77 protein-coding genes and 2 tRNA genes (2 of these 79 running past the window's edge) are annotated in these 52,928 nt (G+C 49.1%); 63 read left to right on the top strand and 16 right to left on the bottom strand.

Annotated features, from left to right (window positions below; genetic code table 11):
- From FVF72_RS02105 to FVF72_RS01830, 56 genes are all read left to right on the top strand, one after another.
- A protein-coding gene (locus FVF72_RS02105; RefSeq protein WP_048176457.1) for an METTL5 family protein crosses the window boundary here: on the top strand, window positions 1–617 show its 3' portion. The gene continues 16 nt to the left of window position 1, outside the view; the window shows 617 of its 633 coding nt (coding positions 17–633); the start codon falls outside the window, past its left edge; the stop codon is at window positions 615–617.
- Between the two features lie 310 nt (window positions 618–927).
- Window positions 928–1,728, top strand: a complete 801-nt coding sequence (locus FVF72_RS02100; protein WP_147671059.1) for a putative RNA uridine N3 methyltransferase — start codon at window positions 928–930, stop codon at window positions 1,726–1,728.
- Between the two features lie 29 nt (window positions 1,729–1,757).
- On the top strand, window positions 1,758–2,771 hold the full coding sequence (gene rpl3p / locus FVF72_RS02095) for a 50S ribosomal protein L3 (RefSeq protein ID WP_048174784.1): 1,014 nt from the start codon (window positions 1,758–1,760) through the stop codon (window positions 2,769–2,771).
- 12 nt (window positions 2,772–2,783) lie between these two features.
- Window positions 2,784–3,548, top strand: coding sequence for a 50S ribosomal protein L4 (rpl4p, locus tag FVF72_RS02090; RefSeq protein WP_048174786.1), 765 nt, complete (start codon window positions 2,784–2,786; stop codon window positions 3,546–3,548).
- A 22-nt stretch (window positions 3,549–3,570) separates the two neighbouring features.
- Complete coding sequence (locus FVF72_RS02085; protein WP_013295315.1) at window positions 3,571–3,831, top strand: 50S ribosomal protein L23; 261 nt, start codon at window positions 3,571–3,573, stop codon at window positions 3,829–3,831.
- Window positions 3,832–3,852: 21 nt separating this feature from the next.
- A complete protein-coding gene (locus FVF72_RS02080; RefSeq protein ID WP_048174788.1) occupies window positions 3,853–4,578 on the top strand; it encodes a 50S ribosomal protein L2 in 726 nt (241 codons plus the stop codon).
- A 17-nt stretch (window positions 4,579–4,595) separates the two neighbouring features.
- Window positions 4,596–5,006: a 30S ribosomal protein S19 gene (gene rpsS / locus FVF72_RS02075; RefSeq protein ID WP_048174789.1), complete on the top strand. Its 411-nt coding sequence runs from the start codon at window positions 4,596–4,598 to the stop codon at window positions 5,004–5,006.
- Between the two features lie 12 nt (window positions 5,007–5,018).
- Window positions 5,019–5,480, top strand: a complete 462-nt coding sequence (rplV, locus tag FVF72_RS02070) for a 50S ribosomal protein L22 (RefSeq protein WP_048174791.1) — start codon at window positions 5,019–5,021, stop codon at window positions 5,478–5,480.
- A gap of 3 nt (window positions 5,481–5,483) precedes the next feature.
- Window positions 5,484–6,275: a 30S ribosomal protein S3 gene (locus tag FVF72_RS02065; protein ID WP_147671058.1), complete on the top strand. Its 792-nt coding sequence runs from the start codon at window positions 5,484–5,486 to the stop codon at window positions 6,273–6,275.
- Window positions 6,276–6,321: 46 nt separating this feature from the next.
- Entirely contained in the window at window positions 6,322–6,516 is a 195-nt protein-coding gene (gene rpmC / locus FVF72_RS02060; protein WP_013295320.1) for a 50S ribosomal protein L29, read from the top strand.
- Between the two features lie 12 nt (window positions 6,517–6,528).
- Window positions 6,529–6,834, top strand: a complete 306-nt coding sequence (gene yciH, locus FVF72_RS02055; RefSeq protein ID WP_147671057.1) for a stress response translation initiation inhibitor YciH — start codon at window positions 6,529–6,531, stop codon at window positions 6,832–6,834.
- Window positions 6,835–6,843: 9 nt separating this feature from the next.
- Window positions 6,844–7,125, top strand: coding sequence for a ribonuclease P protein component 1 (gene rnp1 / locus FVF72_RS02050; RefSeq protein ID WP_013295321.1), 282 nt, complete (start codon window positions 6,844–6,846; stop codon window positions 7,123–7,125).
- A gap of 10 nt (window positions 7,126–7,135) precedes the next feature.
- Window positions 7,136–7,456 carry a 30S ribosomal protein S17 gene (locus FVF72_RS02045; RefSeq protein WP_010875654.1) on the top strand — a complete coding sequence of 107 codons (321 nt, stop codon included), beginning with the start codon at window positions 7,136–7,138 and terminating at the stop codon, window positions 7,454–7,456.
- 1 nt (window position 7,457) lies between these two features.
- Entirely contained in the window at window positions 7,458–7,856 is a 399-nt protein-coding gene (locus FVF72_RS02040; protein WP_013295322.1) for a 50S ribosomal protein L14, read from the top strand.
- 9 nt (window positions 7,857–7,865) lie between these two features.
- A complete protein-coding gene (gene rplX, locus FVF72_RS02035) occupies window positions 7,866–8,219 on the top strand; it encodes a 50S ribosomal protein L24 (protein WP_013295323.1) in 354 nt (117 codons plus the stop codon).
- Window positions 8,220–8,221: 2 nt separating this feature from the next.
- Window positions 8,222–8,950 carry a 30S ribosomal protein S4e gene (locus tag FVF72_RS02030; protein WP_013295324.1) on the top strand — a complete coding sequence of 243 codons (729 nt, stop codon included), beginning with the start codon at window positions 8,222–8,224 and terminating at the stop codon, window positions 8,948–8,950.
- Window positions 8,951–9,457, top strand: a complete 507-nt coding sequence (locus tag FVF72_RS02025; protein ID WP_147671056.1) for a 50S ribosomal protein L5 — start codon at window positions 8,951–8,953, stop codon at window positions 9,455–9,457. It begins immediately after the preceding gene.
- A 2-nt stretch (window positions 9,458–9,459) separates the two neighbouring features.
- Window positions 9,460–9,612, top strand: a complete 153-nt coding sequence (locus FVF72_RS02020; RefSeq protein ID WP_010875659.1) for a 30S ribosomal protein S14 — start codon at window positions 9,460–9,462, stop codon at window positions 9,610–9,612.
- A 14-nt stretch (window positions 9,613–9,626) separates the two neighbouring features.
- Complete coding sequence (locus tag FVF72_RS02015) at window positions 9,627–10,019, top strand: 30S ribosomal protein S8 (protein ID WP_013295327.1); 393 nt, start codon at window positions 9,627–9,629, stop codon at window positions 10,017–10,019.
- A gap of 8 nt (window positions 10,020–10,027) precedes the next feature.
- Window positions 10,028–10,561, top strand: a complete 534-nt coding sequence (locus FVF72_RS02010) for a 50S ribosomal protein L6 (RefSeq protein WP_147671055.1) — start codon at window positions 10,028–10,030, stop codon at window positions 10,559–10,561.
- A gap of 13 nt (window positions 10,562–10,574) precedes the next feature.
- Window positions 10,575–10,901 (top strand): 50S ribosomal protein L32e, encoded by a 327-nt coding sequence (locus tag FVF72_RS02005; RefSeq protein WP_147671054.1) that lies wholly within the window; start codon window positions 10,575–10,577, stop codon window positions 10,899–10,901.
- 108 nt (window positions 10,902–11,009) lie between these two features.
- Complete coding sequence (locus FVF72_RS02000; RefSeq protein ID WP_013295330.1) at window positions 11,010–11,456, top strand: 50S ribosomal protein L19e; 447 nt, start codon at window positions 11,010–11,012, stop codon at window positions 11,454–11,456.
- An 11-nt stretch (window positions 11,457–11,467) separates the two neighbouring features.
- Window positions 11,468–12,046 (top strand): 50S ribosomal protein L18, encoded by a 579-nt coding sequence (locus FVF72_RS01995; RefSeq protein ID WP_048174813.1) that lies wholly within the window; start codon window positions 11,468–11,470, stop codon window positions 12,044–12,046.
- Window positions 12,047–12,048: 2 nt separating this feature from the next.
- On the top strand, window positions 12,049–12,693 hold the full coding sequence (gene rpsE, locus FVF72_RS01990; protein WP_013295332.1) for a 30S ribosomal protein S5: 645 nt from the start codon (window positions 12,049–12,051) through the stop codon (window positions 12,691–12,693).
- 12 nt (window positions 12,694–12,705) lie between these two features.
- Window positions 12,706–13,164: a 50S ribosomal protein L30 gene (gene rpmD / locus FVF72_RS01985; protein ID WP_048174815.1), complete on the top strand. Its 459-nt coding sequence runs from the start codon at window positions 12,706–12,708 to the stop codon at window positions 13,162–13,164.
- A 15-nt stretch (window positions 13,165–13,179) separates the two neighbouring features.
- A complete protein-coding gene (locus FVF72_RS01980; RefSeq protein WP_048174818.1) occupies window positions 13,180–13,620 on the top strand; it encodes an uL15m family ribosomal protein in 441 nt (146 codons plus the stop codon).
- A gap of 17 nt (window positions 13,621–13,637) precedes the next feature.
- Complete coding sequence (gene secY / locus FVF72_RS01975) at window positions 13,638–15,008, top strand: preprotein translocase subunit SecY (RefSeq protein ID WP_083772482.1); 1,371 nt, start codon at window positions 13,638–13,640, stop codon at window positions 15,006–15,008.
- A 30-nt stretch (window positions 15,009–15,038) separates the two neighbouring features.
- Window positions 15,039–15,596, top strand: a complete 558-nt coding sequence (locus FVF72_RS01970) for an adenylate kinase (protein WP_048174823.1) — start codon at window positions 15,039–15,041, stop codon at window positions 15,594–15,596.
- An 18-nt stretch (window positions 15,597–15,614) separates the two neighbouring features.
- Window positions 15,615–16,181, top strand: a complete 567-nt coding sequence (locus FVF72_RS01965; protein ID WP_048174825.1) for an EMC3/TMCO1 family protein — start codon at window positions 15,615–15,617, stop codon at window positions 16,179–16,181.
- A gap of 18 nt (window positions 16,182–16,199) precedes the next feature.
- Window positions 16,200–16,466 (top strand): 50S ribosomal protein L34e, encoded by a 267-nt coding sequence (locus FVF72_RS01960; RefSeq protein WP_013295338.1) that lies wholly within the window; start codon window positions 16,200–16,202, stop codon window positions 16,464–16,466.
- Complete coding sequence (cmk, locus tag FVF72_RS01955) at window positions 16,466–16,984, top strand: (d)CMP kinase (RefSeq protein ID WP_048174828.1); 519 nt, start codon at window positions 16,466–16,468, stop codon at window positions 16,982–16,984. The genes FVF72_RS01960 and cmk overlap by 1 nt, the downstream gene beginning before the upstream one ends.
- Window positions 16,984–17,211: a 50S ribosomal protein L14e gene (locus FVF72_RS01950; protein WP_048174831.1), complete on the top strand. Its 228-nt coding sequence runs from the start codon at window positions 16,984–16,986 to the stop codon at window positions 17,209–17,211. Before cmk ends, FVF72_RS01950 begins: the two co-directional genes overlap by 1 nt.
- Window positions 17,212–17,241: 30 nt before the next feature.
- Entirely contained in the window at window positions 17,242–18,210 is a 969-nt protein-coding gene (locus FVF72_RS01945) for an RNA-guided pseudouridylation complex pseudouridine synthase subunit Cbf5 (RefSeq protein ID WP_048174833.1), read from the top strand.
- 49 nt (window positions 18,211–18,259) lie between these two features.
- Window positions 18,260–18,344 (top strand) — tRNA-Ser (locus FVF72_RS01940).
- Between the two features lie 89 nt (window positions 18,345–18,433).
- Window positions 18,434–18,883: a 30S ribosomal protein S13 gene (locus FVF72_RS01935; protein ID WP_048174835.1), complete on the top strand. Its 450-nt coding sequence runs from the start codon at window positions 18,434–18,436 to the stop codon at window positions 18,881–18,883.
- Window positions 18,884–18,899: 16 nt separating this feature from the next.
- Complete coding sequence (rpsD, locus tag FVF72_RS01930; protein ID WP_048174837.1) at window positions 18,900–19,415, top strand: 30S ribosomal protein S4; 516 nt, start codon at window positions 18,900–18,902, stop codon at window positions 19,413–19,415.
- A gap of 17 nt (window positions 19,416–19,432) precedes the next feature.
- A complete protein-coding gene (locus FVF72_RS01925; protein ID WP_013295344.1) occupies window positions 19,433–19,825 on the top strand; it encodes a 30S ribosomal protein S11 in 393 nt (130 codons plus the stop codon).
- 1 nt (window position 19,826) lies between these two features.
- Window positions 19,827–20,621 (top strand): DNA-directed RNA polymerase subunit D, encoded by a 795-nt coding sequence (locus tag FVF72_RS01920; RefSeq protein WP_048174839.1) that lies wholly within the window; start codon window positions 19,827–19,829, stop codon window positions 20,619–20,621.
- 3 nt (window positions 20,622–20,624) lie between these two features.
- Window positions 20,625–20,990, top strand: coding sequence for a 50S ribosomal protein L18e (locus FVF72_RS01915; RefSeq protein ID WP_048174842.1), 366 nt, complete (start codon window positions 20,625–20,627; stop codon window positions 20,988–20,990).
- 9 nt (window positions 20,991–20,999) lie between these two features.
- The gene (locus FVF72_RS01910; protein ID WP_048174844.1) at window positions 21,000–21,422 is read left to right on the top strand and encodes a 50S ribosomal protein L13; all 423 of its coding nucleotides are present in this window, start codon (window positions 21,000–21,002) and stop codon (window positions 21,420–21,422) included.
- Window positions 21,423–21,438: 16 nt separating this feature from the next.
- On the top strand, window positions 21,439–21,840 hold the full coding sequence (locus FVF72_RS01905) for a 30S ribosomal protein S9 (RefSeq protein ID WP_048174846.1): 402 nt from the start codon (window positions 21,439–21,441) through the stop codon (window positions 21,838–21,840).
- Between the two features lie 59 nt (window positions 21,841–21,899).
- Window positions 21,900–22,067 carry a DNA-directed RNA polymerase subunit N gene (locus FVF72_RS01900; RefSeq protein ID WP_084126074.1) on the top strand — a complete coding sequence of 56 codons (168 nt, stop codon included), beginning with the start codon at window positions 21,900–21,902 and terminating at the stop codon, window positions 22,065–22,067.
- Window positions 22,068–22,190, top strand: a tRNA-Pro gene (locus tag FVF72_RS01895).
- A 50-nt stretch (window positions 22,191–22,240) separates the two neighbouring features.
- Entirely contained in the window at window positions 22,241–22,420 is a 180-nt protein-coding gene (locus FVF72_RS01890) for a DNA-directed RNA polymerase subunit K (RefSeq protein WP_048174849.1), read from the top strand.
- 51 nt (window positions 22,421–22,471) lie between these two features.
- The gene (gene eno / locus FVF72_RS01885; RefSeq protein ID WP_048174851.1) at window positions 22,472–23,722 is read left to right on the top strand and encodes a phosphopyruvate hydratase; all 1,251 of its coding nucleotides are present in this window, start codon (window positions 22,472–22,474) and stop codon (window positions 23,720–23,722) included.
- A 24-nt stretch (window positions 23,723–23,746) separates the two neighbouring features.
- The gene (gene rpsB, locus FVF72_RS01880) at window positions 23,747–24,343 is read left to right on the top strand and encodes a 30S ribosomal protein S2 (protein ID WP_147671053.1); all 597 of its coding nucleotides are present in this window, start codon (window positions 23,747–23,749) and stop codon (window positions 24,341–24,343) included.
- A gap of 9 nt (window positions 24,344–24,352) precedes the next feature.
- Entirely contained in the window at window positions 24,353–25,195 is an 843-nt protein-coding gene (locus tag FVF72_RS01875) for an MEMO1 family protein (RefSeq protein WP_048174856.1), read from the top strand.
- 10 nt (window positions 25,196–25,205) lie between these two features.
- Window positions 25,206–26,123: a mevalonate kinase gene (mvk, locus tag FVF72_RS01870; RefSeq protein ID WP_013295354.1), complete on the top strand. Its 918-nt coding sequence runs from the start codon at window positions 25,206–25,208 to the stop codon at window positions 26,121–26,123.
- Window positions 26,124–26,152: 29 nt separating this feature from the next.
- A complete protein-coding gene (locus tag FVF72_RS01865; protein WP_013295355.1) occupies window positions 26,153–26,947 on the top strand; it encodes an isopentenyl phosphate kinase in 795 nt (264 codons plus the stop codon).
- A 160-nt stretch (window positions 26,948–27,107) separates the two neighbouring features.
- Window positions 27,108–28,154: a type 2 isopentenyl-diphosphate Delta-isomerase gene (gene fni / locus FVF72_RS01860; RefSeq protein WP_147671052.1), complete on the top strand. Its 1,047-nt coding sequence runs from the start codon at window positions 27,108–27,110 to the stop codon at window positions 28,152–28,154.
- 4 nt (window positions 28,155–28,158) lie between these two features.
- Window positions 28,159–29,511 (top strand): RNase J family beta-CASP ribonuclease, encoded by a 1,353-nt coding sequence (locus tag FVF72_RS01855; protein WP_013295357.1) that lies wholly within the window; start codon window positions 28,159–28,161, stop codon window positions 29,509–29,511.
- The gene (idsA, locus tag FVF72_RS01850) at window positions 29,508–30,485 is read left to right on the top strand and encodes a short chain isoprenyl diphosphate synthase IdsA (RefSeq protein ID WP_013295358.1); all 978 of its coding nucleotides are present in this window, start codon (window positions 29,508–29,510) and stop codon (window positions 30,483–30,485) included. Before FVF72_RS01855 ends, idsA begins: the two co-directional genes overlap by 4 nt.
- A 3-nt stretch (window positions 30,486–30,488) precedes the next feature.
- A complete protein-coding gene (gltX, locus tag FVF72_RS01845) occupies window positions 30,489–32,147 on the top strand; it encodes a glutamate--tRNA ligase (protein ID WP_013295359.1) in 1,659 nt (552 codons plus the stop codon).
- Between the two features lie 225 nt (window positions 32,148–32,372).
- Window positions 32,373–32,675 (top strand): nucleotidyltransferase domain-containing protein, encoded by a 303-nt coding sequence (locus FVF72_RS01840; protein ID WP_013295360.1) that lies wholly within the window; start codon window positions 32,373–32,375, stop codon window positions 32,673–32,675.
- Window positions 32,668–33,036 carry a HEPN domain-containing protein gene (locus FVF72_RS01835; RefSeq protein WP_013295361.1) on the top strand — a complete coding sequence of 123 codons (369 nt, stop codon included), beginning with the start codon at window positions 32,668–32,670 and terminating at the stop codon, window positions 33,034–33,036. Before FVF72_RS01840 ends, FVF72_RS01835 begins: the two co-directional genes overlap by 8 nt.
- Window positions 33,037–33,186: 150 nt before the next feature.
- Window positions 33,187–34,422 carry an LL-diaminopimelate aminotransferase gene (locus tag FVF72_RS01830; protein WP_197538716.1) on the top strand — a complete coding sequence of 412 codons (1,236 nt, stop codon included), beginning with the start codon at window positions 33,187–33,189 and terminating at the stop codon, window positions 34,420–34,422.
- 134 nt (window positions 34,423–34,556) lie between these two features.
- Here the strand turns inward: FVF72_RS01830 and FVF72_RS01825 are convergent, their stop codons facing one another.
- The 7 genes from FVF72_RS01825 to FVF72_RS01795 all read right to left on the bottom strand — a co-directional run bounded on the left by FVF72_RS01825 (window position 34,557) and on the right by FVF72_RS01795 (window position 41,591).
- Window positions 34,557–35,138: a zinc dependent phospholipase C family protein gene (locus FVF72_RS01825; protein WP_013295363.1), complete on the bottom strand. Its 582-nt coding sequence runs from the start codon at window positions 35,136–35,138 to the stop codon at window positions 34,557–34,559.
- Window positions 35,139–35,230: 92 nt separating this feature from the next.
- The gene (locus FVF72_RS01820; protein WP_048174862.1) at window positions 35,231–37,915 is read right to left on the bottom strand and encodes an FmdE family protein; all 2,685 of its coding nucleotides are present in this window, start codon (window positions 37,913–37,915) and stop codon (window positions 35,231–35,233) included.
- 212 nt (window positions 37,916–38,127) lie between these two features.
- A complete protein-coding gene (locus FVF72_RS01815) occupies window positions 38,128–38,991 on the bottom strand; it encodes a hypothetical protein (RefSeq protein ID WP_144245638.1) in 864 nt (287 codons plus the stop codon).
- Window positions 38,992–39,141: 150 nt separating this feature from the next.
- Complete coding sequence (locus tag FVF72_RS01810; protein ID WP_147671051.1) at window positions 39,142–39,666, bottom strand: hypothetical protein; 525 nt, start codon at window positions 39,664–39,666, stop codon at window positions 39,142–39,144.
- Window positions 39,667–39,786: 120 nt separating this feature from the next.
- Window positions 39,787–40,305 carry a hypothetical protein gene (locus FVF72_RS01805; protein WP_013295365.1) on the bottom strand — a complete coding sequence of 173 codons (519 nt, stop codon included), beginning with the start codon at window positions 40,303–40,305 and terminating at the stop codon, window positions 39,787–39,789.
- 124 nt (window positions 40,306–40,429) lie between these two features.
- A complete protein-coding gene (locus FVF72_RS01800) occupies window positions 40,430–41,113 on the bottom strand; it encodes a radical SAM protein (protein ID WP_013295366.1) in 684 nt (227 codons plus the stop codon).
- 172 nt (window positions 41,114–41,285) lie between these two features.
- The gene (locus FVF72_RS01795; protein ID WP_147671050.1) at window positions 41,286–41,591 is read right to left on the bottom strand and encodes a DUF2769 domain-containing protein; all 306 of its coding nucleotides are present in this window, start codon (window positions 41,589–41,591) and stop codon (window positions 41,286–41,288) included.
- A gap of 232 nt (window positions 41,592–41,823) precedes the next feature.
- Between FVF72_RS01795 and FVF72_RS01790 the strand changes: the two genes are divergently transcribed.
- From FVF72_RS01790 to aqpM, 3 genes are read left to right on the top strand one after another with little or no spacing between them, the layout of a single operon-like run.
- Window positions 41,824–43,323: a DUF2193 domain-containing protein gene (locus tag FVF72_RS01790; RefSeq protein ID WP_147671049.1), complete on the top strand. Its 1,500-nt coding sequence runs from the start codon at window positions 41,824–41,826 to the stop codon at window positions 43,321–43,323.
- A 31-nt stretch (window positions 43,324–43,354) separates the two neighbouring features.
- Complete coding sequence (locus FVF72_RS01785; protein ID WP_147671048.1) at window positions 43,355–43,564, top strand: DUF2180 family protein; 210 nt, start codon at window positions 43,355–43,357, stop codon at window positions 43,562–43,564.
- A 1-nt stretch (window position 43,565) separates the two neighbouring features.
- Window positions 43,566–44,306 (top strand): aquaporin AqpM, encoded by a 741-nt coding sequence (gene aqpM, locus FVF72_RS01780; protein ID WP_147671047.1) that lies wholly within the window; start codon window positions 43,566–43,568, stop codon window positions 44,304–44,306.
- 68 nt (window positions 44,307–44,374) lie between these two features.
- Here aqpM and FVF72_RS09375 read toward each other — a convergent pair whose 3' ends face one another.
- From FVF72_RS09375 to FVF72_RS01765, 4 genes are all read right to left on the bottom strand, one after another.
- Window positions 44,375–44,527 (bottom strand): hypothetical protein, encoded by a 153-nt coding sequence (locus FVF72_RS09375; RefSeq protein WP_255503767.1) that lies wholly within the window; start codon window positions 44,525–44,527, stop codon window positions 44,375–44,377.
- A gap of 38 nt (window positions 44,528–44,565) precedes the next feature.
- Window positions 44,566–45,747: an MFS transporter gene (locus tag FVF72_RS01775; RefSeq protein WP_255503766.1), complete on the bottom strand. Its 1,182-nt coding sequence runs from the start codon at window positions 45,745–45,747 to the stop codon at window positions 44,566–44,568.
- 135 nt (window positions 45,748–45,882) lie between these two features.
- On the bottom strand, window positions 45,883–47,742 hold the full coding sequence (locus FVF72_RS01770; protein WP_147671046.1) for a glutamate synthase-related protein: 1,860 nt from the start codon (window positions 47,740–47,742) through the stop codon (window positions 45,883–45,885).
- A gap of 9 nt (window positions 47,743–47,751) precedes the next feature.
- A complete protein-coding gene (locus FVF72_RS01765) occupies window positions 47,752–48,420 on the bottom strand; it encodes a GXGXG domain-containing protein (RefSeq protein ID WP_147671045.1) in 669 nt (222 codons plus the stop codon).
- Between the two features lie 149 nt (window positions 48,421–48,569).
- Between FVF72_RS01765 and FVF72_RS01760 the strand changes: the two genes are divergently transcribed.
- Window positions 48,570–49,118 (top strand): ArsR family transcriptional regulator, encoded by a 549-nt coding sequence (locus FVF72_RS01760; protein ID WP_147671044.1) that lies wholly within the window; start codon window positions 48,570–48,572, stop codon window positions 49,116–49,118.
- Between the two features lie 117 nt (window positions 49,119–49,235).
- Here FVF72_RS01760 and FVF72_RS01755 read toward each other — a convergent pair whose 3' ends face one another.
- Window positions 49,236–49,457: a hypothetical protein gene (locus FVF72_RS01755; RefSeq protein WP_147671043.1), complete on the bottom strand. Its 222-nt coding sequence runs from the start codon at window positions 49,455–49,457 to the stop codon at window positions 49,236–49,238.
- Window positions 49,458–49,617: 160 nt separating this feature from the next.
- Between FVF72_RS01755 and FVF72_RS01750 the strand changes: the two genes are divergently transcribed.
- On the top strand, window positions 49,618–49,998 hold the full coding sequence (locus FVF72_RS01750) for a hypothetical protein (RefSeq protein ID WP_013295377.1): 381 nt from the start codon (window positions 49,618–49,620) through the stop codon (window positions 49,996–49,998).
- A 145-nt stretch (window positions 49,999–50,143) separates the two neighbouring features.
- Window positions 50,144–50,710 carry a zinc dependent phospholipase C family protein gene (locus FVF72_RS01745; RefSeq protein WP_147671042.1) on the top strand — a complete coding sequence of 189 codons (567 nt, stop codon included), beginning with the start codon at window positions 50,144–50,146 and terminating at the stop codon, window positions 50,708–50,710.
- Window positions 50,711–50,768: 58 nt separating this feature from the next.
- On the opposite strand, the gene FVF72_RS01740 is transcribed toward FVF72_RS01745, so the two are convergent.
- Genes FVF72_RS01740 through FVF72_RS09240 form a run of 4 tightly spaced genes read right to left on the bottom strand, consistent with a single transcriptional unit; the run spans window position 50,769 to window position 52,702 of the window.
- Entirely contained in the window at window positions 50,769–51,245 is a 477-nt protein-coding gene (locus FVF72_RS01740; RefSeq protein ID WP_147671041.1) for a hypothetical protein, read from the bottom strand.
- Window positions 51,246–51,258: 13 nt separating this feature from the next.
- Window positions 51,259–52,386: a TIGR04083 family peptide-modifying radical SAM enzyme gene (locus tag FVF72_RS01735; RefSeq protein ID WP_013295380.1), complete on the bottom strand. Its 1,128-nt coding sequence runs from the start codon at window positions 52,384–52,386 to the stop codon at window positions 51,259–51,261.
- 8 nt (window positions 52,387–52,394) lie between these two features.
- A complete protein-coding gene (locus FVF72_RS01730; protein WP_013295381.1) occupies window positions 52,395–52,547 on the bottom strand; it encodes a TIGR04165 family Cys-rich peptide in 153 nt (50 codons plus the stop codon).
- A gap of 2 nt (window positions 52,548–52,549) precedes the next feature.
- On the bottom strand, window positions 52,550–52,702 hold the full coding sequence (locus FVF72_RS09240; RefSeq protein WP_171770391.1) for a hypothetical protein: 153 nt from the start codon (window positions 52,700–52,702) through the stop codon (window positions 52,550–52,552).
- 50 nt (window positions 52,703–52,752) lie between these two features.
- On the opposite strand from FVF72_RS09240, the gene FVF72_RS01725 reads away from it, so the two are divergent.
- Window positions 52,753–52,928 carry the 5' end (the start) of a heme-binding protein gene (locus tag FVF72_RS01725; protein WP_052457264.1) on the top strand. 379 nt of this gene lie beyond the right edge of the window, so only the first 176 of its 555 coding nucleotides appear in the window; the start codon lies at window positions 52,753–52,755; the stop codon falls past the right edge of the window.

The raw sequence follows: 52,928 nt of genomic DNA, 5'->3' as shown, positions 1-52,928 counted from the left end.
AACTTGAGATGCTTCTTGAGAGAGTCCCTCCCCACCCCCGCCCTGACCCGGGTCTTGAACAGTACCTCACCCCGGCCCCTCTGGCCGCTGAGGTCCTCTGGGCAGCCAGGGACATGGGGGATATTGGGGGAAGAACCGTTGCGGACCTTGGATGCGGTACGGGTATCCTGGGCATTGGGGCGGCAGTTCTTGGTGCAGAGATGGTTTACTGTGTGGATGTGGATGCAGGGGCCCTTGAGCTTGCGGAAGGTGTGGCAGAGGATCTGGGGCTTGGGAACATCCGGTTCATTGAGGCTGATGTCCGTGATTATGATGACCTGGTTAAGGTCACAGGGAGAGTTGATACTGTAATCCAGAATCCCCCCTTCGGTTCACAGGAGAGGGCTGATAGGGGTGCCGACAGGGTTTTCATGGAGGCGGCATCAGCCATGGGGAGGGCTGTGTACTCATTCCATATGGCCGGATCTGAGGACTTTGTGAGGCGCTACTATGAGGGGTTGGGGGGGAGGGTGACCCACAGATTCAGGGCCGAATTCCCTATACGCCGCACCTACAGTTTCCACAGAATGGAGGTCTCCACGGTGGATGTTGTGGTGGTAAGGGTTGTTTTTGTGTGATCCCCTGGCTGGTGGTTTGCTGGCTGATGCTGTGGGTGTTTTTATGGTGATGTTTTCAGAGGATACCTTGATTTCCATGAATTGCTGAACGATGGAGTGACCCTGGGGATTCCGCCGGGTTTTATCCTGCCCACCCACGGACCTCCAGCGGAAACTTTAAATATGGTTACTGTACAATTTTTAGTACCTATTGCAATCTGCGGTGGATCCGCTCACATTGTATAACGGGATATACGATGTGGTCTGTGGTTTTACTTGCCCAGTCTGCATTGTGGAAATATTTATAAAAGATTAGGACAAAGATTAATAAATGAATAGAGTAGATTTGTCCATATTTATCCCGGATTCGCTGACGGCAGAGACAGGGGATCTCAAAATAAAGACCTACAAGGTGGGTCTTATTGGAAGGGCTGCAGCTATATTCGGGGTTAACCGCATAGTGATCTATCACGATGATGCAGACGGAGAGGCAGGATTTATCAGGGATATCCTGAACTATATGGATACCCCACAGTACCTTCGCAGGAAGGTTTTCCCGATAATGAAGGAGTTGAAACATGTGGGTATACTCCCACCTCTGAGAACTCCTCATCACCCAACTGGAAAACCCTCAGCTGGAGAATACAGACAGGGATTGACGGTCAAAAGGGTAAAGAAAGGAACTCTTGTGGATATTGGCGCAGATAAACTTGCACTGTGCAGGGAAAGACTCACCGTAAATAGGATAATGAGTTTCAGGGTTATCCGGCTGGGTAAGGAAATACTGATAGAGCCAGATGAACCAGAGGATAGATACTGGGGATATGAGGTTCTGAGCACCGGACAGGGCCTCTCAAAGAGCCTGAAAACAGTGGATGCCGATGTTGTGGTGGCAACATCCAGGTATGCTTCGCCCATTACTTCTATTCTGGATGAAGTAAAGTCAAAGGTGGAGGGCGCCCCCAGGGTGGCCATCCTGTTTGGCGGTCCTTACAAGGGATTACCAGAGATCGATGCAGATATATGGGTTAACACCATTCCAGGGCAGTGTACAGAAACTGTAAGGACTGAAGAGGCTGTTTTAGCTACTCTCTCAGTATTCAATATGCTAACTCAGATTGATGAAAAATGAATATGAATGATGTAAGGAGGTAAACTTAAATGGCTAGACATCATCAACCAAGAAAAGGATCAGTTGCATTCAGTCCAAGAAAAAGGGCGGCAAGGGAAACCCCCAGGGTCAAATCATGGCCCCAGGTGGATGAACCGGGACTGCTTGCCCTGGCAGGCTACAAGGCAGGGATGACCCACGTAATGATGGTTGATAACCGGAAAAATTCCCCTACAGAGGGGATGGAGGTTTCAACTCCAGTCACAATACTTGAGGTCCCACCCCTAACAGTGATGGCTGTGAGGGCCTATGAAAGGACAAGCAGGGGCCTTAAGACCCTTGGAGAGGTCCTGGCCACCGAGACAAAGGAGGACCTCAGAAGGAAGCTCACTCCGCCTGCAGAGGACTATGACCAGGAGGCTGCAATCGAAAGGATAAGGTCAAATATGGAATACGTTGCAGATGTCAGGGTTATTGTACACACAAACCCCAGACTTGCAAGCGTACCCAAAAAGAAACCTGAGGTCTTTGAGTGCGGTCTTGGAGGTAAGACCCCTGAGGAGAAATTCGAATACGCACTGGAAATCCTCGGTAAGGATGTGAGGGCATCAGAGATATTCTCCGAGGGAACCTTCGTTGATGCCATAGCCGTGACCAAGGGTAAGGGATTCCAGGGCCCTGTTAAGAGATGGGGTATAAGGATACAGTACGGTAAGGCTGCAAGGAGCAGTAAGGGAAGACACATAGGGTCACTGGGTCCATGGACACCATCAAGGACCATGTGGACAGTTCCACAGGCCGGGCAGATGGGTTACCACAGGAGGACCGAGTACAACAAGCAGATACTCAAGATCGGTGACGCCAGTGAGGCTGACCAGGTAAACCCCAGCGGCGGCTTTGTAAGGTATGGTCTTGTCAGAAACGATTATGTAATGGTTAAGGGGTCAGTTCCAGGCCCAACAAAGAGGCTTGTGGTGCTCAGGAAGGCCATAAGGGCTGCAGGTAAGCAGGAAGAGGCACCCCAGATAAACTACATCAGCACAGCATCAAAACAAGGAGTATAAGAGTGGTTCAAAATGAAGATCAAGGTTTATTCCCTAGAAGGTGAAGCCATAGATGAAATGGAACTTCCTGAAATTTTCAATGAGGAGTTCAGGCCCGACGTGATAAAAAGGGCCGTTCTATCAGCACAGACCGCGAGGGTACAGCCATGGGGTCCCGACCCGATGGCTGGTAAAAGGACCTCTGCCAAGTCCTATGGTGCCGGTCGCGGCGTTGCAATGGTCCCACGTATAAAAAATGGTTCAAGGGCGGCCTTTGTCCCCCAGGCAGTTGGCGGTAGAAGGGCCCACCCACCAAGGCCACAGAAGAACTACCATGAGAGGATAAACAGAAAGGAAAGGAGACTTGCAATAAGGTCCGCGGTTGCAGCAACAGCCAGGAGGGACCTTGTGGAGGCAAGGGGTCACCGGATAGAGAATGTGCCCCAGGTGCCCCTGGTGGTTGACGATGAACTCTCCAGAATCAAAAGGACAGCAGACACAAGGGAAGTCTTCAGGAAACTTGGAATCATGGACGACATCGTGAGGGCGAAGGAAGGTAAAAAGATAAGAGCTGGAAAGGGAAAGATGAGGGGAAGGAAGTACAGGACACCCAGAGGTCCACTCATAGTTGTGGGCGAGGATAAAGGCATCGCACTGGGTGCAAGAAACCACCCTGGTGTGGACGTTGTCACAGTCGAAAACCTCAACGCTGAACTCCTCGCACCAGGAACCCACCCTGGAAGACTGACCGTCTTTACAAGATCAGCAATAGAAAAACTTGAGGGACTCTTTCAGTAAAAATTAAGGTGACGGTGTAATTATGGATCCATATGCTGTTATCATGAAACCACATGTCACAGAAAAGAGCATGAACCTTATAGACCAGAACAACGAGCTGGCATTTGTGGTTATGAGAAAAAGCACAAAAAAGGATGTCAGAAGGGCGTTCGAGGAACTCTTTGCAGTTAAGGTTGAGAGGGTTAACACCCAGGTAACCCCAGGGGGCCAGAAGATTGCCTACATAAAACTGGCAAAGGAACACAGTGCAGAGGATATAGCTGTTAAACTGGGAGTATTCTAAAATAATGAGGAGGATATTCAGATGGGAAAAAGGTTAATATCACAGAGGAGAGGAAGGGGAACTCCCACCTACAGAAGTGCATCCCACCGCTTCAGGGGCAAAATAAAATACCGTGCATACGACTCCCTTGAAAGTGAAGGATGTCTAAGGGGAAAGGTCGTTGACATAATGCACGACCCTGGAAGGACAGCCCCTGTGGCCCTTGTGAAATTTGAAAACGGTGAGAAAAACCTCATCCTCGCACCAGAGGCTCTAATGCTTGATGAGGAGGTTGAGTGCGGGGCAAAGGCAAAGGTCAAACCTGGAAACTCACTCCCACTCAGTGAGATTCCAGAGGGGACACCCATATACAACATTGAAAACAGACCCGGAGACGGAGGGAAACTGGTGAGGTCCTCCGGTACCTATGCTTCTCTAATCACCCATGATGCTGACAAGGCGGTTATTGAACTCCCATCAGGTGAACTCAAGGCACTCAACCCACAGTGCCGTGCAACCGTCGGTGTCGTTGCTGGAGGAGGAAGAAGGGAGAAACCATTCCTCAAGGCAGGTAAGAAGTACCATGCCCTCAGGGCCAAGGGTAAGAAGTCAGTTACAGTCAGGGGTGTTGCAATGAACGCAGTTGACCACCCACACGGTGGTGGAAACAGACAGCACCCGGGCAGGCCAACAACTGTCTCAAGGCATGCTCCTCCAGGAAGGAAGGTTGGTTCAATAGCTGCCAGAAGAACAGGGAAAAGGAGATAAAAGAAGGAGGTGACCTATTGGCACGTAAAGAATTTAAGTATCGCGGCTACACCTTGGAAGAACTGCAGGAGATGCCACTTGACGATGTAATCAAGTTGTTCCCATCAAGGCAGAGAAGATCCCTCAAGAGGGGATTCCTACCAAGGCAGAAGAAGGTACTTGAGAAGATAAGGAAGATAAAAAAAGAGGGAAAGACTGAGGGAAGACCACCGGTCATCAGGACACACTGCAGGGACATGGTAGTGCTGCCTGAGATGGTGGGGATGACCTTTGGCATCCACAACGGAAACGAATTTGTGGAGGTCACAATACAGCCAGAAATGATCGGCTGCTACTTCGGTGAATTTGCACCTACAAGGAAGAAGGTTGAGCACGGAGATCCCGGTATGGGAGCTACAAGATCCTCAATGTTCGTGCCTCTTAAATAAGGAGACTGGAAAATGGCTAAGGTTAAATACGCTTATAAAGAGGAAGACAGGTCAAGAACAGCCAGGGCTTCAGCGACTCACCTCAAGATTTCACCAAAGCACGCTGTGGAGATATGCAGGGAGATCCGGGGAATGGAACTCGAGAAAGCCAAAAGATACCTTGAAGAGGTTATCAGGATGGAGAGGCCGGTGGCATTCAGAAGATACAACCGGAAGGTCGGCCACAGGAGGGGCCTCAGCGGATGGGCCAGTGGCCGGTACCCTGTTAAGGCAGCAGGCCAGATACTGAAGGTCCTTGAAAATGCCGAGGCCAATGCCGAGTACAAGGGACTCGACACCGAGAAACTCAGAATAGTCCACATATCCAGCCACCGTGGGCCAGTTATAAGGGGCTGGATTCCAAGGGCCTTTGGAAGGGCTACACCATTCAACACACCAACAACACACGTTCAGATAGTTCTGGGGGAGGCATAGATTTTGATAGAGAAAGATTTTGTCGTTGAAGGGCTCAGAAGGACAAGGATAGACGAATACCTTGAAAAGGAACTTGAAAGGGCAGGCTACGGTGGCATGGATGTTCAGGTCACCCCTATGGGTACAATGGTTGTCGTCTACGCTGAAAGGCCAGGTATGGTAATTGGACGTGGCGGTAAGACGGTGAGGGCCATTACCCAGAAACTCAAAAGCAAGTTCAACCTTGAAAACCCCCAGGTTGAGGTCAAGGAGGTTGATGTGCCTGAACTCAACCCCCGCATAATGGCCCACAAGATAGCCGCCATGCTCCAGAGGGGCATGCACTTCAGAAGGGTTGCATACACCACAATGAGGAGGATCATGGCTGCAGGTGCCCAGGGTGTTGAGGTTACCATCTCAGGTAAGATAAGGGGTGCCCGTTCAGCCACGGCCAAATTCACAGACGGCTACATAAAGAAGTGCGGCGAACCCTCAACCAAACACGTCAAGGAAGGATTCGCAACAGTGCAGCTCAAACCAGGTGTTCTGGGGGTATACGTCCGCATAATGCCTCCCGAGGTTGTACTTCCAGACAAGGTTGAAATAGAGGCTCCTAAAGTAACTGAAACTCCCTCAGAAGAACCTGCAGAACAGGTTGAATCCGTTGAGGAGATTGAGGATCTTGAAGAGATTGAGGATCTCGAGGAGATAGAGGAGATTGAGGATCTTGAAGAGGTCGAGGACCTCGAGGAAGACCTTGAATCAGCGGAAGAAACAGAGAAAGAGGACACAGATGGTGAAGAATCTGAAAAGTAATATATATGGACAGATTCATATCAGTGAATAATAGAAAGGGATTGAAATGGCGATACTTAGGAGCGAAGAGATAAGGGAAATGGATAGGGAGGAACTCCAGAAGAAGCTGGATGAACTCAAGGCAGAATACGCCAGATACATTTCCAAGAGCGCTGCTGCCGGGATCCATGAAAACCCCGGCAAGATGAGGGAAATCCGAAGAACAATAGCCCGTGTTCTCACCATCATGAATGAAAAATAGAAGGAGAAATAAATGAAAATCTGCGATGTTTGCGGTCTTCCGGAGGAACTTTGCGTCTGTGAGGAAATAGCACGCGAAGTTCAGACATTAAAGGTATACACAGTGAGGCGAAGATTCGGTAAAGTGATGACCATCATAGAGGGCATCGATGAACACGATATTGACATAAAGGAGCTCACAAAGATACTGAAGGCAAGATGTGCCTGTGGAGGTACTGCCAAGAAAGGCCAGATAGAACTTCAGGGGGACCATAAGAAGAGGGTCAAGGAAGTTCTAGCGGAGATGGGCTTTTCATCAGACACGATAGAGATAAGGTAGGGGTTTACATTGATAACCCCCCGTAACATTTTCAGACATGAGCTTATTGGCCTTTCTGTGAGAATAGCCAGGAGTGTTCACAGGGACATTCAGGGAATATCGGGAAGAGTCGTGGATGAAACCAGGAACACCCTTAAAATTGAGCTGGAGGATGGCAGGGAGATAACGGTTCCAAAGGGAATAGCCGTCTTCCATTTCAGAACACCAGAGGGTGAAGTGGTTGAGATTGATGGTGGAGCTCTGGTAGCTCGTCCTGAGGAGAGAATAAAGAAGAAATTTAGAAAACCATAGTGGTGATAGAATGGTCGGCATTGATGTTCCAGAACCTAAATCTAAATGTAGTGATCCTAACTGTCCTTTCCACGGGGACCTCCCATTGAGGGGTCAGATACTGGAAGGAACTGTCGTCAGTGACAAGGCAGAAAGGACAGTAACCGTTGAAAGGAGTTTCTACAAATTTATACGCAAATATGAGAGATACGAAAAGAGAAAATCCAAGATAAAGGCTCACAAACCTGACTGCATAGATGTCAGGGTAGGGGACACAGTGAAAATTGCTGAATGCAGACCCCTCAGCAAGACTAAGAACTTTGTAGTGGTCGAGGTGAAGGGGGAAGAGTAAGATGAAGGCAATAGCATCCAAGGTTACAAGGGCTTTACCTGTAGGGGCCAGACTCCAGTGTGTTGACAACACAGGCGCAAGGGAAGTTGAGATAATCTCTGTCAGAGGATACAAGGGTGTTCGCAGGAGGCTCGCAGCAGCCGGTGTTGGCGACATGGTCGTGGTCTCTGTGAAGAAGGGAACAGTGGACATGAGGAGGGAAGTCCTCAACGCTGTTGTTGTGAGACAGAAAAAGGAATACAGAAGACCTGACGGATTGAGGGTGAAATTCGAGGATAACGCTGCAGTTATAGTGAGCCCAGAGGGAGTCCTCAAGGGTTCAGAGATAAGGGGTCCTGTTGCAAAGGAAGCAGCAGACAGGTGGCCCAGCGTGGGAAGTGCAGCCAGCATAATAGTATAGGGTGATAGAATGTCAAAACAACCCAGAAAGCAGAGGAAATACATTTATGAAGCACCATTACACGCTCGTCGCAAAATGATGAGCGCAGCCCTAAGCAGGGAACTCAGGGAGGAATACGGTAGAAGGTCCCTGCCAGTGAGGAAGGGAGATAAGGTTGAGGTTCTCCGCGGTGACTTCAAGGGACACGAGGGTAAGGTCGAGAAGGTGGACCTCAAGAGGTACAGGGTCTACGTTGAGGGCGCCACAATACAGAAGGTGGACGGAACCTCAGTTTACTTCCCGATACACCCCTCAAACATCAGGATAATTGACCTCAACCTTGACGATGAGAAGAGAATGAAAATATTAGAACGGAAGGGATAAACATGGCGATAATGGCATCAAGAAAGCACCTTAAACGTTTCAGATCACCAAGTCACTGGCCCATTCATCCCAAGGAATACAAGTGGACCGTAAAGCCATCCCCGGGTCCCCATGCAATTGAGGCATCATTACCTCTGATGATTATTGTGAGGGACATCCTTGGGGTTGCAGACAATGCAAGGGAAGCCAGGAAGATCATAAACAGTGGTGAGGTCCTGGTGGACGGAAGGCCAAGGAAGAACTACAAATTCCCTGTTGGGTTCATGGACGTTGTGAGCATACCCCGCACAGGTGAGGTCTACAGGGTTCTCCCTGATGAAAGGGGAAGGCTGGTCTTACATCCCATTGGTGAGGAGAACGCGGGCTTCAAGCTCTGCAAGATAGTTAACAAGACAACCATCAGGGGCGGGAAAACCCAGCTCAACCTCCATGACGGCCGCAACTACCTCTCAGAGGACGAGTTCCGCGTGGGGGATGTTGTGAAGCTGGCGGTGCCTGAACAGGAAATCCTTGAGAGGATACCCTTTGAGAAGGGCAGCCTTGGCCTTGTAACAGGGGGCCGCCACACAGGTGAAATTGGAAGAATCAAGAAGATAAACATAACCAGGTCATCAATGCCAAACACAGCGGTCATTGAGACCGAAGCAGGGAAGACATTCCTCACACTCAAGGATTACGTGTTTGTCATTGGAAAGGACGAGTCAGTGATCTCACTTCCAGGAGGTAAATAGATGAACCCCATGGAGGAAGTAAGGATATTCAAGGTCACCCTTAACATAGGTGTCGGTGAAGGGGGTGAAAGGCTTGCAAGGGCTGAAAGGCTTCTTGAGGAGATGACAGGCCAGAAGCCTGTGAGGACCCACTCAAAGGTCACAAACCCCGAGTTTGGTATAAGGAAAAAGCAGCCCATCGCATGCAAGGTCACCCTCCGCGGTGAAAGGGCCGAAAGGGTACTCGGAATGTTCCTTGAGGGAATAGGGAACAGATTGAAGGCCAGCCAGTTTGATGAATACGGTAATGTTTCAATGGGTATCGAGGAACACATCGACATACCTGGAATGAAGTACGACCCTGAGATAGGGATATTCGGTATGAACCTTTCTGTAACCTTTGAGAAGCCAGGTCACAGGATAAGCAGACGAAGGATACAGCGCAAAAAGGTTCCTGAAAAGCACAGGGTCAGCCGTGAAGAGGCAATTGACTTCATGAAGGAAAAATTCCAGGTTAAAATAGTCTGAAGGTGATTGTTTTGCCAAGGAAATATGGAAAGGCATCAAGGAAATGTTCAAGATGCGGGGATCACTCTGCCCTGGTCAGAAGATATGGATTAATGCTCTGCAGGCAGTGCTTCAGGGAACTCGCACCTAAAATCGGGTTTAAAAAGTACAACTGAAAGAGGTGTTTACTGTGACTCTTATGGATCCTCTCGCAAACGCCCTGACCAACATAAGGAACAATGAGATAAGGGGTAATGTCAAGTGCAGGATAACCCCTGCATCAAAGCTCATAGGGCGCGTGCTGAGAACAATGCAGAAGGAAGGCTACATCGGGGAATTCGAATACGTTGACGACGGCAGGGCCGGAAAATTCATCGTTGAACTTGAAGGAAACATAAACCAGTGTGGGGTTATAAAACCCAGGCACGCTGTTAAGAAGGACGAATTCGAAAAATTTGAGAAAAGATATCTGCCAGCTAAGAACTTCGGGATAATAATCGTATCAACCCCTGAGGGAATAATGACCCATAAAGAGGCCAAGGACAGGGGTATCGGCGGTAGACTGCTGGCTTACGTCTACTAGGTGATAACATGGTTCTAGCAGCTATGATCCGGGAAGAAATACCCATCCCTGAGGATGTTAACGTCACCATCGATGGTGAAGTTAAGGTTAAGGGTCCAAAGGGTGAACTCTCCCGAAAATTTAACCACTCAGAGATATCAATGGCCGTTGAAGACGATAAGGTGGTCCTTGAGGTTAAATTCCCAAAGAAAAAGGACAAGGCAATGATAGGGACAGTTAAAGCCCATATAAACAACATGATAAGGGGTGTCACCGAGGGATTCACCTACCGCATGAAAATAGTATACGCCCACTTTCCAATGAGTGTGAAGGTGGCAGGGGATAAGGTTTTAATAGAGAACTTCCTCGGGGAACGCCACCCAAGGACCGCAAGGATCGTTGGAGATACAGAGGTCCAGGTTAAGGGCGACGAGGTTGAAGTAACAGGTATCAACAAGGAACACGTGGGACAGACAATGGCGAACCTTGAACAGGCCACCAGGATTAAGGGAAGGGACCCAAGGGTTTTCCAGGACGGCATATACCTTGTGAGCAAGGAGTAGGGATGGTGATTCGATGAGGAAAAAATTTAAACGACAGGAATACGCCCGATACAAAAAACTGGGGGAAAAATGGAGGAGGCCCAGGGGTAAAACAAGCAAAATGAGAAGATATGAAAAGGGCAAACCTGCAATGCCTGCAATTGGCTACAGGAGGCCAAGGGACCAGAGGGGTCTCCACCCATCAGGATATGAGGACATCCTTGTTTCCAGCATGAGGGAACTTGAGGAACTGGACCCTGAAAGACAGGCTGCAAGGATAGCATCAACTGTGGGTGCCAGGAAGAAGACACTCATGCTTGAAAAGGCAAGGGAACTTGGCATAAAAGTTCTGAATCCATAATATGGGGCTGGAAGGGGCCTTATTTTCCAGTCCAGGGAAAACACTTTAAGGGGATGCCCGATTTTTCGGGTCTATCAGCAAATTGCTGAACACAAGGAGGTTTCTTGAATGAATCTTACTACTCAGAAAAGATTAGCTGCAGACATACTGAAAGTAGGGGTTAACAGGATATGGATTGACCCTGAGAGGATCGACGAGGTCTCAAGGGCAATAACCAGGGACGGTGTAAAGCAGCTAATAAAGGACGGCGCAATAAAGGCTAAACCAAAAAAGGGCATAAGCAGTTACAGGTCAAAAAAGATAGCCCAGCAGAAAAAGAAGGGAAGAAGAAGAGGACCTGGAAGCATAAAAGGTGCTAAGGGCGCCAGAAAGCCAAGGAAAGAGGAATGGATGACAACGATAAGGGCTCTGAGGAAGGACCTCAGGGAGATGAGGGACAACCGTGAAATAAACAAGAGCACCTATCGTAAACTCTACAAGATGGCAAAGGGCGGAGCCTTCAAGAGCAAATCTTACATGAAAACCTATGCCCGGGACCACGACATGCTCAGATAGGAGGGATCTGATTGGCACATGGACCAAGATACAAGATGGCATTTAGAAGACGAAGGGAAGGTAAAACTGATTACCGGGCCCGCTATAAGATGGTGGAAACAGGCAAATCAAGGCTTGTTGTCAGAATAACCACATATCATGTTATTGCACAGATAATCAATGTGGGAATGGATGGTGACGAAACACTGGTCTCAGCCCACTCAAAACAGCTCCAGAAAATGGGATGGCTTGGAGGTACAAGCAATACGGCGGCAGCATACCTGACAGGGTACCTCTGCGGTAAAAGGGCTCTGAAGGCAGGTATAGATGAAGCGGTCCTTGATATAGGACTCAGACCTGCCATAAGGGGTTCAAAGGTATTCGCAGCACTTAAAGGGGCTGTTGACGCAGGGCTCAAAGTACCACACGGGGAATCAGTACTTCCCGACGAATCAAGGATAAGGGGCGAACACATAAAGGAGTATGCAGAATCCCTTGACGAGGAAGAACGCAAAAAGAGGTTTTCAAGGTACCTTGAGAGGGGTCTTTCCCCTGAGGACCTGCCTGAACACTTTGAAGAAATAAAAAACAGGATAGATGAAGAGGTATGATTATGAACTTCAACATGGAGGAATGGGAGCCAAGGACCAACCTTGGACGCCTTGTGAAGGAGGGTGTCATAACAAGTATCGATGAGATCTTTGAAGAGGGACACCCGATAATGGAACTTGAGATAATCGATGCACTGCTTCCTGACCTCGAGGAGGAGGTCATTGACGTTAACCTTGTCCAGAGGATGCACAAATCAGGAAGGAAGGTCAACTTCAGGGTCATAGTTGCAGTGGGCAACAAGGACGGATATGTTGGACTCGGACAGGGCAAGGCCAGAGAGGTTGGACCTGCAATCAGGAAGGCAGTTGACGATGCAAAATTCAACCTTATAAAGGTCAGAAGAGGCTGCGGTGACTGGGGATGTGTCTGTGGAAGGGAACACACGGTACCATTCAAGGTCTCAGGTAAGAGTGGAAGTGTCCGCGTAACCCTCATACCAGCACCTGGTGGTGTTGGACTTGCAATAGGTGACGTTGGCAAGACCATAATGAGGCTTGCAGGTATAGATGATGTCTGGTCACATACACGTGGACAGACACAGACCACAGTCAACTTTGCCAGGGCAACCTTCGATGCCCTCAAACAGCTGAGCAAGGTAAAGGCAAGCGAAAAGGACCTTAAAAACCTGGGTGTTTGCAGTACCTGAAGGTGATTCCATATGTTCGCAGTAGTAAGGGTAAGGGGATCAGCGGGTGTCCGAAGGGACATAGCTGACACCATGGAGATGTTAAGACTCAACAGAATAAACCACGCAGTACTGGTTGAGGACACACCCAGCTACCTTGGCATGCTCCAGAAGGCCAAGGACTACATAACATGGGGTGAAATTGACCAGGAAACCCTGACAGCCATGATAACCAAGAGGGCAAGAATCATCGGAGGGGAAAGGTTAACCGATGAATACATAAAGGAAAACACAGAGTATGATTCAGTGGAAGAATTTGCAGGGGCTGTATTCAGGGGTGAGGTTAAACTTGAGGATGCAGGAATAAAACCTGTGTTCAGGTTACACCCTCCAAGAAAGGGATATGAGGCCATAAAAAAGGCCTTCAATGAGGGTGGAAGCCTCGGATACCGTGGTGAGAAGATAAATGACCTCTTGAAGAGGATGATCTAGCGGAGGGAATTACTCATGATCAGAAAAAGACGAAAGATCACAAGGATGAGGGGCTCACGCACCGTCGGTGGAGGATGCTCCAAGAAGAGAAGGGGAGCAGGTCACCGTGGCGGTAGAGGACAGGCCGGTGGACACAAACACCACTGGACATGGATCGTCAAGTACGACCCAAAACACTTCGGAAAGTACGGTTTCAAAAGGCCCCAGAAACTCATAAAGAGACTGGAAACAGTTAACCTTGCATACATCGACGAAAGGATTCCTGAACTCCTTGAGAAGGGAATCGCATCCGAAGAGGACGGAATGGTGGTGCTGGATGTAAGGGACCTTGGTTTCGAAAAGGTCCTTGGAAGCGGAAGGATCACACGACCCGTCCACATTAAGGCCCTCGAGTTCTCTGAGAGTGCAGTTGAGAAGATCACAGAGGCCGGAGGAAAGGCTGAACTGATAGAGTAAACCAGCATTGACAAGGAGTGGAGCAGTTGAAGGAAAAATTTGAGCCCATATTCTCAGTCCTGCCACAGGTTAAATCACCTGGCTACAGAGTACCATTCAGGGAGAAACTCAAATGGACAGGCATAATCCTTGTCCTCTATTTCTTCCTGGCCCAGATACCACTCTACGGTTTAAGCCCTAGGGCTGTGGACCAGTTCGCCCAGCTGAGGGCTGTTCTTGCAGGAAACTTCGGTTCAATACTCACACTGGGTATAGGACCCATTGTGTCAGCATCAATCATACTCCAGCTTCTGGTTGGAGGTAAGATACTGAAACTGGACCTCTCGAAGCATGAGGATAAGGCCTTTTTCCAGGGACTGCAGAAACTCCTTGCCATCGTATTCACCTTCTTTGAGGCACTGATATTTGTACTGACAGGGTCACTGGCACCATCAGCCCCCCAGTTTGTCTGGATACTCATACTGCAGCTCACAATTGGAGGAATACTCATAATATTCCTCGATGAGGTTGTATCCAAATGGGGCTTTGGTAGCGGTGTTGGACTTTTCATTGCAGCAGGCGTATCCCAGGAGATAATTGTGGGTGCCTTCAACCCCCTCTCTGCACCCACGCAGCCAGGGGTACCCGCCGGTAGAATAACAGGTTTCCTCTACCTCCTCTTCACAGGGCAGAGTCCTGATTTCCAGTACTACGTCCTGCCTGTACTGGCCCTCATTGGAGTTTTCCTCGTCGTTGTCTATGCCGAGAGTATGAGGGTGGAGATACCCATATCCATGGGAGGGGGTAAGAGGCTCTCAAGGGGCGCTGTCGGAAAGTATCCCCTGCGTTTCATATACGCCAGTAACATGCCGGTTATACTGACAAGCGCACTCCTCCTGAATGTTCAGTTAATGGCGAACGTATTCCAGAAACTTGGCTACCCCATACTTGGTACTGTAAGCAATGGGCAGGCGGTTGATGGGCTCGCATATCTTCTCACGGCTCCACGCTCAATCGACGCCATCATACTGGACCCATTCAAGGTACTGTTCTATGCGGTTGTATTCATAGGGCTCTGTATCCTCTTTGCCTGGCTCTGGGTTGAGATAAGTAACATAGGTCCAAAGCATGTTGCAAAACAGCTTTACCAGATGGGTATGCAGATTCCTGGTTTCAGGAGCAGCAGGGGGCAGTTCGAGAAGATACTGAAACGCTACATACCCACGATAACGATCCTGGGAGGGGCATTTGTCGGGCTCCTCGCATTCGTGGCTGACCTGACGGGTTCTCTTGGAGGAGGTACCGGTGTCCTTCTAACGGTGGGTATAGTTTACAGGCTCTATGAGGAGATTGCCCAGGAGCAGCTGATGGATATGCACCCCATACTCAGAAGCTTCCTGGGTGATTAGGATAATCTTTTAATCCATGGGAGTGGTACAATGAAGGTTGTTGTAGTTGCAGGTATACCCGGTTCAGGAAGCACGACGGTCCTTGAGAACACCCTCAGGGATCTTGACTACCTCAATGTGAATTACGGGGATGTGATGCTTGAAATAGCCCGTGAAAGGGGCCTTGTTGAAAACAGGGACCAGATGAGAACCCTTGAACCGGGTGTTCAGAAGGAGATACAGAGGGCGGCTGCGAAAAGTATAAGAGAAAGGTCACGGGAAAATAATATAATCGTCGACACACACTGCACCATAAAGACGCCTGCTGGTTTTCTGCCAGGTCTTCCAGTATGGGTTCTTGAGGAACTGGAACCTGACATGTTTGTGCTTGTGGAGGCTGATCCAGAGGAGATCTTCACAAGAAGAATTAGTGATACTTCCAGGAACAGGGATATGGAATCCCTTCAGGAGATCGACCTCCATCAGCAGATGAACAGGGCAGCTGCAATGGCCTATGCCACACTCACAGGCGCAACGGTTAAGATTGTTAAAAACCACAACAACCAGCTTGAGTCTGCAGTCAGTGAGATGAAGAACATTCTGGAGTAAGATAAAGAGGAAACAAAAATGGTGCTTGAAGTCGTATACGGGGCGCTGAACGCTGTATTCGGCCCATTCATTGCAATGGACCCGAATCCACAGAACCCCATCCTCACGGTCTTCCTGATATCAGCAATAGTGGCCTTTATCATAACACTGGCAAACAAGTTGCTTGTGGACCAGGAAAGGCTCGAAGAACTTAAAGCTGAAATGCAGGAATTCCAGCAGGAGATGATGGAGGCAAGAAAGAAGAATGACATGCAGGCGCTGGAGGAGATCCAGAAAAAACAGATGGAGTTCATGGACAAACAGCGCGAAATGATGACCATGTCATTCAAGCCAATGATAGTCACTTTCGTGCCAATAATCCTTGTCTTCTACTGGATGGGACAGGAACCACACATAGTCAAGACACTGGTGATACTGCCCCAGGTTGCATACTATGTACTCCTTGTCCCGCTGTGGCACATGTTCTATGGCATGCCCCCAAACGCCCCATCCTATGCCATAGGATGGCTTGGCTGGTACATCTTATGCTCCTTTGCCATGTCCCAGATATTCAGAAAGTTCATGGGACTTAAAGGTGGAATGTAACGTTATGGAGAGATTGAAATGCCAGAGTTAAGATACAGATCCAGATCATATAAGAGAATCTTCAAGAGAACTCCTGGAGGAAGGACGGTTATACATTACCGCAGAAAGAAACCATCAAAGCATGTATGTGCTGGCTGCGGAAAGCCACTCCATGGTGTTCCAAGAGGAAGACCCTATGAGATAAGAAAACTCTCAAAGTCCAAGAAGAGACCCAACAGACCATACGGTGGTTACTACTGTTCAAGCTGCGCACGCAAAGTCTTTAAGAAAGAGGCAAGGTCATAATGATCATAACCATCGGTGGTCTGGCCGGTACTGGCACAACAACTGTTGCCAGGATTCTGTCTGAGAGGACAGGGATACCCTGTGTATCTGCAGGTGATGTGTTCAGGCAGATGGCTGCTGAGAGGAAACTTGACATACTGGAGTTCAGCAAACTTGCAGAGGAGAATCCAGAGATAGACATGGAGATCGACAGGAGACAGGCCAGGCTTGCAGATGAACATGAGGACCTCATACTTGAGGGAAGGCTCTCTGCACACTTTGCAAGGGCGGATCTGAAGGTCCTGCTGATGGCACCCTTTGATGTGAGGGCTCAGCGAATAAGTGTCCGGGAATCCAAGGACCTGGAGACGGTCAGGGATGAGATCCGGATACGTGAGGCCAGTGAAGCCCAGAGGTACAGGGAGATTCACGGTATAGATGTGGATGACCTTGAGGTATATGACATTGTGATAAACACCAGCCATTTTGACGCTGAAGGCGTGGCTGAAATCATACTAAAAGTTACCGAGGTGATTTAATGGCAGCAATAGAAGTTGGAAGAGTATGTGTGAAAACCGCAGGTAGAGAAGCCGGTGAAAAATGCGTGATACTTGATATCATCGACAAAAACTTCGTTGAGGTTGTTGGTGTCAATGTTAAGAACAGGAGGTGCAACATAGGACACCTTGAACCAACAGAGAAGAAGATAGAGATCAAATCCGATGATATCGAGGAAATAAAGAAGGAACTTGAAGCCCTTGAATAAACCCACCTCTTATTTTTGCAGGTATCCCTCATGGCAGAATTCATGGAGTTAAAGGAGTCACGCACGGACCCTTCATATGGGTGTCCTCCTCACGAGAGGGACATTGAGACCCACATATCCCACGGCGTTGTTAACCTTGATAAACCCTCAGGTCCCACCTCCCACCAGGTGGATGCTTGGGTTCGGGACATGCTACACGCAGAGAAGGTGGGGCATGGGGGCACACTGGACCCGAAGGTCACAGGTGTTCTGCCCCTGGGTATAAACAGGGCAACAAGGGTCATGCAGCTTCTCCTTGAGGCCCCCAAGGAATACGTATGCCTCATGAGGGTTCACAGGGAGGTGGATGAGGACAGGATAAGGGAGGTGCTAGGGGAATTCCAGGGAAAGATCTTCCAGATACCTCCCCTCAAGTCAGCTGTTAAAAGGGAGCTCCGTGTAAGGACAATCTACGATGTGAGTATACTGGAAATTGATGGTAAGGATGTTCTCTTCAGGATAGCCTGTGAGGCAGGGACCTACGTGAGGAAGTACTGCCATGATGTGGGCGAGGCCCTTGGTACAGGGGCCCACATGGCTGAACTCAGACGAACACGTGTGGGACCCTTCACAGAGGAGGGCCTGGTAACACTCCACGACCTCAAGGACGCCTACCAGTTCTGGGTTGAGGATGGGGATGAGGGATTCCTGCGTGAATGCATCCTCCCCATGGAGTTTGCAGTATCCCATCTCCCCCGTGCCGTCATCCTTGACTCTGCAGTTGATGCAGTATGCCATGGCGCTGACCTTGCACGTGGAGGTATAGCTGGCCTGGATGATAACATAAGGAAGGGCGACACGGTTGCGGTGATGACCCTCAAGGGGGAACTTGTGGCCGTTGGTGAGGCGCTGATGCCGTCCCTTGATATTGTGGCCGCAGACAGCGGCCTTGTGATTGAGACAGAGAAGGTCTTCATGAGGCCCGGGACCTACCCCCGGATGTGGCGCCGGTCCCCATAGCAATACTTAAATAGGCTTCAGTCCATACACTTAAAATGATACATCATATGCCGGGATAGCCTAGCCAGGTAAGGCGCAAGACTGGAAATCTTGTGGAGCTTTGCTCCTCCTGGGTTCAAATCCCAGTCCCGGCGTCGGTTAAAGCAACAATGTTGCACCTACGACTGTTATCTGGAATTCGCAACCCCCGTCCCGCGAATTCACTCTTACTGGAGGTTAATGAATGGAAGAAGAATTCAAACATATGGTTCGTATTGCCAGAAAGGACATTGATGGTAATAAGACCATGGAAAATGCCCTTACAAGTATAAAGGGCGTTGGAAAGGCTCTTTCAAGGGCAATAATCATGTCAGCAGGATACGATCTTAACCAGAGGATAGGTTACCTTTCAGATGATGAAATAGAAAGGCTTGAAGAGGCCATAAAGAACCCTGCAAAGTACAACATCCCATCATGGATGATCAACAGGCGTAACGATTACGAGACAGGCGAGGACAAGCACCTCATAGAGTCAGACCTTGACATGTGCCTCAGAGAGGACCTCAACCGCATGAGGAAAACAAGAAGTTACAAGGGAAGAAGACACGAACTTGGACTACCTGTCAGGGGACAGAGGACAAAGTCCACATTCAGGAAGGGCTCCTCAGTTGGTGTGAGAAGGAGGAAAAGGTAGATAAGGAGAGGTTAAAATGGGACACCCACGTAAGGCAAGAAAAAAATATGATACTCCACCTCACCCATGGAACGCTGAAAGAATAAAGGAAGAAAACAGGCTTGTGGCAAAGTACGGCCTCAAGAACAAGAAGGAAGTCTGGAAAGCAGAAACAATGGTGAGGAGATACAGGAGGGATGCAAGGTACCTCCTTGGTATATCCGGTGAACACACAAAGAAGGAGAGGGAACAGCTCCTGGGACACCTTGTGAGGACAGGAATACTCAATGAGGGCGCAAACCTTGAGGACGTCCTTGACCTCACAGTGGAAGACGTGCTCAGGAGGAGACTCCAGACACTGGTTCACAAGAGGGGACTCGCAAGGACGGTGAACGAGGCCAGACAGATGGTGGTTCACGGCCACATAGCCCTCGACGGCAGGAAAATCGACGCCCCGGGATACATAGTCAAAAGGGGAGAAGAGGACAAAATAGGATTCTACCCATCATCCCCAATGAAAAAACAGATCGAAGCAGCCCAGGACGCTGAATAAATTCAGGGAGAGATAAAATGGCTGAAAAGGAAAAATGGGGAATTGCAAATATTTACTCATCATTCAACAACACAATAATCACCATTACAGACATAACCGGTGCGGAGACCATCACCCAGTGGTCCGGTGGTAAGGTTGTGAGGGCTGACCGTCAGGAGTCATCACCATTCGCTGCAATGGAGGCTGCAACAAGGGCGGCTGATGATGCAAAGGAGAAGGGTATCGTCGGCCTGCACATCAAGGTGAGGGCTCCAGGTGGAAACGGCCCAAGAACACCGGGACCTGGTGCACAGGCAGCCATAAGGGCCCTTGCAAGGGCAGGAATGAAGATAGGCAAAATTGAGGATGTAACTCCCATACCTCATGATGGCACAGGAAGACCTGGAGGTAAGAGGGGAAGAAGGGTCTAAAATGGATATTGCTCTTAAGGAAAAAACTGATACCGAAATGGTCTTTGTGGTCACTGGCGTAACCGTTCCCTTCATAAACGCCATAAGGAGGATCTGCATGATGGAGGTCCCCAAACTGGCAATTGAGTACGTTAACATGTACAGGAACGACGCCAGGATGTTTGATGAGGTGCTTGCCCACAGGCTTGGACTGGTACCCCTCAAAGCTGACCCTGAATTCATTGAGGGCCTGAAAATGCCTGAGGAGTGTGGCTGTGATGAATACTGCTCTGAATGCAGTGTATCTTTCACACTCAAAAAGAAGGGTCCCGGCGTAATCTACTCCAGGGATCTTCTATCAGAGACACCTGCAGTCAAACCTGTATATTCTGATATACCCCTTGTGAAGCTGGGGGATGAGGATGAGCTTGAACTGGAGGCTGTTGCACAGCTCGGTGTGGGAAGGGATCATGCCAAGTGGGAGCCTACAACAGCATGTGCATACAAGTACTATCCAATGATAACATTCACAGAGGAATGCGATGAGTGCCTTGAATGTGTGGATGCATGTCCAAGGGGAGTTCTTGGAGGGGAATCAGGGAAACCCCAGGTACTTGATGTTGAAAACTGTTCAATGTGCAAGAGCTGTGTGAGGGCATGTGATAAAGGGGCCATAATTGTGGGATATGAGGAAGGCAAGTTCATATTCAGGATAGAGACCGACGGATCAGTTGACCCTAAGGATGTCCTTCTTAGGGCATGTGACATCCTCAGAGACAAGGCAGAAAGGGTAATAACATTTTGTGAAGGAGGCTAAGCCATGGCTAGGAAGATTACCAAGACAAATCCCAATCTCATAAAACTCATACGCAACCTCAGAAAGAAATCATCCCAGGAGGGCGCGGCGATCTGGAAGGACGTTGCAAGGAGGCTCGAAAGACCCACAAGGAACAGGGCCGCGGTTAACATTTCCAAGATAAACAGGTACACAGATGAAAATGAAACGGTCATCGTACCTGGAAAGGTCCTTGGAAGCGGGAGACTTGACCACAAGGTTCAGGTTGTCGCCCTATCATTTTCACAGACAGCCAGGGATAAGATAGAGGGCGCTGGTGGAGAGTGCCTGACACTCGGAAAGATCGTTGAAGAAAATCCAGCCATAAAGAACATCAGGATAATAGAATAGGTGTTGCTCATGATCATCAATGGAGAAGGACATATCCTTGGAAGACTGGCAAGCGTGGTCAGCCAGAAACTCCTGGAAGGGGAGGAAGTGGTTGTCCTCAATGCTGAGAAAATTATAATCACAGGCTCAAAGCAGTGGGCATACAGCAAGTACAAGCAGAGGATTGATAGGGCCAGCATATCAAACCCCCGCCGAATGGGTCCAAAGTACCCGAGAAGACCCGACGACATATTCAGAAGAACCGTGAGGGGAATGCTCCCCTACAGGAAATCAAAGGGCAGAGAGGCCTTCAAGGGCCTGAAAGCATATGTTGGTGTTCCAAGGGAATTCAAGGACGAAGAAATGGTTGAAATACCTGAGGCCAGAGCAGGTAACATAAAGAAGGGAATGGAGCTTGGAGAGATTTCAGAACTTCTGGGCGCTAAATTCTAACTTAGGGAGTGTAATCATGAGGAAGGTTATTCACACAAGCGGCAAAAGGAAAACCGCCATTGCAAGGGGAACCATCAGTGAAGGTAAGGGTAGAGTGAGGATCAATAAGGTGCCTGTGGAACTCTACACCCCTGAACTTGCAAGGCTCAAGATCATGGAACCACTGCAGCTGGCCGGTGATGTTGTTAATGATGTGGACATAAACATCAGGGTCGTTGGAGGCGGAATCGTAGGTCAGGCAGAGGCTGCAAGGATGGTCATAGCCAGGGGCCTTGTGGAATGGACAGGGGACATGGACCTCAAGGAGAAGTTTGTGAGGTACGACAGGACAATGCTTGTAGGGGACCCCAGGCGTTCAGAGCCCAAGAAGTACGGTGGACGCGGCGCCCGTGCAAGGAGACAGAAGAGTTACAGGTAGATCAAGCGATAACTTTATATATTTTTATTTTATAAAATTAAAGAGTAGAATGATTCAGTATGATTCCAGTAAGATGTTTAAGCTGCGGAAAACCTGTATCAGCCTATTTCAAAGAGTATCAGAAAAGAGTGGCTGATGGAGAGGACCCAAAGGCTGTCCTTGATGACCTGGGTCTTAAGAGGTACTGCTGCAGACGAATGTTAATTTCACATGTTGAGACATGGTAGGGGACCGTAGGGTAGCTTGGTCCATCCTCCCAGCCATTGAAGAAGTTTCAGTACTTTTCAACTGGAACGGGGATGGTCAGCACCGGAACGCTGGAGACCCGAGTTCAAATCTCGGCGGTCCCATCAAAACAATCCAAGAACCTCTATTTTAAGTTTTTCTTGGAGGCAATGAAATGGCGTCAAAAAAACTCACACGTTTTGAAAGGGCTAGGTTGATAGGTGCCAGGGCACTCCAGATATCAATGGGTGCAAGGCCCCAGGTTGAGATTCAGGAGTCACTGGACCCTGTTGATATAGCCAGGAAGGAACTTGAAAAGAAGGTAATGCCACTGGATGTTAGAAGAGACAAATAAACTCTAATAAACCACTATTTTTCCATGTAGAGTTTATTGTGAGGTGTTTTTGTGGAAAGTATAATTGAAGATGTTAGAGTAAGAAAAATTCTTGATAGCAGGGGAAACCCCACGGTTGAGGTTGATGTTATAACCTGGAACGGCTTTGGAAGGGCAGCAGCCCCCAGCGGTGCAAGCACAGGTTCCAGGGAGGTCAAAGCATTCCCATCAGGTGGGGTTGATGAGATCATAACAGAGGTTGAGGATATAATCTCATCAGAACTCATAGGAATGGATGCCGTTGACCTGCAGGACATAGACCTGGTTTTAAAGGAGATTGACGGAACAGAGAACCTCTCATCACTTGGAGGAAACACTGTAGTGGCCGTCTCAATGGCAACTGCCAGGGCGGCTGCTTCATCATACAACATGCCCCTCTACAGGTTCCTTGGCGGTAACCTTGCAACTACCATACCATACCCCCTGGGCAACATGATAAACGGGGGAGCCCATGCCGGAGAGAACGCTCCTGACATACAGGAGTTCCTTGTGGTTCCTGTGGGTGCGGAGGATATAACAGAAGCGGTATTTGCAAATGCAGCCGTCCATAAGAAGATAAGGGAACTCATACAGAAAAAGGACCCCTCATTCACAGGTGGTAAGGGTGATGAGGGAGGATGGGTGCCAAGCCTCTCAAACCATGATGCCCTGGAGATACAGGTAACAGCCTGTGAGGAGGTAACAGATGAACTTGGCGTTGAGGTAAGGCCGTCACTGGACCTTGCAGCAAGTGAATTCTGGGACCCTGAACTTGAAAGGTACGTCTACAAACAGGAGAAGGTCCAGAAGGACACCGGTGAACAGATAGAGTTTGTCAGGGAGATCATTGAGACCTACGACATGTACTATGTTGAGGACCCCTTCCATGAGGGCGACTTTGAGGGCTTTGCTGAACTCACCTCACTTGTGGGGAACCGCTGCATAATCTGTGGTGACGACATCTTCGTAACCAACAGGGAGATACTCAGAGAGGGCATAGAGATGGGTGCCGCCAATGGTATAATAATCAAACCAAACCAGATAGGTACACTCACAGACACCTACCTGACAGTCAAACTTGCCCGTGAGAACCGTTACACCCCGGTGGTCTCCCACAGGTCAGGTGAGACAACGGATGATACAATAGCCCACCTTGCAGTGGCTTTCGGGGCACCACTCATCAAGACAGGTGCCATAGGCGGCGAGAGGATAGCCAAACTGAATGAACTCATACGCATACAGGAAGAGATTCCTTATTCAACCATGGCGGAACTGCCATTTTAACATCAAACTTACTGAGGTGATATATTGTCAGAACTACTGATACCACTAGACAAATACCTTGCAGCAGGACTGCATATTGGAACACAGCAGAAAACAGCTGATATGGAGAAATACATCTACCGTGTAAGATCAGATGGGCTCTACGTCCTTGATATAAGGAAAACAAATGACAGAATAATAGCGGCCTCAAAGTTCCTTGCAAAGTATGAGCCAGATGATATACTGGCTGTATCAACGAGGCAGTATGGACAGGAACCTGTCAGGAAATTCGGTGAGGTGACAGGTGCAAGGACAATACCCGGCAGATTCATCCCGGGCACACTGACAAACCCCAACTATGCAAAGTTCATTGAGCCACAGGTGCTGGTTGCAACCGATCCCAGGTCAGATTCACAGGCAATAGTCGAGGCCAAACAGATAGGCCTGCCTGTTGTGGCACTCTGCGACACAGAAAACCTGCTTGGAAATGTTGATATCGCAATACCCGTCAACAACAAGGGCCGTAAAGCCATAGCCCTTGTTTACTGGCTCCTGGCAAGGCAGCTGCTCAGGGAGAAGGGTGTGCTCAAGAGGATGAGGACCTGGATAATACCTCCCACTGAATTTGAACTGAAAATTTAGAGTGGTTCTATGATAAGAAGACCTGCAGTGGCGGGAGCTTTCTATGAGCGGGACCCTGAAGCCCTCAGAAGGCGAATTGAGTGGTGCTTCAACCATGAACTGGGGCCGGGCGGTCTGCCGGTCAGGGGTTCCGCCAGGGACATAAAGGGGGTGATCGCCCCCCACGCAGGTTACATGTACTCAGGACCTGTGGCAGCCCACGCCTACCATGAGATGGTATCAGACGGTATACCTGAAACATTCGTGATAATCTGCCCCAACCACACAGGCATGGGGTCAGGCGTCTCACTGATGCAGAGGGGAGCATGGGAAACACCCCTCGGTGTCGTGGATATTGACAGTGAACTTGCAGAGGTCATTGTAAGGGAATCCGGTATCATTGATATTGATGGGACAGCCCACCTCGGAGAGCACAGCTGTGAGGTCCATGTACCATTCATCCAGTACTTCACAGATAGATTCAGGATAGTCCCCATCACCATGTGGATGCAGGACCAGGAGACAGCCACAGACGTTGGACATGCAGTGGCTGCAGCGATTGAGAGGACAGAAAGGGACGCGGTTGTCATTGCAAGCACTGACTTCACCCACTACAGCCCCGCCGATGTTGCAGGATCCATTGACAGCAGGATAATTGAGAGGATAACCGAAATGGATGATACAGGCATGTACGGTGTTATAACGGAACTCAATGCAACCATGTGTGGTTACGGGCCAGTGGCCGCCAGCATCACAGCATCCAGGATGCTCGGAGCCAGTGAGTGCAGGCTCCTGAAGTATGCCACGAGTGGTGATATAACAGGGGACCAGAGTTCAGTTGTGGGCTATGCCTCCCTTGTCCTGAGAGGCTGAGGGTGAAACATTGAAGTCACGGGCATCAGCACCTGCCAAGGCCATTCTTTTTGGTGAACATGCCGTTGTATATGGGAAACCGGCGATTGCAGCTGCAGTAGATAGAAGGGTGACTGTAACCCTAGGGGATTCATCTGAAAACCGGGTTACCATACCATCCCTGGGAGTTGATTTCAGGTCTGAATCCAGCCCAAGGGGAGGTATTCTTGACTACGTTGGGAAAACCCTCAAACTCTACCATGACGGGTCACCACTCAGTATCCAGATCGAAATGGAGATACCGGTGGGGTCGGGCCTTGGCTCATCAGCAGCACTCACAGTTGCACTCATAGGGGCCCTTGATGAATACCATGGAAGGGAATCAGAACCTGAGGATACCGCAGCGAGGGCCCACAGGGTTGAACTCGAAGTCCAGGGAGCCGCAAGTCCCCTTGACACCACAGTGAGCACATATGGCGGTCTGGTGTACCTTGACAGTCAGAGGAATGTGGAAAAGGTTAATGCGCGGCTTCATGATCTTGTAATAGCGCACCTGGACCATTCAGGTGACACCGCAGAGATGGTTGCAGGAGTCGCAGAGCTCCGAAGCAGATTCCCGGATGTCATGGATGGAATCATGGATGCAGTTGAGATGATAACCATGAGGGCATACAGGGCACTTATGAGTAACAGCCCGGAACCCATAGGGGACCTTATGAACATAAACCAGGGGCTCCTTGACGCCATGGGCGTGTCCACAGGGGAACTTTCAATGATGGTCTATGAGGCCAGGAGTGCAGGTGCAGCCGGCTCCAAGATCACAGGTGCCGGGGGAGGCGGAAGCATAATAGCATACTGCCCTGGCTGCGCAGAAGATGTTGCTGAGGCCCTTAACAGGAACTGGAATGCAATGAAGGCCAGGTTTTCAGAAGAGGGCCTGATCAGGTAAAACTTCTTATCACTTAAAGGGGCATCTTGATGATCATTCTCAAGGTAGGTGGAAGTGTAATTACCAGAAAGGACTCTGAGGAACCTGAAATAGATTCAGAAAACCTTCAGAGGATAGCCTCAGAGATTGCAGACGCTTCACCATTATCACTCATGATAATACATGGGGCCGGATCATTCGGCCACCCATTCGCAGGAAAATACAGGATAGGATCTGAAATAAAGGATGAGGAGGAATTCAGAAAGCGGAGATTTGGATCCGCACTCACACAGAACTGGGTCAGGAAACTCAACACACACGTCTGTGATGCGCTCCTTGATGAGGGAATACCGGCGGTCTCCATGCCCCCATCAGCATTCCTGAGGGCAGAGAATGGCCGCATCCGGGATGCTGATCTTTCAATGATAAAATCCTACCTGGAGGAGGGGATGGTCCCTGTAAGTTACGGTGACGTGATCCTTGACTTAAACACCAGTGTGAGGTTCTCTGTGATATCAGGTGACCAGCTCATAAACCACTTCTCCATCAGGTTAGGGCCAGAGAGGGTCATACTGGGAACCGATGTGGACGGGGTTTACACCAGGAACCCAAAGAAATACCCTGATGCGAGGCTTCTTGACGTTATAGGATCCCTTGATGACCTCGAATCCCTTGATGGGACAGTTAATACTGACGTTACAGGTGGAATGGTTGGTAAGGTGGGGGAACTCCTGGCCCTCGCAGAGAGGGGTATAGAATCAGAGATAATAAATGCAGGTGTACCTGGAAATATCCTGAGGGCCCTCCGTGGAGAGGCTGTGAGGGGCACCAGGATCAGAAAATAAATCATTCATATCACGATCATAACCTGATAGTTCAGGGTTACAGTTAAGGGAAATTTGAAGGCCAGATCATCGATTCAGATCATCAATTAAGGGAATTAAGACATGATCATAACCTGATAGTTCAGGATTATCAATTAAGGGAAATTTGAAGGGCGTTAAAATGATTTCGGATAGAAAACTGGAGCATTTGATCCTGTGCACAAGCTGTGACGTGGAGTACAGGAAGAGCACAGGCTTCGAGGAAATTGAAATGGTTCACAGGGCCATACCTGAGATAAACCGGGAAAAGATAGATATAGGACTGGATTTCCTGGGTAAAGAGCTTTCATCACCCATAATGATAAGTGCAATTACAGGCGGGCACCCTGCAGCCCTCAAAATAAACAGGGAACTTGCAAGGGCCGCAGAGGAACTCGGAATTGCACTTGGACTTGGAAGCCAGAGGGCAGGTGTTGAACACCCTGAGGTTGAGGAGACCTACGCCATAGCAAGGAAAGAGGCCCCATCAGCAATGCTCGTGGGAAACATTGGAAGCTCCCACATCGAATATGCAGAGAGGGCAGTTGAGATGATAGATGCAGATGCACTCGCAGTGCACCTCAACCCCCTCCAGGAGTCAATACAACCCGGAGGCGACGTGGACTCAACCGGGGCCCTCGAATCCATATCATCAATTGTGAAGTCCATGGATGTCCCTGTAATGGTCAAGGAGACAGGCGCAGGTATATCCTCAGAGGACGCCATAAAACTTGAAGCATGCGGGGTGGCGGCCATAGACGTTGCAGGTGCAGGCGGAACCAGCTGGGCCGCAGTTGAAACCTACCGTGCAGACGACAGATACCTGGGTGAGCTTTTCTGGGACTGGGGAATACCCACCGCTGCAAGCACAGTGGAGGTTGCAGAGTCAGTAAACGTGCCTGTGATTGCATCAGGGGGTATACGAAGCGGACTTGACGCTGCAAAGGCCATAGCCCTAGGTGCAACACTGACTGGAATAGCACTCCCGGTACTTGAAGCTGCAGGCCAGGGTTACAGGGCCGTTGTAAGGGTAATTGAAAGGTTCAACGAGGCACTTAAAACCGCCATGTACCTTGCAGGTGCGGAAACACTTGACGATCTTAAAAATTCACAGGTCATAATAATGGGCCGAACCAGAGAGTGGCTAAATGAAAGGGGCTTTGAAACAATAAAATACGCCAGGAGGTAATAATTTGAGCGTAGAAGTAATAGCGATCGGCGGATACGAGGAAGTAGGTAAGAACATGTCCGCCGTTAAGGTGGGGGATGATGTTGTAATATTTGACATGGGGATTCACCTTGACAGGGTTCACATACATGAGGACACAGACATTGCAAGGATGCACAGCCTGGACCTCATAGAGAGGGGTGTCATACCCGATGATACCCTCATGAAGGACGTTGATGGAAAGGTCAGGGCAATAGTGTTCACACACGGGCACCTGGACCACATAGGGGCGGTTGCAAAGCTGGCCCACAGGTACCAGGCCCCCATAATAGCAACACCCTACACAATAGCACTCATAGAGAGGACAATAAAGGCAGAGCGAAAGTTCAATGTCCTAAACACACTCCAGGTCCTCAATGCAGGGGAGAAGTGCCAGATATCCCCTGGTATAACACTGGAGTTCATACAGTCAACCCACAGTATACCACAGTCAGTTATAGCAGCACTCCACACACCGGAGGGTATAATAGTCTATGCACTTGACTTCAAATTCGATGACCACCAGAAGATATCACCACCACCTGACTACCACCGCCTCAGGGAGCTTGGAAGGAAGGGCGTCCTGGCAATGATAGTTGAAACAACCAGGGCCAACGAGAAGCAGGAGGTCAAGACACACTCAGAGAAGGTTGCAAGGATAGTCCTTGAGGATATAATGAAGAACCCCCTTGAGGAGAGGAACGGGATGATAGTGACCACCTTCTCCTCCCACATGGAGCGTATACAGGCCATAAGTGACATAGCATCACAGAGCGACAGGCAGATGCTCCTCCTTGGAAGGTCAATGGAGAGATACTGTGGACTCGCAGAGGCCATGGGCATACTCAAACTCCCTGAGAATGCCAGCATATATGGAAGTCCAAAGGCTGTTAACAGGGCCCTTGCACGTGCAGAGGCAAAGCGTGAGGATTACCTCCTCATCACAACAGGTCACCAGGGGGAACCCGATGCTCTGCTGCCTAGGATAGCCAATGCAAAGACCCAGTTCCGGATAAAGAGGGGTGACAATGTGGTGATATCAGCCCCCGTCATACCCAACCCCATGAACGTTGCAAACAGGAACCTCATGGAGCGTCGCCTGGCATCAAGCGGTGCAAGGATCTACACAAATGCACACGTATCAGGGCATGCAGGTAGGGAGGACCACAGGGACTTCATAAGGATGCTCAACCCCATGCACATAATACCAGCCCACGGAGACCTCAGCATGCTCTCGGCCTACGCCGAGATAGCAGAGGAGGAGGGCTACAAGCTGGGTAACGACATACACATCTTGAGGAATGGACAGGCACAGGTATTTAATGGAGGTATCCGATGACGGAAGTATTAGATATTCTCAGAAAGTACTCTGAAGTGGCCGATAAGAGGATAATGGAGTGCATCAGCGACATAACACCTGATACGCTCCTTAAGGCATCAGAACACCTCATAACAGCAGGTGGTAAGAAGATAAGACCTTCACTTGCACTCCTTAGCTGTGAGGCTGTAGGCGGAAACCCTGAGGACGCTGCAGGGGTGGCTGCGGCCATAGAACTGATACACACATTCTCACTCATTCACGATGATATAATGGATGATGATGAGATGAGGCGAGGGGAACCCTCAGTCCATGTCATATGGGGTGAACCCATGGCCATACTTGCAGGGGACGTCCTCTTCTCCAAGGCCTTCGAGGCCGTCATCAGGAACGGGGACTCAGAAAGGGTGAAGGATGCCCTTGCAGTGGTGGTTGACTCATGCGTTAAGATATGTGAGGGCCAGGCCCTTGACATGGGCTTTGAGGAGAGGCTGGATGTCACAGAGGATGAGTACATGGAGATGATCTACAAGAAGACCGCAGCCCTCATTGCAGCAGCAACAAAGGCAGGTGCCATAATGGGGGGCGCATCAGAGAGAGAGGTTGAGGCCCTGGAGGACTACGGCAAATTCATCGGCCTCGCATTCCAGATACACGACGACTACCTGGATGTGGTGAGTGATGAGGAATCTCTGGGCAAACCTGTGGGCAGTGACATAGCAGAGGGCAAGATGACCCTCATGGTTGTAAAGGCCCTTGAGGAGGCATCAGAGGAGGACAGGGAGAGGCTCATATCGATCCTCGGATCAGGTGATGAGGGCAGTGTCGCTGAGGCCATAGAGATCTTTGAACGCTACGGTGCAACCCAGTATGCCCATGAGGTGGCCCTTGACTATGTGAGGATGGCCAAGGAGCGCCTTGAGATACTTGAAGACTCAGATGCAAGGGACGCACTCATGAGGATAGCTGACTTTGTACTTGAAAGGGAACACTAGGTGATGATGGTGGAGGACCTCGTCTACCGCTACGCACTCATGAATGCTGTTAAGCATAAGGGAAAGGCAAACCCGGGCGCCGTCATGGGGGCCGTTATGAGCAATGAACCTGAACTCAGAAAGAGGGCCCCTGAGGTCAAGGAGGCTGTTCAGGCTGCTGTTGAGAAGGTTAACAGTTTAAAACCCGAAGAACAGCAGAGTGAAATGGAGAGGCTAGGTCTTGAGATCAGGGAGAGGAAGCAGAAGAAGAGACAGGGACTCAGGAACCTCCCTGATGTTAAGGGTGAGGTTGTACTGAGGTTCGCCCCCAACCCCAGCGGACCACTCCACATAGGCCATGCAAGGGCAGCCATCCTCAACCATGAATACGCCAGGAGGTATGATGGCAAACTAATACTCAGAATCGAGGACACCGACCCCCGAAGGGTTGACCCGGAGGCCTATGATATGATCCCCTCTGACCTGGAGTGGCTTGGTGTTGAATGGGATGAGACCATCATCCAGAGCGACCGAATGGAGATCTACTATGAGTACACAGAGAGGCTCATAGAGAGGGGCGGGGCATACGTATGCACATGCACCCCCGAGGCATTCAGGGAATTCAAAAATGAGGGGAAGGCCTGTCACTGCCGTGACCTGGGGGTCAGGGAGAACCTCCAGCGCTGGAGGGAGATGTTTGAGATGCCAGAGGGCTCAGCGGTTGTGAGGGTTAAGACAGACCTCCAGCACCCCAACCCCGCCATAAGGGACTGGGTTTCAATGAGGATAGTGGAGGCCGAACACCCCCGCACAGGTACACGCTACAGGGTGTACCCCATGATGAACTTCTCGGTTGCTGTGGACGACCACCTCCTCGGGGTGACCCATGTCCTAAGGGGCAAGGACCACCTTGCAAACAGTGAAAAACAGGAGTACCTCTACAGGCACCTGGGCTGGGAGCCCCCTGTATTCATACACTACGGGCGCCTTAAGATGGATGACATTGCACTGAGCACATCAGGGGCAAGGGAGGGAATAGTCGAGGGCAAGTACTCTGGCTGGGATGACCCCCGCCTTGGAACCATCAGGGCCATCGCAAGGAGGGGTATAAGGTCTGATGCAATAAGGAAACTCATGGTTGAGATCGGTGTCAAGATAGCAGACTCCACCATGAGCTGGAAGAAGATCTACGGCCTCAACCGCAACATCCTGGAGGAAGAAGCCAGGAGGTACTTCTTCGCGGCAGACCCTGTCAGGTTCGAAATAGAGGGGCTGCCAGGACCCATCAGGGTTGAAAGATCCCTGCACCCTGATAAACCTGAACTGGGTAACCGCATCCTCGAGCTGAATGGGGACGTGTACCTCCCCCGTGGGGACCTCAGGGAGGGTCCTCTCAGGTTAATAGATGCTGTTAACGTGATCTACTCTGATGGTGAACTCAGATACCACAGTGAGGGCATCGAGGAGGCAAGGGAGCTGCAGGCAGCCATGATACACTGGGTTCCAGCTGAATCAGCCCTCAAGGCAGTGGTCGTGATGCCTGACGCCTCAGAGATTGAGGGTGTCATTGAGGGAGATGCCTCAGAACTTGAGGTTGATGATGTGGTACAGCTTGAAAGATTCGGGTTTGCCAGGGTTGATTCATCAGGGGAGAGACTGGTATTCTATTATGCCCATAAATGAATGGGAACCTCTTTAAACCCTTTTTTTCTTGAAGGCCTTTCAGTGGACAGATCAAACAGTTAGACGTCGAAGACGCACGGCTTGTCTGTGAGCGAGATCGTCTTTCAGTGGACAGATTAAACAGGTAGACTCTACTGGGAGCACACATAAATTTAATTATAATGGCGAAAAGATCTGAAACTGTCAATAGATCTTCGGGTTCACACTTCGTTCTGGGGGGTAATGATGAACAGACTTGAACTTGCCAGGAAGTTTTCAGAGTCACTGAATTATCCTGAAATAGAAAAAATAATCCTTTTTGGGTCCGTTGCCAGGGGGGATGATAGAGAGGGCTCTGATATAGACATAATCATAATCTCCACAAAAAAAACTGAAATAAAGGATAAGGTCATAAGGAAGGCGCGCGATATACTCCTCAGTACAGGTGTCCATATCTCAGTTAAGGTAATTTCCCCTGAGGAATACAGGCTTCTGGGGGACACCCATTTCATCTCCAGAATAAGGAAAGAGGGTGTGGTGCTTGGGTGATGAGGAAATTTTAATGGAAAAGGCAGTCAGGAAACTTGAGGCTGCCAGAACACTGTGCGAACATGGATTCTATGGAGATGCTGTAAGCAGAGCATACTACGCAATGTTCTTTGCAGCAAGAGCGCTGCTATCACGGAGGAACATTTACCCGAAGACTCACAGGGGATTGATTTCACAGTTTGGACTCAAATTCGTAAAGAATGGGGGATTCCAGAAGGAGATATTTGACATACTTCTGAGGGCATATGAAGATAGGGAAGAGGCGGATTATGGTATCCTTTCAGAAATAGATCAGAAAGAAGCAATTATTATAATCAAAGGAGCATTGAAGTTCGTGGAGGAATGTAAAACCTTCAGATAAATATCTGAGACCTTATTGTTGATGGCATTCAGCCCCATTAACAGGGATTGCAACTTTTTATACAGCAATTTTTATTAACTCCTGTGGACTACATGATAATATCATTCTTCTTCAGGGAACCTACCTGAAAATTAGTTTCTGAGAGGTTAAATCATGGTGACAGTAAACGAAAACTACCTGCTACTTAAAAGCAGTTACATATTCTCTGAGATAAACAGGAGAGTGGAGGACTTCCAGAGGAAAAACCCTGACGCCGATGTGATAAGGATGGGTATAGGGGATGTTACAAGGCCCCTCCCCTCCGCGGTGGTGGAGGCCTTCCACAGGGCCGTCGATGAGATGGCTCACGAGGAAACCTTCATGGGATATGGACCTGAACAGGGTTACCCATTCCTCAGGGAGGCCATAGCAGAAAACGATTACGCCTCAAGGGGTGTTGAGGTTTCACCCGAGGAGATATTCATAAGTGACGGTGCAAAGTGTGACACAGGAAACATCCAGGAGATCTTTGGACAGGACAATGTGGTCGCGGTGACAGACCCTGTCTATCCAGTGTACGTGGAGAGCAACGTTATGGCGGGAAGGGCCGGTCCCGCAGATGAGACTGGAAGGTACAGTGGTCTGGTGTACATTCCGTGCACAGAGGAGAACGGATTCATACCAGCACTTCCTGAGGAGAAGGTTGACCTCATATACCTCTGCTACCCCAACAACCCCACAGGAACAGCGCTCACAGAGAAGCAACTCGCAGAGTGGGTTGACTATGCAAGGGACAGTGGCAGCATAATACTATTCGATGCAGCGTACGAGGCCTACATACAGGAGGATGGAATACCCCACAGCATCTATGAGGTGGAGGGTGCAAGGGAGGTTGCAGTTGAGTTCAGGAGCTTCTCAAAGAACGCCGGCTTCACAGGTACAAGGTGCGCCTTCACTGTGGTGCCAGAGGAACTGGAGGTCCCCGACAGTCAGGGGAGGATGCACTCCCTTAAGGAGCTCTGGAACAGGCGCCAGACAACAAAATTCAATGGGGTATCCTACCCTGTGCAGAGGGCCGCCGAGGCGGTCTACACACCTGAGGGCCAGAGGGAGATAAGGGAGTCAATAGACTACTACATGGAGAATGCAAGGATAATAAGGGAGAGCCTTGAAAGTGCCGGTCTGAGGTACTATGGTGGTGTTAACGCACCATACATCTGGATAAAGACACCTGAGGGCATGGATTCGTGGCAGTTCTTTGACATGCTACTCAATGAGGCGGAGGTTGTTGGAACACCAGGGTCTGGCTTTGGACCGAGCGGTGAGGGATACTTCAGGCTAACAGCATTCAACTCCCTTAAAAATACTGTGAGGGCAATGGAAAGGATATCTGAACTCAGCTTCTAGGTGAGTTCTGAAAATACACATTATTTTTTGATTATTTATTCTTCAGTGGCTGGTTCAGGTCTCGGAGTTCTGAAAATTTACTTTTTTGATGGATGATGTATGGGTTTATCTTCCAAAAAAATAAAATTGGGGTTTTAATTCATGGCAAGGTTTATTGCCCTGTAGGCTACGCTGGTCCCCATATTGAGGTCCCTCTGGACTATCGAGCTGCTTTTGGTTTTTGTCCACCTTGACCAGTCGCTCCTTCCATTGAGGTAGCCCCGCTGCATGAGGCTGTAGATGTCCCCTGAAACGTAGCTTATGCTGGGTGCAAGGTACGTGGCCTGTTTTTCGTAGCTGTTATGGAGTGTAGATGACTCTCCACTTACACAGTGAGGTGCTGAGAAAGTGTCTGTGATGTAGTGGCTTGCAACACCAAAGCAGTAACTGGCATACCTGTAATTCTTGCTTCTGTAGGCACTCCTACCCCTGTCAAGCCACTTTTTAGCCTCTGTAAAGCTTCTGGGAAAGCTGTGCCTAACAGTATCATGAAACTTTTCGTCAGGGTCGTTGGATCCGTCGATCATGGCGTTAATGTTGATCTTTGATCTCTTGGAGGATGGAAGCTTCTCATAGATGGCCTCAGCGGCGTCATAGTGGGTGACGGTCTTCCATGCATAGGAGCATGGCATCAGCATGAGGACGAGAACGAGAATTAATGACACACCCCTCTTCATTTTAAAACCTCCATGATAATATGAGGGATGCACATGTATAAATTTTTCCTTAACAGGGAGTGATGATATAAAAAATAGAAAAAAGAGGACTTTCACTTTCCAGCTCCGCCCCTCACGAAACCGAAGGCCACGAGGCCAGCGGCCACAAGGACACCCACGATACCATAAACGTACCATGAGGAGTCAGCGCCGCCAGAAGTGGAGGTTGCGTTTGTAACCTCATAGGCCCTCTTAGCCTCCATGGGAGAATCCTCTGAAACCTCAGATGCCGCATTCACATCAGCCGGCGAAGCAGTATGCTCAGCACCCGGCGTGTAATCTGCATGGCCTGCGGTACCATGGGAACCTGAGGGTAAACCCCCGGTTGAACCACCTGTGGAGCCGCCTGGAATGCCGGGTACTCCTCCCTGGTTTCCGTTCTGGCTTCCGCCATTGTTCACCGGGATGAGGTCTTCACGTGTCCTGTTTGCTGGGATGCTGAATATGTACTGGAGCGCATTCATGGACCCTGTACCCCCTGAGAGGAGTATGTTGAGTTCTTCCCTGTTTATGAATCGCTCAGCCGCTTTACTGACCGTCGGCAGGGCTATCAGGTTAGGTGATGAGTAGTCGTGCTTGTAGAGCCTGATATATTCCTCGTACATGTTGGATCCGGCTGCGAAGCGTGGGCCCTGCCAGGTGATTATTGCAACCCTTCCTGTGTTGGTCTTCTCATCCCATACCACTATGTAGCCCACCATTCCATTCATACCGCCCTCTGTCTCGAGCCTTGTCTCCTCAGTTGTCAGCCTCTGGTTGGAGTAGGTTCCCTGTCCAGCTGAAACCCCCAGGAGCATGAAGAGGATGTCATCCTTACAGTTGTCCAGTGTTGTAACGTAGATGTACTTCTCGTTCTCACCCCGGGGATAATTCTGGAATATGTAGTCTGCTATGAGGTAACCGGGTGAGCTTCCACCACAGACATGGTTGTGGAAGAGCCAGCCCATTAGCACGTCGAATGGCGGATCATAGGGGAGTACCTCCTGGATTATGTAATTCGCTGAACTCTGAACAGTGAATGTTCCTGTTGTGAGGTTGTAGTACATTGACCTGATTATCTTCTGGGTCCCGTTGATTAGGCAGAAGTCGAACTTCAGCTGACCCCAGAGCGGTGCATGGACAGGCAGGAGTGTCTTTCTGCTTAACCTTGATCCCAGCACATCGAATATTCCATCCCATACAGCGCCTGTGTCCTGGCCGTTGATCCTCACATAACCTGCGGATGTCAGCACGAAAAGGTGGTAGTCATCCTTCTCAAGGTTTATACCCATTGCCCTGAAGAGCTCCACGGCCTTCTCGGCTGCAAGGCGCCCGATGTTTTTGAGGTCACCGTAGGTGAGGTTTCCTGTAATGTATGTCCTGTTTGCCGGTGTTGCATTCACAAGGTTTGTCTGGTTCAGTATGTAGTTGAGGTCGAGTCCGGCTGCACTGATGGTTGTGTTACCCTTGGTGGGTTCATATCCCATGATATAGTTGACCTGGTCCTGTGTGAGGTTGTCGAATGCGTAGAGGATCTTCACAAGTGATTCGGGACTTGTTGTGAGTTTTTTAACTGCCCATGCATTGAACTTGAGTTCAGAGACCGCCGTGGCTTTTGTTTCCTGTTTGTATTTGTTTATCAGTTCCTGCTGACTGTAGGCCATTATTATGAGGGTTCCTGTCTTTGTCTTTGAGTTCCACCTGATGAATCCAACAATATTGGTGTCCGCCGTTGTGTTGAAACCAACGTAGGCCCTCTTACCTGGTGTTGCGTCCATGGCGTATATGAATACGTCATCGTCTGATCCACCGGGCACACCAACAACCTGGTAACTGACACCCTCCAGTGGAAGTCCGAATTCATTGGTTGCAGGGTAGTATTTTAGGAGTGTCTCTATCATTGCGTATCCGCTGATGGTACCGAGGCAGACGTGTCCATGGAATGCCGCCTCCCTGAGTATGTCAGGTGATAGTCCTATTGCCCATGCGTTTGCAAGGCTTGCTATGGGGAATGTGTCGCTTCCGAGTTTTTTCTGGAGTGCCTGGTACTGTGTGAGTGTCATGTTCTGTGACACGGTTCCAACGTAGAGTGGTGTCATGCTGGCGTTTTTGAAGTATGCCACTATGAGGTCGTTTCCCTTCCTTACGATGAATGCGAAGTCCAGGGGGTCGAGGCGTGTTTTTCTGAGCATCAGAAGGTTACCCTTCCCGTAGCTCACTCTACCGCGGGCCTGGTTGAGTATGCCCTCAAGGACATCCTCTGATGTCTGGTTCCTGTAGTATGCTGTTCCGGCTGTTGTTATAACCAGGACATCACCTGTTTTTGTTAAGTTCAGTATCTTGTCAGCCTTCCTGGTGATCTCCCTTCCCAGTCTGTAGGCGTCTGTGGCGTTCATCCTGAGGGAGAGGTAAGCAGCGTATTTTGTCCCGTAGTCTGTGAGCTGGAATGTGTGTGAGAGTTCCCTGTAACCGGGGGCCCTGACCTTTATGGTGAACCGTGTGGTGTTTGTGATGTTCCCGTAGGTGAAGAGGATCTTTGTTATGTTGGCTGCCGGGTCAAAGGTCCTTGTGAAGTTGATCCTTGTTCCGTTTTCGTCTGTGACTTCCTGTATGTCAGGGTTTATCTGGCTGTTGTCGTCGGCATACTCGTACTTTACATCAACCCCTACCTCACATGAGGTGTCCGCCGCGCTCACTGAACCTGTCAGTGTTACAGCAAAGAGAAGAACAATGAAAGCGATGAAATACTGTCTTCTCATCAAAATTTTCACCTCCTTAAATTCTTTCATAAAAAATAATGATATTCTTAATATATAAAGATTAGTTATTACTAAATTTGGGTAATGGCGAGTAGAAATAATACTTAATTCTGTATGGTGATGGGGTATTGCGCACTTTCAGGTGTGAGAAGAAAAGGGCATTTTAATGGGTTTAAAAATAAAAAGGTATTTGGAGAAGGCGTTTAATGCCTTTATTTCTTCCTTTCTATCCTGATTGAGATTGGGGGTTCAATTTCCTTCTTGCGGATCACCCAGATCGCGGCTCCAAGCACAATGAGGATTATGAGCCATGCGGGTATCACGATGACGGTATCAGATGTCTCTATGGTCTTTGTCTGGTGGTAGCGACCATATTTTATCTCTGTCTTCGCGGTGTAGGGTCCGAATTCTATCCACCCTGGCTTCCAGGTCTCAACCAGTGTGTAGTTGTCTTCGGGGTAGACAACACCGTCGATGGGGACCCTCTGCGTCCCTGTTATCCCTGTGAGTTCAATGGCCCCTGTCATGTTTGCCTGGACGGTACCAGTATTTCTGAGTTTGTAGGTGAACTTACCTGGCATGAAACTCAGAAGAACACTTGGAGCTTTGTGGTCCTCCAGCTTCAGGGACTCCACTATCGGGCCGGGGAGACCCACATATATGGGTACCACCAGTTCAACTCCCTGGACTATCTGTACTTGTCCCGCTGTCCTGTTCTGAACTGGTAACCCCCTTATAACTATGGCCCCTGCGGCGTCAAGGTAGTTTATCTTTCCTGGCGCATTCACTGTGAACCTGATCTTCCTTGACTCGCCAGGTTTCAGTTTGAATGATGTGTTGCCCTCTATGGTTATCCACTGGGCTATCCCCCTGTCGGAGTATACCAGGTTAACGCTGTCCATGAGGAGCCTCTTCTTGGTTACGTTGACGTTCACCTCTTCCTTACCGATGTTTCTCACGGTGATTTCGCCACTCACTGACTGGCCAGGTTTCAGGTTGTACCTGAAGTCTGCTGGTGATGCCCAGAGACCGGTTGCCACTGCGGGTGCTATGTAGCCAAGAATGAATATGATCATTAAGAGGGCTGTTAAATATCTGGTTTTCATTGTCATCCACCTTTCCTATAAAAAAGAGTTTGGGATCGGGACTATAAAAAATTTATTAAAAATTTTTAAAAGAAAGAGGTTGTTAAAAAAGGTATTTTCTTTTTTGTGTTGTTGTGCAGCTTATGGTGGTGCAGCTGTGTTGTGTTTAACTGCTGTGTAGGTGTTTGTGATTGTGTATACACCATCCTCTGTGAATGAAGGCACATTTAGCTGCATTCTTGTTGTCCACTGTGTTGGTGTCCCGGTCCCCTGGGCTGCCTTGTTCATGTTGTCATAGATTTTCTGTGATGACTGGGTGAATGTTAGGTATGATCCTGTAACGTTGCTGAATATTTTGAACCCTGTTATTGGTATTGTGTCTGTTGCTGTGAGGCTTGTGAATGCTGCAGCGTTTGCCTTGACGTAGAGGTCGATTTTAACGTTACCTGTGTTATTTATTGTGAAATCAGGACTTGTACCTGTGTTCCCTGCGTTTATTGATCCAAAGTTAACGTCTGGTACCTGTATTGCGATTGCCTCAGGCACAGTGACTGTCACTGTCTGTGTTGCTGTTGCCGCATATGATGGTGAACTGTATGCACCGAGTGCCACCACAAACATCAGGGCAACTATAAGTGGGATTACCCCCATTATTTTTTCCCTCATATATATCACCAGATTAATTTTTCAGATAAAATTAATTGTCACAGCCCACTATATAAATCTTTCGAGATTTCGTGACATTGGAAACATATAATAAATGAATTTGTGATTATTGTCACAAAATCAGGTTGATGTGTAGATGAGGGTTGTTGAGTATGTGCCTGGATCCGTGTATGTAGGCACAGTTATGTAAAGGCTGAGTGGAACACTTGAGGATCCTATAAATCCAGAATATGTCATTATGACCTGGTTGGAGGTTGTAAATGGCCTCTTGCTTAGGCTTGGTGTGCTGAACTTAAAATTGGAGAGGGGTATCGTGAGTGAACTGTTGGCTGTATTTACAAGGTTGCCTGATGCCCTTACAGAGAGGGTATCACCACCGGCGATTATGTAGTTTACAGTTGCTGTTACAGCGTCGGGGTAGCTCCTCTCAATCCCATCAGGGGGTACCGTTCCAAGGCTGATGGTGGATGGCTCAACGGTTACTGATGACCACAGTGAAAGTGGCTGCACCACACCCCCACGGGGAGTTGAAGTGTTATTCACTGATGAATTGTTTCCAGTCTCATTGACCGCAGCTGCAGTGAAGACACCCATAACCAGCAAGAATAATACCATAACCGGAATCAGCGCTTTTCTCATAAGATCCCCAACCTACTGTCAATATAAAAGGCGCAGCATTTATATATTTTTTGATTTTAATCTCAGAGGAGTACATCTGATGGAGCATCGCCTGTTCAGATGTTTTCCAGGATCATCGTTTTCCTTAGATGTGGTCCAGGACCATCCTTCTCCTCTTATGCCTCCGGAAGTCCAGTGATGTTGAGACACTGCTGAGGTACTTCCTGCTTATCTCCGCAGCCCTCACTATTTCATCATCCCTGGGCCGCCGGGCACCCAGGCTGTTGTTGTAGCCAACATAACCGGTTATGCGGTAGGGAACGTCCCACTCTGAGAGGAACTCCGCGATTTTTTCAATCTCATCAACATCCACGATTCCAGGGATGAGGACAGTTGAGACCTCCAGTTTACCTGAACCTGTGAGTTCCTCTATACACTCAAGGACAGACCTGTTTGATCTTCCTGTGAGCTGCAGGTGTTTCTCATCATCGAGTGCCTTGAGGTCAACGTGGACCTCGTGGAATGTACTCTTCCTCAGGATTTCCCACCGTGTGCCGTTGGTTGAGATGGTCACATGGAGGTCCCTGCTGAGGGCCTCTGTGAATTCAGGCAGGTCCCTCTGCAGTGTGGGCTCACCACCGGCTATGAGCACACTGTCTATACCCTCCTCTGAACTGATCCTCAGGACCCGGTCTGCTATCCTCTCCGCATCATACTCCCTGCAGTTTCGTGGGGTGAAGAAGCAGTACCTGCACCTGAGGTTGCAGGTGGGTGTGAGCACGGTTATGATGTCACTTACGGATATGTGTGATAGCTGGATATGTTTCACCTCGGAGGTATACTATGATGTCACTTACAGACATCTCTGATGTACAAATAAATTTCAACTCAAATTCATGGTTTATTGCTGTTGTGGTATATATGTGGCGGTCCAGATCCTGCATTTCTGCTCATCTTTCCACACCAGGGAACCAACTTCATTATACATCTATATTACGAAGTTATCTCTGTCTGACACAGAAGTACTCAGATACCTCATCCTCGGATAACCTGTGCTCACGCCAGACCTCACATCCACTGCATAGGCACTCCTCATGGGGATCTATATCCCTGCAAATGGCTTCACCTGTGGAACAGTAGACCCCTGGAACCCTGTCGGTGTCCATGCGCATGGCACTGTCAAGGTCCTGCTGGGTTATGAGGAGCATTATCCTCTTCTTATCTGCCACGCACTGACTCCTGCTCTGGACGGGACACTCGAGGCAGAGGCACCTTCTGATGTTTTTCATGCTGAAGTCAACCTGCATGCCATCACCATAAATATTATATGTGTCTGCTGCCACTTCATATTTACCCCAACTCCAAAAAATTTCAATTAATAATCATGATAAACTGAATTTTTTTCAGAAAAAAAACCTTTATTTAAAACTTTTGTCTTGTAACTTTTAGAAACTGATATTAATGAAGGAGGTCTACTTAATATTGGTAGAATGTAATTAACTGGATGACCCGGCAGGCATTTCTACCGAAGGTGATCTAATGGCTGAGTTATATGAAAAAATGGTAGAAGAGGCCATGATGGCCCAGAAAGCCGATGTGGAAACCATAAAAAAGAACAGGGGAAAGGAGTTTAAAATAAAGGATACAAAGGCCTACCTGGACGTTGTGCAGGACATGAAGGCTGTGGGAGACCAGAGCGAGGCGGTGATAAACCTGCACAAGGACTCAGTGAAGGCCCACTATGAGATACTTGACAGCCTTACAGACACCATAAGACCAGAGGATGACCCCTTCGTTGAACACTACCAGACACCCGTGGTCCTGGAGATACTGAGGGACGAGGACAGTGAATTTGAGAAGAGCCTTGAGGCATTCATAGATGCAATAGGAAGGGCAGAGGCCCTCATAGGAAGGGAAGCAATAAGAAGGTATGGAGGATTCTATGGGCCAACCTGTGTGGTTGACTTCGCCCTCATGCCCGGAAGCACAAGCAACGTGGTGAACAGGATCCTCAGGGAAACAGATATACCTGAGATGCACAAACAGGCGATCCTCTCAGCAAAGTCATGGGGTATGAACACCTCCTATGGTATTGGAGAGGTATTCGCAAATGAGATCGAAAACGGGGCAAGCGCTGCAGAGGCGGCAGAGAAGGAAATAGAGATGGTGAAATACATCTACCAGGAACCTGTTGAGGCACAGGCAAAACTCATGGACGATCATGGACACGAGTCCTTCGATGTGAGGGAGTACATGTCCCGCTACAGGAAGGAGATGGAGGGGACGGTGAAGGCCGCCATTGATGATGGGGTGCACTACGGCAACATACTCACGGTGCCGGCGTACTGCGTCGGTGACATATCACACCACATAGCCCAGTCCACCTACAACATGTGCAAGGATGATGTGGTGATGGCCATAATCGAGGCAACAACCGGGGTTATGGAAAGCACACTTAACAGTGCAGTCAGCTCATTTAAGAGCGAATATGATGTGCTGAGCCTTGCAACAGGTTCATCTGCATGTGCAGTTGAGTACATACTTGAACTCGACGGATTCAATGCAATCGGTGTTGTTGACCTCCTCACCAAGAGGTTCCACAACTATGTCCAGTTATACCCCACAAGGGGGGCTGCAGCAGAGCTCCACAACAGTGACTTCATGGACATGATATACCGTGGATGGACCCACCTGGATGAGGCAAGGAGGATGCTAAATGGAGCAGAGGGCCCACTTGAGCCAATGGTCGCTGGACATAAGGTTGACCTCTCACCGATACATGAAAACGAGGTTATAATGAACCCGCAGCGCTACACATACCCTGCCTGCGCAATAACCGTGAGGTTCTCAGCCCTCATGAGACTTGCCGATTACCCATGCCTCCTTACAAGTGAACCTGTAACAGCAACCCTCATGACCAATATAATCGCACTCCATAAGGAGAGCGCAGCATCACCTGCAAGGACCTGTAAGAACTGCGCAGCGGCAGCACTGGTGGACTTCAGGCACAACCACTGCCAGTGGAGAGAGGCTGTATAGCCTTAAAACACTTCTTTTTTCGGGTGATGGTATGAAATGCTATGTATGTGCAGAGCAGGGAAAGGATACCGATGCTGTGGCCATATGCATTGTCTGCGGCATGGGCCTCTGCACAGAACACGCAATACGTGAGGAAACTGAGGTATGGAGTGGCGGCTACCCCTTCCCGGCAGAGAAGGTTGGGGGTACCCTGCCAAGGATACTCTGCCCCTACTGCTACAACGTTATGAAGGAGGAATAGCATGGTATCCCTTACAAAAAGGTGCATCGCCGAGTTTATAGGGACCTTCATTCTTGTGTTCTTTGGTGCAGGGTCAGCCGCGGTGACACTGATGATAGCCTCTGGCGGCACATCCCCCAACCCATTCAATATTGGAATAGGGCTCCTTGGGGGACTTGGGGACTGGGTTGCAATAGGTCTCGCCTTTGGTTTTGCAATAGCTGCCAGCATATATGCCCTGGGAAACATCTCGGGCTGCCACATAAACCCGGCAGTTACCATAGGGTTGTGGTCTGTTAAGAAGTTCCCTGGACGCGATGTCGTACCCTACATCATTGCACAGCTCCTTGGAGCTGCATTCGGGAGCTTCATATTCCTCCAGTGTGCAGGTATAGGAGCGGCCACCGTTGGTGGGCTGGGGGCAACAGCACCATTCCCTGGGATCAGCTACTGGCAGGCAATGCTTGCAGAGGTAGTTGGTACATTCCTCCTAATGATCACAATCATGGGTATTGCAGTTGATGAGAGGGCCCCCAAGGGATTTGCAGGGATCATAATTGGTCTCACGGTTGCCGGTATAATCACAACACTGGGTAACATAAGTGGAAGCTCACTGAACCCAGCACGTACCTTTGGCCCCTACCTCAATGACATGATCTTCGCAGGTACTAACCTCTGGAACTACTACCCCATCTACGTCATAGGACCCATTGTGGGGGCGGTTCTTGCAGCACTCACCTACCAGTATCTCACATCGGAATAACCCAACTTTTATATTTTTTATTAGGTGATCACGTGTTTCATAAAACTTTTTTTGATTAGTCTGATTACCTAAAGGTTCCTTTTCATGGTAGCAAGCTGTTCTTCCCTTCTCTTGAGGCGTGTTGATAGGAGGAATATCGTCATGGCGACAAACACAAGGAGGAGGAATGAATACCTGTAACCACCGGTTCCTCCAATGGATGCCACAACACCCCCGATCATGGCACCCCCCACCAGCTGGCCGGCACTTGAAAGTATATTCAGGAGGGCCTGGCCGGAGGCCCTGTGTTCAGGGGGGCCTCAGAAAGCATTATGTACCTCAGGGGGGCCCCTATAACTGTTATGAGGCCAAGGCCCATGAGAACCTCGGCCAGTATGAAGAGTGCCAGGGTGGATGATAGAAGGGCCATCATCAGGCACCCTGTTATAAGTATGAGGCTACCTGAGACCATCACGGTCTTTGACCCAACCCTGTCAAGCAGGAAACCGATAACAGGTGCCCCAAGGGCCATTGTCATCACAAATGGAAGTAAACTGAAACTGGCCATTGATTCTGATAGTGAAAGGGCCAGGAGGGCATAGCTTGGTATGAAGACGATGGCCGACTGTGACAGGCCATTACCTGCGGATATTGCAGTTGCAATCCTGACCTCCCTTTCCCTCAGGAGGTCCACCTGTATTATGGGGTCCCGGGCGCTGTTTTCAACACGCCAGAGGATGGGTAGAAGTGCAATGGCGATTAAAAGGGGAAGTGACACGATTGGTCTTGTGATGCTTCCCGGGATATCTGCTGTATCAAGCTGGTTGATGCCAATGGCCAGTGATGTTACAAGGACGGCGAGTATGATGGTCCCCAGGACATCAAAACCACCCTCATCATCCTTAACCGTGACGGGGAGTATGAAGAATCCTGCTATAACAATGATGGCTGCCACCGGGATGTTGATGAGGAACAGCCACTCCCACCCGTAGGGGAGTATGAAACCTGCAAGCACGGGACCTGCTATTGATGAGAAACCGAACACAGATCCGATGATACCGAGAGCCCTGCCGCGGCTTTCAGGTGGGAACGTGTCCCCTATGAATGCACTTGCAACAGGGAAGATACCCCCGGCACCGAATCCCTGAAGGGATCTTCCGAGGATGAGAAGGGGATATGATGGTGATAGTGCTGTTATGGCGGATCCCGCTGCAAAGAGGGTTATGTCAAGGATGTAAATGTTTCTCCGACCGTACCTGTCTGAGAGCTTTGCCATGACAGGTGTTCCCACCATGAAGAAGAGTATGTATGATGCAAACATCCATGATGCAAGGCGGGGGTCCACATGGAACGATTTCTCGATTGCAGGAAGCGCCGGGCCGATTATTCCTATATCCAGCGCCCCCATGAAGACCCCTGCAAAGAGTAGCACCAGTATAATGTTCCTGCTTTTTGTGTCCATGTGAAATATTCAGTGTTCAACCGATAAATCCTTTATCAATTTCAGCGGGAAAAGAAAGTTTCTTGGAATTTTGTGGTTTAGGGATTGTGAAAAAGAAGTTTGGGGATTGAAAAGGAAAAAAAGTTTCAGCGAATCTCACTGGTTTATGAGTTTAAGTCCCGTGATCTCCGCTGTATTGGTGTCCAGTGCACGCAGGTCATCGGGGCTGAATTTCCTTATGTCGTCGTGGCCTGCAAGCTGTGCCAGCATCTTGGCCTCCTCGGTCATGGACTTTATGTAATTGGCAACCCTTCTGGCTGCAAGGTCCACGTCCATCCTTTGCCTGAGGACAGGGTCCTGTGTTGCCACACCAACAGGGCACTTACCGGTGTAGCACATGCGGCAGGCACGGCATCCCATGGCAATCATTGCACCTGTACCTATGTAGACAGCATCTGCACCCATTGCCATGGCCTTGGCAACGTCGGCACCGCTCCTGATACCACCGGTTATGATGAGGTCAACCTCATCCTTGAGTCCGATGTCATTGAGACCGTTAACTGCCTGCACAAGGGCTGCGAGGGTTGGAACACCTGTATGCTCTATAACAACCTCAGGTGCAGCACCTGTTCCACCCTCCATTCCATCAACTGAGATCACATCTGCACCGGCCTCGGCGGCGATCTGGACGTCCTCGTAGACCCTTCCAGGTCCAAGTTTGACAACAATTGGAACCCTCCAGTCGGTGACCTCCCTGAGGAGTTCTATGTGCTTTGCAAGGTCTCCCTCCCTTGTGGCGTCAAGGAAACGGGCAGGGCTGAGGGCATCTGTTCCTTCGGGTATTCCACGGATCTTTGCAACCTCAGGGCTCACCTTCTCTGCCAGGAGGTGCCCACCCATTCCTGGCTTTGCGCCCTGACCTATCTTGACCTCTATTGCATCTGCCACGTTGAGGTAATCTGAGGATACACCGAAGCGGCCGCTGGAGTACTGGACCATGAGGTTGTCTGCAAGTTCCCTTTCCTCGGGTAGCATTCCGCCCTCACCTGTGTTGGCGCAGGATCCCACGAGGGATGTGCCCTTGGCCATGGCCAGTTTGCTCTCCTTGCTGAGGGCACCGAAGGACATACCAGCGATGAGTACAGGTGTCTGGAGGACCAGTGGTTCCTCTGCAAATCTGTCACCAAGCACCACGCTGGTGTTGCAGGGCTCCCTGTACTTGTCAACAGGGGGAATTGATGCCTGGGCAGGGAGTATTATTATATCGTCAAAGTTTGGCAGCCTCCTCTCTGTACCGAATCCCCTGAGGACATATTTACCTGCCTTGGATGTGTACCTGATATCTGCAATTGTCCTTGGGTCCCATATGCTTCCTGCGCCTGTTGGCAGGAGAACAGGGCATGCTGCAAGACATGATCCGCACATTATACACTTGGTCTTATCGATCTCGGCATGGTCCTCCACAATCTCTATGGCGTCTGTGGGACAGACGATTTCACAGGTACCGCAGAATACACAGAGCCCCTGTGTTGCTGCTGCAAGGTCTGATGATGGTGATGATGGTGTTATTGAGCTTGTACTTGGTTTTTTGATTTCAAAACCCCTCTGGATGTCGCTCACGTACTCCATAACGTCGAGGGCCTCCAGGCAGCCCTGTTCACAGGCAGCCACACATGCAGGTGTATCCCCTGGCTTTTCCATGCACTGCTGGTCGCACTTAACCATCCCATCCTCTGTGTAGGTTATGGCACCTATTGGGCACATGAGCATGCAGAGTTTGCAGCCCACACATGACTCCTGGTCGATTTTCACCGCACCGTTTTCCCTCTGGATGGCATCCCTGAAGCATCCCCTTGCACATGACGGGTCAACACACTGCTGGCATACGATTGCATGGTATCCTGTGTCCATCTTGTTGAGGAATATGGCACTCCTTCCGAGGACCTCCTCACAGGCCTCCACACACTTGTTACAACCATCACATTTTTCAGGTTCTGTTAAGAGTATCTGCACCATTTAAACCACCTAACCGTAGAATGGACGTATCTCCTTGCGCTGTATTTTTTTGAATTCCTCTGGAGAGGCGTCTATTGAGTATCTGCTGAAGAGTGAGGATAGCTTGTCCAGGTCGTCCCTTTCAGGTTCCAGGACTTTTGCATTGGTTCCTGTTTCAAAGTCTCCACCAACGTATATGTTGCCGCCGATTATCCAGTCACCTATATCCTTACCGGTGTCACCTGTTATTATGAGGTCTCCGCTCAGCATGTAGAGACCTGCAAGGTCACCTATGTCTCCATCGATTATGATTACACCGCCCTTGTTGAGCTGCCCGATTCCGTCACCTGCGTCTCCATGGACGACTATTGTTCCGTTGTAGGTTCCGAAACCCACACCATCGTCTGCATCTCCGTGGACGATTATTTCCCCTGCAGTCATGTTGTTGCCAACGTATCTCCCGGTTTTTCCATGAATCTCTATCGTTGGTCCGTGGTTGAGTGCCCCAACGAAGTCACCGAACCTTCCACTGAGGATGAACTCTGCCTCCTCCCTTATCCCCACAACAATGGAGTCAAGTTCAGCGTTGCTCTCTATGCTGAATTTCTTTATGTTCTCCCTCAGCCCTTCCTTTATCTTCCTGTTGATGTCCCTTGTTGAGAGATCATCACCTGCGATTTTCATCTCCTGAACAGTCATCTAACATCCCCTGTTGTTTAATGTTCTTTGATGAACATTTTCCACATGTGATAATTTAAGGATTCCCATTTCTGGAAATCAGACATATACAATTATATATTATAATGAGATTATTATCTACTATACTGAGATCTGTAAATGGTGATGGTATGAAGACACTTGTGAGTAACCTGCGGGGAAGGTGCCTCTTTGATGTGGCTGTGAAGGCCCAGATAGATGGGCTGATATCGGTACAGACAGAGGACTTCAATGACTCATGTCTCGAGAAATTCATAAAGGGAGGCATTATTCGGGTTGAGGGGAGAAACCCCATTGAGGCCGCCAGAAAGATAGCAGAGGTCATAAGGGGGGCTAAAAAGCATGGGGAGGTCTATGTTGCATTTGATGGAAGTGACCTTGGGGGTTTACTCTCGTTTTTGGCCCACCGTGAGGGGGTGGCTGGTATCTACACGTGCTTTGGGGATTCTGCGGTGCGTCTTCCCCCACTGAAACTTGACATATCTGATACCAGGCTCAGGATACTCGAGGTCCTTGAGGAGGAAAGCCTCAACGCGGTTTTAATTGCAAGGAAGGTCGGTATTTCAAGGGCTATGGTCTACAAGCACCTATCAGGTCTGATGGAAATGGGACTTGTGGAGCAGTCCCAGATGTTTGATAGATACTCCATTACCGATGCAGGTAAACTCGTTATAATCTAAGAGAGTTTATAAGTACAGTTTTACAAAAAAGGAGTTGGTTTAATGTGTTATAAATCGGTGCTGTTTTACAAAAAAGGAGGTTTGGTTTGAAGGTTGCGGTTATTACCAGAAAAATGTTTATTCCATGGGGTATCCAACCCTGAGCCTGTAGGAAGCCCTCTCACTTATAAGCACAGTACCCGGCACAAAGAAGTCATCGAATTCCGCAACCTTCTGCTTCATACAGGGCTTCAACTCATCCTTGCTGGCATAGGAAGCACATTCATCACTCTCCAGTATACCCTTCCTGACAAGTTCAATGTACCTCATCTTCAGAGTTTCATCATCAAGAACGCTCATCATAATCACCAATATCTACTATATTCCAGCAATATATATATTTTTTGCAGTGCAATCTCTATGGGGTATAAGTATTTATACTACATCGGACAATACTATATACAATGTTCAGAAAAATAAATTTCTGGCATCATGATAAAAAAGAGTTAAGGGGCCTGAAATGATCAAAAGACCTTTAAATTACAGTAAAAACGAGGAGAAATATTCCATAATGTTAAAAACGGTTGTTGAACACCTCAGAGATCAGGGATACGATTTAAAGGTGAATAACGGTAAAAAGAAACTCAGACCACGTATGCTGAAAGGGTTCCTGCCTGATGTCCATGCCCTTAATGGCTCCGATGAAATTGTAGTTGAGATAAGCACCGATAATAGTGATATAAGAAAATGGAGAAGATTTGCATACACCGATGGCATCAGGTTCTGGATAGTTGCACCCTACCCAATCGCAGATTCTGTGAAAACCTGTGTTGAGACATTTTCAATACCTGCAGAGGTTTACGCATGTAACGGTACCATGGAACTCAAGCGTGTACTGTAAATTTTTTATTAATAGGGGTAGTCATCATAAAAAGTTAAGCTTCACCATAAATTTTTTTATTAATTCACACGCTATCTCACAAAAGGTTTATATGGTGAGAACCTAATTATTTCTATAAAAATTCTCTGATTACTGTGAGGTTGAGATGAGGTCTATTTTTATAGCCGCGCTCCTGATTCTTGTGGCATCACAGATTCCGGGGGCATCGGCCTGGTCTGTAAAGAATCACCATGATATTGCAGAGGGGGTCTACCATGCAATGCCCTCTGATGTTCAAAACCGTCTGAGCCTTGATGAGATGAAGAATGGAGCAGACGACCCTGACACGGTTTTCTTTGATTTTGAATATCACGTATATCCATATAACCTTGAAAAGGCCAGGTTCTGGTTAGATCAGGGGAAAATCAGCTATGATTCAGGTAACTACAGTTATGCCAGCTACTGCTATGGTGTTGCAAGCCACTATATCTCTGATGGCATCTGCGGTCCACACACCTCCCCTGGATCCAGCAGGTACCTCCACACCGTCTATGAGATACGTGCAATGCTGCTTGAACCTGTAATGGTCCCTGTCCCTGATGACCCTGAAATGGAGGCAATGAAACTCTGGAGTTCCTGGGTTTCCGAGGGTGACGACTCATGCATATCAGGGGCACTTGACCTGGCATGCAGTGTATCCTGTAGGGAGATCATGAACTCAATAGGGTCCTGATACTGTTTTTTCTCAAATTTTGAGATTGTAGTGGTATATGGGTCTTTTTAAAGTGGGTTTAGCCAAATGTTGAGGCTATCCAGTCACCTGTGTAGTGTGTTATCACTATAATCAGGATTGCCACCATGAGATGCTCACCAAGCACCCTCCAGAGGGGAGCATTCTGTGACCTCGCAATATGTACACTCAGGATACCCAGAAGTAGAAGGCCCCAGATTACTGACACTGCGATCGCAACTGTCAGGTCCAGTAAAAGAACAGGTAAGAGGAATGTGATGGCAAAGACGAATTTGCTCATGAAGGTTGCAATGGTGGACTCCCACACCTCAATTTCGCTGTGCCGGTTTTCGGACTCCTCGGCGATGTGTATGCCCATGGCGTCAGAGAAGGCGTCGGCTATTGCTATTGTGAGCACACCTCCAATCACCGCAAGCCTTGAATGGGTACCTGAATGGAGTCCCACCATAAGGCCAAGGGTGGTTATTATGGCCGATGTAAGACCGAAGCTGAAGCCGGTCTTTAATGAGTGTCTCATAGTTATAACTTTATTATTTCATCATTATATCCAGCACGCCAGGTTTTGATTTCTTCTTCTGCCCTCCAAGGATTCCAGATTCAAGAAACTCCCTGTTGGCCCTCCTGTTGATTTCAGTGAAGATCATCCTGTAGGCCTGGCACTGATGGTCGACGCCATCTATCCTCCGCACTCCATTTTCGACTGTTATGGCATTGTATGGGCAGCCACCGAGGCAGTATCTGTAGAATTCACAGTCACCGCATTCATCATCAACCATTTTTCTCCAGTCATAGAGGGACCGGAGGGCATCACTTTCATTGAGATCCTCCATGCTGGGCCTGTCAGATACGTTACCCATTATGTAATCCTTCATGCCAACGAAGCGATAACAGGGGTATATGTCCCCGTAGGGGTCAACTGCAAAGGTATTCCCCACACAGTCCGCGTGTGTGCACACAACACCCCTGCGGAGGAACGCGCTCTTTGCAAAGTGGTCAATGTTCTGTATTTCGATTTCACCAAAGTGCTCAAGGTACCTCTCAAGGAGGTAGAGGAGGAGATCCCCGTACTCCTCTGCGGTTATGGCCCACTCCTCAGGGTCGGGGCTCTTGAGGGATGGGAGAGCCGGGTGGAGCTTCATGTTCATCTTATTCTCAAGGAAAAACTCGAATATATCCTCCTTTCTCCTTATGGAGTAGGAGGTGAATGTGCTTATGAAGCTCACCTTCAGACCGTGCCTCCTGGCTATCTCATAGCCCTTCATGGTTTTATCGAAGTAACCATCACCCCTCTGGTGATCATTTATTTCTCGGGGACCATCAAGGCTTGAGCCGATGGGTATGCTGTACTCTGCAAAGAGTTCTGCCAGTTCGTCGGTCATGAGCCATAGATTTGTCTGGATGGCAAATGCGGGCTTTAGAAAATCGAGTTCAGTGGATATCAGCTGCAGGGTTTTCCTGTAAAATTCGTAACCTGCAAGGAGAGGTTCTCCCCCATGGAAGGTGAAGGTGGCGGGTTCTTTTCTGAAATCCCTCAGCCATGAAACCATTTCCCTCACTGTTTCAGTGTCCATCACCTTTGAGTCCCGGTCAACACCCCAGCAGTAGCTGCAGTCGGAGGGACAGTTCATTGAGGGGATGATCATAACATGGAATGCCATTCCATCACCTAATCAGCGGTTTCAAATACATGGCCACACTTTTCACAGACGATTTCCTTCAGGGACGTCCTTGACTTGTGCTCATCCATGAATTTTCTCTTAACAACCTTGTCCCTGCAGCCGCACACAGGGCACTCCTTCAGAAACTCTTCCATCTTCATGTTCAGACCTCTATTATCTCTTCCACCACATATTTACCGCCACAGGGACACTCCTCTATTCTATCTCCAATGGGGTAGGGTGGTGTTTTACCTTCAACTTCAAGGGTTCTCTTAGCCCTGCAGAGGTCACAGTAAGCTTCGACTATCCACATCATGTAACTAGATATATATGGTCTGATATATAAGTTGTAAGGGGGTTGTTTTTTTGACTGAGAGTCCAGATTATGAGGTTGAACTGGAAGACGGTGACTTTGAGATAAGGTGCTATCCCGGGTACATACTGGCACAGGTGGATGTTGAGGGGAACTTCAGGGATGCGATGCTTAGGGGATTTTCCATCCTTGCAGACTACATATTCGGGAATAACAGGCGCAGGGAGGA

The organism is Methanothermobacter sp. KEPCO-1 (genome assembly GCF_008033705.1).
Taxonomy (GTDB): domain Archaea; phylum Methanobacteriota; class Methanobacteria; order Methanobacteriales; family Methanothermobacteraceae; genus Methanothermobacter; species Methanothermobacter marburgensis.
Note: the sequence above shows the minus strand (reverse complement) of the source record. Positions and strands in the feature narration are given on the sequence as shown.

What these genes read in the sequence shown, in the direction of transcription:
- rpsE (WP_013295332.1), top strand. Translation starts at nt 12,049, where the DNA reads ATGAACTTCAACATGGAGGAATGGGAGCCAAGGACCAACCTTGGACGC.
- FVF72_RS01825 (WP_013295363.1), bottom strand. Translation starts at nt 35,138, where the DNA reads ATGAAGAGGGGTGTGTCATTAATTCTCGTTCTCGTCCTCATGCTGATG.
- FVF72_RS02005 (WP_147671054.1), top strand. Translation starts at nt 10,575, where the DNA reads ATGAGGAAAAAATTTAAACGACAGGAATACGCCCGATACAAAAAACTG.
- FVF72_RS01960 (WP_013295338.1), top strand. Translation starts at nt 16,200, where the DNA reads ATGCCAGAGTTAAGATACAGATCCAGATCATATAAGAGAATCTTCAAG.
- FVF72_RS09240 (WP_171770391.1), bottom strand. Translation starts at nt 52,702, where the DNA reads ATGATGTGGATAGTCGAAGCTTACTGTGACCTCTGCAGGGCTAAGAGA.
- FVF72_RS02040 (WP_013295322.1), top strand. Translation starts at nt 7,458, where the DNA reads ATGAAGGCAATAGCATCCAAGGTTACAAGGGCTTTACCTGTAGGGGCC.
- FVF72_RS01925 (WP_013295344.1), top strand. Translation starts at nt 19,433, where the DNA reads ATGGCTGAAAAGGAAAAATGGGGAATTGCAAATATTTACTCATCATTC.
- FVF72_RS01805 (WP_013295365.1), bottom strand. Translation starts at nt 40,305, where the DNA reads ATGAGAAAAGCGCTGATTCCGGTTATGGTATTATTCTTGCTGGTTATG.
- FVF72_RS01915 (WP_048174842.1), top strand. Translation starts at nt 20,625, where the DNA reads ATGGCTAGGAAGATTACCAAGACAAATCCCAATCTCATAAAACTCATA.
- FVF72_RS01740 (WP_147671041.1), bottom strand. Translation starts at nt 51,245, where the DNA reads ATGAGACACTCATTAAAGACCGGCTTCAGCTTCGGTCTTACATCGGCC.
- gltX (WP_013295359.1), top strand. Translation starts at nt 30,489, where the DNA reads ATGATGGTGGAGGACCTCGTCTACCGCTACGCACTCATGAATGCTGTT.
- FVF72_RS01750 (WP_013295377.1), top strand. Translation starts at nt 49,618, where the DNA reads ATGATCAAAAGACCTTTAAATTACAGTAAAAACGAGGAGAAATATTCC.
- rpl4p (WP_048174786.1), top strand. Translation starts at nt 2,784, where the DNA reads ATGAAGATCAAGGTTTATTCCCTAGAAGGTGAAGCCATAGATGAAATG.
- FVF72_RS01760 (WP_147671044.1), top strand. Translation starts at nt 48,570, where the DNA reads ATGAAGACACTTGTGAGTAACCTGCGGGGAAGGTGCCTCTTTGATGTG.
- FVF72_RS01735 (WP_013295380.1), bottom strand. Translation starts at nt 52,386, where the DNA reads ATGGCATTCCATGTTATGATCATCCCCTCAATGAACTGTCCCTCCGAC.
- FVF72_RS01745 (WP_147671042.1), top strand. Translation starts at nt 50,144, where the DNA reads ATGAGGTCTATTTTTATAGCCGCGCTCCTGATTCTTGTGGCATCACAG.
- FVF72_RS01730 (WP_013295381.1), bottom strand. Translation starts at nt 52,547, where the DNA reads ATGAAGATGGAAGAGTTTCTGAAGGAGTGCCCTGTGTGCGGCTGCAGG.
- FVF72_RS01865 (WP_013295355.1), top strand. Translation starts at nt 26,153, where the DNA reads ATGATCATTCTCAAGGTAGGTGGAAGTGTAATTACCAGAAAGGACTCT.
- idsA (WP_013295358.1), top strand. Translation starts at nt 29,508, where the DNA reads ATGACGGAAGTATTAGATATTCTCAGAAAGTACTCTGAAGTGGCCGAT.
- FVF72_RS01755 (WP_147671043.1), bottom strand. Translation starts at nt 49,457, where the DNA reads ATGAGCGTTCTTGATGATGAAACTCTGAAGATGAGGTACATTGAACTT.
- rpmD (WP_048174815.1), top strand. Translation starts at nt 12,706, where the DNA reads ATGTTCGCAGTAGTAAGGGTAAGGGGATCAGCGGGTGTCCGAAGGGAC.
- FVF72_RS01820 (WP_048174862.1), bottom strand. Translation starts at nt 37,915, where the DNA reads ATGAGAAGACAGTATTTCATCGCTTTCATTGTTCTTCTCTTTGCTGTA.
- FVF72_RS02085 (WP_013295315.1), top strand. Translation starts at nt 3,571, where the DNA reads ATGGATCCATATGCTGTTATCATGAAACCACATGTCACAGAAAAGAGC.
- FVF72_RS01935 (WP_048174835.1), top strand. Translation starts at nt 18,434, where the DNA reads ATGGAAGAAGAATTCAAACATATGGTTCGTATTGCCAGAAAGGACATT.
- FVF72_RS01840 (WP_013295360.1), top strand. Translation starts at nt 32,373, where the DNA reads ATGAACAGACTTGAACTTGCCAGGAAGTTTTCAGAGTCACTGAATTAT.
- FVF72_RS01910 (WP_048174844.1), top strand. Translation starts at nt 21,000, where the DNA reads ATGATCATCAATGGAGAAGGACATATCCTTGGAAGACTGGCAAGCGTG.
- FVF72_RS01965 (WP_048174825.1), top strand. Translation starts at nt 15,615, where the DNA reads ATGGTGCTTGAAGTCGTATACGGGGCGCTGAACGCTGTATTCGGCCCA.
- FVF72_RS01900 (WP_084126074.1), top strand. Translation starts at nt 21,900, where the DNA reads ATGATTCCAGTAAGATGTTTAAGCTGCGGAAAACCTGTATCAGCCTAT.
- FVF72_RS01970 (WP_048174823.1), top strand. Translation starts at nt 15,039, where the DNA reads ATGAAGGTTGTTGTAGTTGCAGGTATACCCGGTTCAGGAAGCACGACG.
- aqpM (WP_147671047.1), top strand. Translation starts at nt 43,566, where the DNA reads ATGGTATCCCTTACAAAAAGGTGCATCGCCGAGTTTATAGGGACCTTC.
- FVF72_RS01765 (WP_147671045.1), bottom strand. Translation starts at nt 48,420, where the DNA reads ATGACTGTTCAGGAGATGAAAATCGCAGGTGATGATCTCTCAACAAGG.
- FVF72_RS01890 (WP_048174849.1), top strand. Translation starts at nt 22,241, where the DNA reads ATGGCGTCAAAAAAACTCACACGTTTTGAAAGGGCTAGGTTGATAGGT.
- FVF72_RS01920 (WP_048174839.1), top strand. Translation starts at nt 19,827, where the DNA reads ATGGATATTGCTCTTAAGGAAAAAACTGATACCGAAATGGTCTTTGTG.
- yciH (WP_147671057.1), top strand. Translation starts at nt 6,529, where the DNA reads ATGAAAATCTGCGATGTTTGCGGTCTTCCGGAGGAACTTTGCGTCTGT.
- FVF72_RS01785 (WP_147671048.1), top strand. Translation starts at nt 43,355, where the DNA reads ATGAAATGCTATGTATGTGCAGAGCAGGGAAAGGATACCGATGCTGTG.
- cmk (WP_048174828.1), top strand. Translation starts at nt 16,466, where the DNA reads ATGATCATAACCATCGGTGGTCTGGCCGGTACTGGCACAACAACTGTT.
- FVF72_RS01980 (WP_048174818.1), top strand. Translation starts at nt 13,180, where the DNA reads ATGATCAGAAAAAGACGAAAGATCACAAGGATGAGGGGCTCACGCACC.
- FVF72_RS01790 (WP_147671049.1), top strand. Translation starts at nt 41,824, where the DNA reads ATGGCTGAGTTATATGAAAAAATGGTAGAAGAGGCCATGATGGCCCAG.
- rplV (WP_048174791.1), top strand. Translation starts at nt 5,019, where the DNA reads ATGGCTAAGGTTAAATACGCTTATAAAGAGGAAGACAGGTCAAGAACA.
- FVF72_RS01810 (WP_147671051.1), bottom strand. Translation starts at nt 39,666, where the DNA reads ATGAGGGAAAAAATAATGGGGGTAATCCCACTTATAGTTGCCCTGATG.
- FVF72_RS01775 (WP_255503766.1), bottom strand. Translation starts at nt 45,747, where the DNA reads ATGGACACAAAAAGCAGGAACATTATACTGGTGCTACTCTTTGCAGGG.
- FVF72_RS01795 (WP_147671050.1), bottom strand. Translation starts at nt 41,591, where the DNA reads ATGCAGGTTGACTTCAGCATGAAAAACATCAGAAGGTGCCTCTGCCTC.
- FVF72_RS01905 (WP_048174846.1), top strand. Translation starts at nt 21,439, where the DNA reads ATGAGGAAGGTTATTCACACAAGCGGCAAAAGGAAAACCGCCATTGCA.
- rpl3p (WP_048174784.1), top strand. Translation starts at nt 1,758, where the DNA reads ATGGCTAGACATCATCAACCAAGAAAAGGATCAGTTGCATTCAGTCCA.
- FVF72_RS01770 (WP_147671046.1), bottom strand. Translation starts at nt 47,742, where the DNA reads ATGGTGCAGATACTCTTAACAGAACCTGAAAAATGTGATGGTTGTAAC.
- FVF72_RS01950 (WP_048174831.1), top strand. Translation starts at nt 16,984, where the DNA reads ATGGCAGCAATAGAAGTTGGAAGAGTATGTGTGAAAACCGCAGGTAGA.
- rplX (WP_013295323.1), top strand. Translation starts at nt 7,866, where the DNA reads ATGTCAAAACAACCCAGAAAGCAGAGGAAATACATTTATGAAGCACCA.
- rpsD (WP_048174837.1), top strand. Translation starts at nt 18,900, where the DNA reads ATGGGACACCCACGTAAGGCAAGAAAAAAATATGATACTCCACCTCAC.
- FVF72_RS02030 (WP_013295324.1), top strand. Translation starts at nt 8,222, where the DNA reads ATGGCGATAATGGCATCAAGAAAGCACCTTAAACGTTTCAGATCACCA.
- FVF72_RS01945 (WP_048174833.1), top strand. Translation starts at nt 17,242, where the DNA reads ATGGCAGAATTCATGGAGTTAAAGGAGTCACGCACGGACCCTTCATAT.
- rpmC (WP_013295320.1), top strand. Translation starts at nt 6,322, where the DNA reads ATGGCGATACTTAGGAGCGAAGAGATAAGGGAAATGGATAGGGAGGAA.
- FVF72_RS02010 (WP_147671055.1), top strand. Translation starts at nt 10,028, where the DNA reads ATGGTTCTAGCAGCTATGATCCGGGAAGAAATACCCATCCCTGAGGAT.
- FVF72_RS09375 (WP_255503767.1), bottom strand. Translation starts at nt 44,527, where the DNA reads ATGATCGGGGGTGTTGTGGCATCCATTGGAGGAACCGGTGGTTACAGG.
- FVF72_RS02100 (WP_147671059.1), top strand. Translation starts at nt 928, where the DNA reads ATGAATAGAGTAGATTTGTCCATATTTATCCCGGATTCGCTGACGGCA.
- FVF72_RS01815 (WP_144245638.1), bottom strand. Translation starts at nt 38,991, where the DNA reads ATGATCATATTCATTCTTGGCTACATAGCACCCGCAGTGGCAACCGGT.
- FVF72_RS02000 (WP_013295330.1), top strand. Translation starts at nt 11,010, where the DNA reads ATGAATCTTACTACTCAGAAAAGATTAGCTGCAGACATACTGAAAGTA.
- FVF72_RS02080 (WP_048174788.1), top strand. Translation starts at nt 3,853, where the DNA reads ATGGGAAAAAGGTTAATATCACAGAGGAGAGGAAGGGGAACTCCCACC.
- FVF72_RS01875 (WP_048174856.1), top strand. Translation starts at nt 24,353, where the DNA reads ATGATAAGAAGACCTGCAGTGGCGGGAGCTTTCTATGAGCGGGACCCT.
- FVF72_RS02025 (WP_147671056.1), top strand. Translation starts at nt 8,951, where the DNA reads ATGAACCCCATGGAGGAAGTAAGGATATTCAAGGTCACCCTTAACATA.
- fni (WP_147671052.1), top strand. Translation starts at nt 27,108, where the DNA reads ATGATTTCGGATAGAAAACTGGAGCATTTGATCCTGTGCACAAGCTGT.
- FVF72_RS02045 (WP_010875654.1), top strand. Translation starts at nt 7,136, where the DNA reads ATGGTCGGCATTGATGTTCCAGAACCTAAATCTAAATGTAGTGATCCT.